The following is a 55,593-nucleotide window of genomic DNA, read 5'->3' on the forward strand; positions in this document are numbered from 1 at the left end:
CTATCGGATCATCGCCACCGTCACGCCCGGTCCGGGGCTCAGTTCCGATGTACACGAATTCCGGCTCACCCCCGACGGCCGCGCCCTGATCACCGCGTACCGGGAGGTCGCCGCCGACCTCACCGCGATCGGTGGCCCGAGGGACGGCACGATGTTCGACTGCATCGCCTCGGTGGTCGACGTCGCGACGAACGAGGTGCTGTTCCAGTGGAGCGCCGCGGCGCACATCCCGCTGACCGACACCCTGGTGCCGGGTCTGCTCCCCGGCAACACGAGTTATGACCCCTACCATATGAATTCGATCGCGCTGGACCCGGCGGGCGACCTGGTCGTCTCCCTGCGCAACACCTCGGCGGTCTACGACATCGATATCCGGACCGGTGCGATCAACTGGCAACTCGGCGGCCAGAACTCCAGCTTCGAACTGGGGCCGGGCGTTCAGTTCGGCTTTCAGCACGACGCGGAATTCAGCGACCCGGCAACGCTGCGGCTGTTCGACAACAATTCCAGCGGGCCGAGCACGCTCGGTCCGTCCGGCGTGCAATGGATCCGTCTCGACCTCGACGCCCGGCGAGCGACGTTGGTACGCAACCAGACTCATCCCAGTGGGCTGGTCACCGTGGCGATGGGCAACGCGCAGGGCCTGCCGAACGGGAACACACTGGTCAGCTGGGGCGTCGTGCCACGCATTTCCGAGTTCTCCCCGGTCGGCGAACTGGTCTACGACGCGACCCTCCCGTTCGGCACCTACCGCGCCTACTCGGACCCGTGGACCCCATGATCTCGTGACGGCACCCGACCATCGGCACGTGCCGTCCGGAAGGCCTTGGGGCGCAGTCCGATTCCGGCCGCGATCAGGGCGATCGTGCCGCCCAGGCACAGCCAGGCGAAGAGGTCGCCGGTGAGCCGGTAGAGCGTCGTGGTGCCGTGGATCGGCACGTCCACGATCCACGGGTCGTGATCGACGGTGGTGTCCTTGGTGGCGTATGGCGTGTCCGCCACCGGGACCTTGCCGTCACCCGGGGTGTAGGTCTCCAGGCCCGGGATCGGGTGGGACTTCTGGTAGGTCCACAGGATCGCGCCGTCCGGTGCGAGGAAATGAGTCTCGTCACGGCCGTAGGGTGCGGTCGGCAGGTAGACGTGCACGGCGACGTTCAGATAGATCTGCTCCTGCCGGGCCAGGGTCTGCGCGGCGGCGAGGAAGCCGGCTCGCCCGGCACCGAGATTCTGGCCGCGTTCTCCGACCACAGCGCGATTTTCGCGCCCGCTCGGGCGGCCCGCCGGGTGCCGTCGAACAGGCCGTCGATGACCGCCGTCGATTCCCGCTCATCTGCGCAGCCATCGCCGTCATGCTCGGGTTGATCCCGGCGATGCGCACGGTCTGCGCGGTCGATACCGGGAAGAACGCCAAACGTGCGCTGCCGCCGACGATTACGACGCCGAGCACGGCCACGTAGACGCCGGGCGTGCGGGTGGCGCGCCACGACCGGGGACGCTCCCACAGATCGTTGACGACGGTGGCGAGTCCGCCGACGAGGAACCCGACCGAGTATGGGCCGGACGCCGAGATCATTTGCAGCAGAGCGGCATTCGTGTACTGGGTGTCGGCGAGCAGGCCGTAGACGGTGCCGAACGGGCCGAACACCCCGAGCAGGAACTCGCACGCCGCCAACGTCATCGGAAGCAACAGTAGGCGCGCGACCGTGCCCAGCCGCGGCGCGAGCAGCCGGTCCACCAGGTAGGGGAGCGTGAGCACGGTGCCGAAGGCCAGGCCGCCCAGCGCGGTCATCGCCGTCAGTGGAACGGCCACGTGCCACAGAAAGAACATCGCGGCCGCCACGCCGGCCAGCCAGACCGAGCCGCGGATTCCGGGCACCGCCGGTGCGGCGGCCTAACCCTGACGCTGCGGCCAGGTTGGTGCGACGGCGGGAAGGGTTGACACGCAAGGGATTTGCGGGCCGCGCGGCGTGTATGCGGGCAGTCATCGGCGGCGTGTGCGACTGTGGCGGGTGTCACCTGGCTGGGTGCGCGTGACCGGGTTAGCTTGAACTTTAGAGGTGCTAACTAAATCCGTGTGTGACTGATGCTTCGGGAGAGACGGCGACATGACTGACGACGTGAATGTGAAGCAGGACAACGACAATGGCGCGATCGGCCGCCGGGCACTGATCGGCACCGGTGTGGTCGCCGTGGGCGCGGCGGCACTGGGCGGCGGCCTGGTCGGGGCGGCGGCGGCGAGTCCCGCGGCGCCGGACGGGCTCGGGAACGAGGGCGCTGTGGACAGCAACCTCAACAACGCGCCGCATCTGTTCAAGCTGACGGCATCGGAACGTGCCATGCACGACGGCGGTTATCTGCAAGGCGCCAACGAAGACAATTTCCCGGTGTTGAAGGGGCAGAAGGGATCGGTGTACTTCGTCCATCTCGACGGCGGCGGTATCCGGGAGCCGCACTGGCATCCCTCGGCCTGGGAGCTGAACTTCATCATCGCGGGCCGGGCGAAGTGGTCCATTCTGGGGACGCATCCGGACGGCACCTACCACAACGACGTGTTCGAAGCCGGGCAGGGCGATCTGGTCTTCGCCCCGCAGGGATACTTCCACTACTTCGAAAATGCCAGCGCCGATACGCCTTTGGACGTGCTCGTCATGTTCAACACCAGCGCGGGTGAGCCCAACGACGACATCGGCATCGTCGGCACGCTCAACTCCCTGCCCAGGGAGGTCCTCGCCGCATCCTTCGGGATCCCGGTCTCCGCCTTCGCCGGCGTCCCCACCGAGATCAAGCCCGTGGTGATCACCCGCCATCGATGACCCGATGCCCGCCTCCGCCGTCGAGTGACGGTGGAGGCGGGCGGATTCGGGCCTGCGCCGACCGGCCACACCAGGGTATCGCCGGGCCCGGCGATACCCTGGGGACGACGTAGGCGGGCCATGGTGGCGGTACGCGTTGCCGGGTGAGTGAAGGGAAGTCACGCAATGCTGTTGCCCTCGACCGAGCGGGCGTTGTTGCATCGGGTCGCCGTCGAGCAGGCGGAATACCGCGTGCCGTCGCTCATCGCCGCGGTGGTGCGCGAGGGCGCGCTCGTGTGGTCCGGCGCCAGAGGCCGCGTCGACGGGCACCTTCCGACGACCGATACGCAGTACCGCATCGGCTCGATCACCAAGTCGATGGTGGCCACCGTGGTGCTACGACTGCGCGACGAGGGCAAGCTCGACCTGGCTGATCCGGTGGCCAAGCATGTGCCCGGCGCACCGCTGGGAGACCGGACGGTCGCTCAGCTCCTCTCGCACACCGCGGGCCTGCGCGCGGAGTCGCCCGGCGAATGGTGGGAGCGCACCGCGGGCGGCGACTGGGCCGAACTGGCCGACAGCCTGGACGGCGACGCGGACAGCCGGGCGCTGGTGCACCGCGCGGGCCGGCGGTTCCACTATTCGAACGTCGGCTTCGCCGCGCTCGGCGAGTTGGTCGCCCGGCTGCGCGGGCACAGCTGGTTCGCCGCGCTGCACGCCGAAGTGCTTGTCCCGCTGGGCATGACGCGCACCACGGTGTCGCCCGCGCCGCCGCACGCCACCGGGTGCGCGGTGCATCCCTGGGCGGACGTCGTGCTCGCCGAACCCGCACACGACCACGGCGCGATGGGCGCGGCCGGTCAGCTGTGGTCCACGGTGCAGGACCTCGCCCGCTGGGCGGCGTTCGTCGGCGGCGACACCGGCGACGTGCTCGCGGCCGACACCCTGGCGGAGATGCGGGACCCCGCCACGGTCGACGACGGCGACGAGTGGAGTATGGGATACGGGCTCGGCTTCCAGCTGCGGCGCCACCGGGGCCGCCGGTTGGCCGGGCACAGCGGCGCCATGCCCGGCTTCATCGCCAATGTGTGGGCCGACCCCAAAGATCGCACCGGCGTGCTGTTCCTGTCCAACACCACCTACGGCGGCATCCGGGGCAAGCTGGACCTCGCGCTGCTGGACATCCTGGCCGAGCACGAACCGGCGTTGCCCGAGGAATGGCTGCCCGCGCCCGCCGTGGACCCGAACCTGTTGGCGCTCACCGGAACCTGGTACTGGGGCACCGCCTCGATCGCGCTGCGCCTGCGCGCCGACGGCCTGCTCCAGCTCGAGGCGCTCGCGCACGGCGGCAGGCAGTCCCGGTTCCGCTCCGAACCCGACGGCTCCTGGACCGGCCTGGACGGCTACTACGCCGGCGAACGCCTGCGCTTCGGGCGCGGCCAGGACGGTACGGCAACGCGCCTGGAACTGGTGAGCTATGTATTCACCCGCGCGCCCTACGCGCCCGCCGACCCCATCCCCGGCGGCGTCGACCCGGCGGGCTGGCGAGGCCGGGACTGAATCACCAGCCGCGCTCCGCGGCCCGCACCTCGCCGGACTCGATCGCCGCTACCAGCGCGGCGTGATCGGTATGCGTCTGCGCCGCGTACGCGCGGGCGAAATCGAGAATCCCGGCGGTGAAGGCCGCGCCCTTCCCGATGTACGCCTCGATCGCCTCGGGTTCGCCGCTGCGAGCGTGTGACTTGGCCAGCGCCGAACCGCACGTCTCGGCGAACTGCGGTAGGTAGCCCGCGATCTGACTACCGCTGGGGATGATCTTCATGTCGCGGAATTGTCTTGTGTAGTAATCGATTCCGTCTACGCGGACCGAGCCGAGAAAGATGTCGCTTGCGGACTGCATCAACCGCTGGCCGACGCAGACCCGCTCGCCGTGGTTGCCGAACTCGCTCGGGCCGAGGAACTCCGCATAAACCGAGGCGGTGGCCTGCTTCATCTGGAAGAAGACCAGCTCGCCGCTGTCGCCCTCCATGAGATGCAGGTAGACCCGCATTCCGACGCTGCCCACCCCGACCACCTGCTGGACCGTGTCCAGCCGGGAGAAGCGAGCGACGAGCCGGATCAGGTGGGGCGGGATCGACGCCAGATAGGTGTCGAAGATCTGCTCGTACATCCGGATCTCGTCCACATCGGTGAGCTCGACGTGGCGGCGTTTGATCGGATCATCGGCAATGCGCCGCTGCCCGTTCACTACGGTGACCAGCTGGCGCGCCGTCCCCTCCTGCGAGCGCGTCTTGCTCTGCTTGCCGATCGTCCGTTTGGCGTGTTTGGCGAACTGGGAGTCCAAGCGCCGCAACGGAACATCCGCGGTGATCCGGTCGTACCACACGTCCAATTCGCCCGATCGGGCATAGCGGCGCATCGCCGTGCGATAACCATCGACGGCCGCTGCCGCCGCCGCGTCCGCCGTCGACGCCGCGATCCCCTCGGTGGCCGCGAGCACGTACACGCTCGTGCAGAGCCGCTCGAGGTCCCACTCGAACGGACCGGGCAGGGTCTCGTCGAAATCCCGAGCGTCGAACAGCAATTGCCGCTCCGGCGACGCCCACAACCCGAAATTGAGAATGTGCGCGTCCCCGCACATCTGCACCATCAAGCCGGAATGCGCGCGCGCCGCCAGATCCGCGGCCATCACCGCCGCCGCGCCGCGCAGATACGCCCACGGTGACGAGCTCATCCTGGCGTAGCGCAACGGCAGCAACTCGGCGTCGCGCACCGCCTCCTGGGCGCGCAACCGGCCGAGCGCCGACATCGAACGACCGCTCGGATCCCAGTCACCCGCCGACCGCCGCGGCGCGCGGGCCCTGGCCGCGCGGCCCGCCTCGCGATCCCGGCTGACCGCGGGCATTGCCCGGACGCGCGCCGACGCGGGCGCGATCGCGGTGTCGGAAAGTTCTGTGCTCATCGTGTTCCCTTCCTGATCGGTCCGGGAGATAACGAGATCAGACAACTGACAGCAAATCATCAATCGAGCGAGTTGACCAGCAGACCCGGTTGCGTGCGCGCCCACAGCTCGCGCCGACGCAGCTGAGCCTCTGGATCGGCCACCGGCACCGCCAGCAACAGGCGCCGGGTGTAGGCCGAGCAGGGTTCGGTGAGCACCTGTGGGGTGGGACCCTGTTCGACGATGGCGCCGTCGCGCAGGACCACCACGTGGTCGGCGAGTTGCTGGACGATCGCGAAATCGTGGGTGATGAACACCGCCGCGAAGCCGAGTTTCGATTGCAGCCGCCGGATCAGCGCCAGCACCGACGCTTGAACGGCCGCGTCCAGGGCGCTGGTCGGCTCGTCCAGCACGAGCACATCGGGTTGCACGGCCAGCGCGCGGGCGATGGCCACCCGCTGGCGCTGTCCGCCGGAGAGCTGGCGCGGGTAGCGCGCGATCAGGCCTCGGTCGAGCGATACCTCGTCGAGCAGCTCCTCGACGCGTTCGCGCCGTCGCTCATCGTCGAGCTCGGTGTGCACGCGCAACGGCAGTTCGATCGATTGCCGCACCGTGTGCTGCGGATTCAACGACGACATCGGATCTTGGAACACCACGCCGAGCTGTTTGCCGAGTGCGCGGCGGCTTCGCTTGCGTAGCACCGCGATCGACTCACCGTTCAGGGCGACCCGGCCCGCCGCGGGGGTGACCAGCCCGCACAACGCGCGCCCCAGCGTCGACTTCCCGGCACCGGACTCGCCGACGAGGGCCACGATCTGATGTTCGCGGACAACCAGATTCGCCTCCCGCAAGGCGGTGAACCTGGCACCGGCCTTACGGTAGTCGACGGTCAGATTTTCCACCTCGATGACCGGCTTCGCCTGTTCGGCAGCCGAATTCGGCACCGGCGCCGCCAGCTGCAGCACCGCCGCGAGCAGCGTTTTCGTATAGTCCTGCCGCGGGGCGGTGAGTACCTGCGCGGCCGGCCCCGATTCGACCGGGCTGCCGTCGCGCAGCACGACGACATCGTCGGCCAGATCGGCGACCACGCCCATGTCGTGCGTGATCAGCACCAGGGCGATGTCGTTGTCCTGCTGCAACTCTCGAAACAGCTGGAGCACCTCGGCCTGCACATTCGCGTCGAGCGCGGTGGTCGGTTCGTCGGCGATGATCAGTTGGGGCGCCCGGGATATCGCCATCGCGATCATGGCGCGCTGCAACTGCCCGCCGGAGATCTCGTGCGGATAGCTGGCCGCCACCCGCGCCGGATCGCCGATCTTGACGCGTTCGAACAGCTCCAGCACCAGCGAATCCGCCTGCCGCTTGGAATACGCGCGATCGGTGCGGATCACCTCGCGCAGCTGCGCACCGATCCGATACACCGGGTCGAACGCGGCCGCCGGATCCTGGAACACCACCCCGATCTCGCTCCTGCGTATCTGCCGCAGCGCTTCGGGCCGCATCCCGAACAAGCTCTTGCCGGACAGGGCCACGGTGCCGGTCGTGGTCGAACCCGGCGGCAGCAGGCCGAGCACCGACAGCGCGGTGAGCGACTTGCCGGAACCGGATTCACCAACCAGCGCAAGGGTTTTGCCGCGTTCGACGGTGAAACCGAGGTCGCGCACGATGGTCCGGCCGTCGATCGCTATACCGAGATCGCGGACGGCCAGAACCGGCGGCGGTGTCATTGCGCGAGCGAGACTTTGAAGTACACCGGGTAGGCGGGGAACGGCGGCAGGTAGAAGTTGCGGACGTCGCTGCCGAAGATGAACGTGTTCACCGAGTTGACCAGCGGCACGTTCGCGGCGTCGCCGGTGACGATCCGGTCGACCTCGAGCCACAGTTCACCCGCCCGCTTCGGGTCGACCTCCGCGGTCGCCCTTTCGATCAGGTCGTCGACCCGCGGATTGCTGTAGCGGGAGACGTTGAAGCCGCCGTTGCCGATCTCCGAGGTGCCGAAGCTGGGCTGCAGCATCGACGCCGCGCTCGGGAAGTCGGCCTGCCAACTGGCCAGGGCCAGGTCGTAGCCGGACCCGTCCTTGTGCTGGGTGATGTCGTCGTAGCTGGCGTTGTCGAGGGCCTGGATGGTGACCCGGATACCCGCCCGCCGCAGCCCGGCTTCGATGGCCTGACCGCCCGCGGAATTGGTCGCGTCGTTCTTGGTCACCAGCACCAGGTCGATGCCGTCGGGGTGTCCCGATTCGGCGAGCAGTTGCTTCGCCTTCGCCACGTCACCGGTCGGCTGGGTCGGGAAGGCGTCGAACTTCTGGTAGCCGGGGATGGCCGGCGGGATGTTGGTGGTCGCGTAGTCGCCGCGGGACTCCCCGCCGAGCGAGGTGCGGAACGCCTGCTTGTCCGTCGCGTAGACGATGGCCTGCCGGACCTTCGGATCGTTGAGCGGCGCCTTGCTCACGTTGAGCTGCAACTGATAGAGCGATCCGCCGCCGGCCTCGGCGATCCGGTTCTTCGCCGACGGGTTCGACCGGATCAGCGGCAGCTGCGAGGCGGGCACGAACGAGGCGGAGAACGCGGACCTGGCCGTGCCGGTGTCGGCGATCAGCTCCTGGCTGATCGTCGTCTGCTGCATCCCGAGCTGGAAGATCACCCGATCGGGACCGGCCGTGCGCGCGGTGTCGGTCTTCGGATCCCAGTTCGGGTTGCGCACCAGGACAACCTCGGACGCCTTGTCGAATTTCTCCACCTGGTACGGACCCGAGGCGACCGGTGACTGGAAGTACGTGGCCGGGTTGTCCTTCGCCTTGGGCACCGGCGTGAACGCGGGTTGGGAAGCGATCCAGGGGAAATCGCCGAACGGCTTGTTGAGGTGGAAGATCAGCGTCTTCGCGTCGGGGGTCTCGATGGAGTCGAGCGACTTGCCGTTGTACGGGCCGTCATACGCCTCGCCGCCCTGGAGCAGCGTGCGGTGGTAGGTGAAGCCGCCGGACAGCAACGGCGCGAACGACCGTTCCAGGCCGTATTTGATATCCGCCGAGGTGATCGGCGAACCGTCCTGGAATTTCAGGTCGTCCTTGAGCGTGTACTTCCAGGTGCGCCCGCCGTCGGCGGTGGTTCCGGTATCGGTGGCGAGATCCGGGATCGGCGTCATCGCTTTGCCGGGTTCGGCCTGCCAGGTGGTGAGCCGGCGCGCGATGAGACTGAGCGAGGTGATGGCCAGGTTCGTCGACTTGGCCGGGTCGAAATTGAAGTCGGTGTTCGACGACAGGATCCGCAGCGTCCCGCCCTTCTGCGGCGGCACGGATTGCGTGCTGTTCCCGGCGCCGTCGGTCGGATTGGCATTGCAGGACGTCACCGAGAGCGCGACCGCCAGCGCGGCGGCGGCGAGTGCCGTCTTGGACTGTTTCTTCATCACTTCACCCTGGGATCGAGCAGTCCGAGAACCGCGTCTACGAGGAAATTGGCGATCAGAACGATCGCGGCGGAGAAGATGGTGACCCCGACGATGACCGGGAGGTCGATGGTGTGGACCGCATCGATGAGCAGCCGGCCCAGGCCGGGCATCCCGAAGACCTGTTCGGTGATGACCGCCCCGCCCAGCAGCGCGCCGAGGTCGACCGCGAACAAGGTCAGGATCGGCGCGAGAATGTTGCGCACCGCGTGACCGAAGACGACCCGCCGCTCGGCCAGGCCGTTGGCCCGCGCGGTGCGAATGAAGTCCTCACGGAAGATCTCGATCAGCTGATTGCGCGAAATGCGTGCGTACATCGCGGCATTCACCAGGGCGAGCACGACCCAGGGCGCGACCAGGTGCCAGGCCCACTGGACCACACCCGAACTCAGCGGCACGTAGCCGCTCACCGGAATGACGTTGAGCGTGAACCCGAACAGCAGCACCACGAGCAGACCGAGCAGATACGTCGGGGTCGACAATCCGAGCGCGGCCAACGAGGTGACGACCCGATCGGTCGGCTTACCCGGTCGCCGGGCCGCGACCAATCCGGCGCCGACACCGAGGATCAGCCACAGCACCCCGGCGCCGATCGCGATGGACAGCGTGATCGGGAAGCGCTCGAAGATCAGCGACGCGACCGACTCGTTCTGCTGGAAGGAATAGCCGAAACACGGTGCGGCGCACTGGATCGTCGCCAGCCCCGACCCGTAGCTGCGACCGGCGACGACGCCGCCGACGAAGTCGAAGAACTGCTGATACCACGGATGATCGAGGCCCATGTACAGCTGCGCCTTGAGCAGATTGTCCGGGGTACAGGGCTTTCCGCAGGCGAGCTGCGCCGGATCGGCGGGCAGCAGGTAGAACACCGCGTAGGTCAGGAACGCGACGATGAGCAGGACACCGAGCGAGACCAGCAGCTTCACTGCCGACGACGAGAGCCGACGGCGCACGATCGTCCACCTCATGCCGCGTTGAACGCATTCCGTAGACCGTCGCCGACCAGGTTGAACCCCAATGTCAGCAGGACCAGGGCGATTCCGGGAAAGATCAGGAACCACGGGTCTGTCTGCACCCAGGCCACCGCGTCACCGATCGACCGGCCCCACGACGGTGTCGGCGCGGGCACACCCACGCCGAGGAACGACAGCGAGGCCTCGGTCGCGATGAGCCCCGGCATGCTCGTGGTGGCGAAAACCACTACCAGAGCGCGCAGATTCGGCAGCACCTCGCGCACCAAGGCGTGCAGCGGCGAAACCCCGATCACCAGCGCGGCCCGGACGAAATTCCGGTTGCGCAGCGACAAGGCCTGCGCCCGAATCACTCTCGCCATGCCGGGCCACCCGAAGATGCCCACGATGAACACCACCAGCACCGGGCGCGGGAAGGTGGCGGGCAGCACCGCGCTGAGCGCGATCATGAACAGCAGCGACGGAAAGCCGAAGAGCACATTGATCGCACCGGACAGGATCCGATCCACCCAGCCGCCGGCGAACCCGGCGGTAACGCCGATCACGAGGCCGAGCAGTGTCGAGATCGCCAGCGCGCCGAGCGCGATGAACAGCGAGGTCCGAGTACCGGCGACGATGACCGCCAACAGATCTCGACCGGTCAACGGCTCGACGCCTAACGGGTGCGCGGCGCTCGCGCCGCCGAACCGGCCGGACGGCACGCTCTGCGCGTCGAGGGTCTCGGCATGGAATGTGTACGGATCGATGTCGAGGAGATCGTTGATCAGCGGCGCGAACGCCGCGACCACGACGAAGAAGACGACCACGACAAGGCCGAATGTGCTCCAGCGATCGCTCGAGAACCGGTACCAACGCGACCGCAACTAACCCCCCAATTCATCGGATGTCCGGGTCACTGTAGACAAGGGGCAGGGGGCGATCCACTGATTGCGTCAGCGAGATCGTAATCGGCCGGAACCGGCGCGTGCACAGCGGAATAGCCCATGAGCAGCGGCAAACTCGCTGGCGTAAGGTGATTGAATGCCCGAAGTAGCGCATCCCAGTTCCGCGGTGCGTGTCGAACCGGCCGCAGCGCCGGGCACCACCGCAACCGCCGGGGATTCCGATCACGACCTGCTGTCGCTGTCGAACCAGCTGTGTTTCGCCCTGTACTCCACCTCGCGCTCGATGACCGCCGCCTACCGGCCGTTCCTCGAGGCCATGGAGATCACCTACCCGCAGTACCTGGCCCTGCTGGCGCTGTGGGAACGGCCCGGGATGACGATGAAGGAGCTCGGCGAGCAACTGTGCCTGGACTACGGCACCGTCTCGCCGCTGATCCAGCGACTACAGTCGCACGGTTTCGTGGAGAGCGTGCGCAGCGCGCACGACCGCCGCTCGGTCGAACTGCGCGCGACCGAAGCGGGTCTGGCCCTGCAGCGTCAGGCGAAGGAGATGATCGAGTCGGTGATGGACTCGGTCGGCTACCCGCTCGACGACCTCATCGCCCTGCGCGATCAGGTCAACGCGCTCGGCGAGCGCCTCGACGCGGTCGCCGTCGCGCGCAAGGAGCACTGAGCGCGGTTACGCGTCGAGCACCTTGACCTGTCGCTGCACCACCGGCGGCTCGGTGGACCAGGGGAAGTTGATCCAGCGGTCGGTGTGCTTCCACACGTATTCGCAGTCGACCTCCGAGCGCGGCTTCTGGTAGATCACCGCGCAGCGGACCTCGGCGACGTGGTCCTCGCAGAAGTCGCGGACCAGCTTGAGCGTGGCGCCGGTGTCGGCCACGTCGTCGGCGACCAGCACGGTCGCCCCGGCCAGGTCGACCGCCTGCGGCACCGGCGGCAACATGACCGGCAGGTCCAGGCGCTGGTCGATGCCGGTGTAGAACTCGACGTTCATCACGTGCAGGTTCTTCACGTCCAGCGCGTAGCCGAGCGCGCCCGCCACGAACAATCCGCCGCGGGCGATGGACAGGATCAGATCGGGCTCGAACCCGTCGTCCGCGATCGTGGTCGCCAACTCCCGACTCGCCGAACCGAACAGATCCCAGGTCAGCACTTCCCGATCCGCCATGGATGCTCCCTCTTCCTCGTCACGACTGCGCACCGAGCATACGAGTTGCCACGTTGTGGCCGGCGGCACGGTGACGGCGTCGGGTCGTCCGGTGAACAGTAAGAACTTCATCGAACGGGCCGGACGATCCGGTTCTACTGTGCGGGCATGGTTTTCGCACGAGCCTCGCGCCGCCGGCTGCGCACGACCGTCTTCGCCGCCGTCGCGACCGTCGCCGCGGCGTGCTCCTTCGGAACCGCCATGGCGGACCCGGGTCCGTGGTGGCATCCGGAGCGGGGCCTCACCTGGCAGTGGCAGCTGCACGGCGAGCCGGTCGACACCTCGATCAACGCCCAGGTCTATGACATCGACCTGTTCGAGAATCCGGCCGCGACCGTGAAAACCCTGCACGATCGGGGACGCAAGGTGATCTGCTATCTGTCGGGCGGTTCGTGGGAGCCGTATCGGCCGGACGCGGGCGATTTTCCGGACAGCGTGAAGAGCGGTCCGGTCCCGGAGTGGGACGACGAGCGCTGGCTCGACATCAAACAGATCGACGTGCTGAAGCCGCTGATGGCGAAGCGGATGGATCTGTGCAAGCAGAAGGGATTCGACGGCGTCGAGCCGGACTGGGCGGATCTGCACCGGCAGAACACCGGCGATCTGAAGATCTCCGCGGCCGATCAGCTGGCGTACAACCGCATGCTGGCCGGTCTCGCGCACGATCGCGGCCTGGCCATCGGATTGAAGAACGACCTGGACCAGGTGTCCACGCTGGCCGGGCTGTTCGATTTCTCGGTCAACGAACAGTGCTTCGAGGAGCGGGCCAGCTGCGACAAGCTGACGCCGTTCCTCGCCGCGGGCAAGCCGGTATTCCACGCGGAGTACACGCTGAAGCTCACCGAGTTCTGCGCGGACTCGGCTCGGCTCGGCCTGTCGTCGATCCGGAAGCACCGCGAACTCGACGCCTGGCGGGAAACCTGCTGATTGCCCGACTTCGACAAACCGCGTTTCTCCGGTAATTGCGGATAAACGTCGCCGCCTTTTGCGGAGTTTCGGTCCGGCTTTTCGGCGGTCGATGATTCGCCCGCGACACCCGCTGGAAATCGGACAACGCGTCGCGCTATTCCGCTACGGTTCGCGCTATCGCCTGGAACGACACCGTACAGAATGGGGATTGTCATGCGCTTTCGCCCGGCCCGGATCGTCACCCTCGCAATCTTGTTCATCGCGGCGGCGGCCGGTCTGACCGCTCTCGCCTCGGCCGCCACCGCCGAGGAGCAGTGGACCTACATCTGCGACTCCATCGAGGAGCCGGAGGAGGTCGGCGCGAAGGGATCGGGGAATTGCCAGGCGAGCAACGGCGCACCGGACGCCGGTCCGATCAAGCAGAAATTCAAGCTGCATCAGCGCGGCGTGCAGCCGAAGCCGGACGTCGTCGCGGTCTGCGAAGGCGAATCCAAGAGCGCCTTCGGCGAGGCGTCGCTGCCGGCCCGGGTCGACGGATTCGGTTGCTACGTCTACGAAACGCGCTGATCGGCCGGCTCGCGTCTACTTCGCGCCCGACCTGAATTTCTGCATCGCGGACAATCCGGCGGCGGACAGGTCGGGCCACGGCGGGCGGCGGAATACCGCGAGGGTCGCGATCACCGCCGCCGCCAGCCCGATGAACTCGGCGAACAGCCCCAAGCGCGTGTGGTCGACCGCCGCCTCCCAGGACACCTTGCCGTCGTTGATGACGAAGATGCCGAGGGGCGACGGCGCGAACGGGCCGCCGCCGAGCCGGGTGACGGTGATGACGGTGGACCCGTCGGCGGTTTCGTAGGGCTCGCCGAACACCTGGGTGCCGCGGCCGCCTGGCTCGAGCCGTCGCACGGACCTGCCGATGATCGTCATCTTCCCCACTCTCGCCGTGACCCGGTAATCGCTGGCCACCACCGTACCGCCAGTGTCTCGACGGGGACATCCCAGCGGCGAAACCCGAGGTGCGCCACGGGATGTCCCGTTCGAGGTTCAGGGGCTGAGGCGGTGCACGTCGCGGGGGAACAGCGTTGCCTGGCGGATGTTGTCGGCCCCGATCAGGCGGCTGACCCAGCGCTCCAGGCCGATGGCGAAGCCGCCGTGCGGGGGCATGCCGTGCCGCATGGCCTCGAGGTAGGGGGCGTATTCGGCGGGGTCGTCACCGCGGGCCGCCAGCGCCTCGAGGTAGTCCGCGTGGTTGTGCAACCGCTGGCCGCCGGTGACCAGTTCCAGGCCGCGGAAGAGCAGGTCGAAGGAGTTCGTCCAGCGCGGGTCGTTCGGCTGGGGATGGGTGTAGAACGGCCGCTTGATCGCCGGATATCCCTCTACCGCAAGGAAATCCGAGTCGAACCGCGATTTCGCCCAGGCGCCGAGACAGCGTTCGTGCTCGGGTGCGAGGTCGGGTTCGTCCGGTGCCGCGCCGACCAGTTCGAGGGCTTCGCGGAAGTGAATGACCGGGATCCGCTCGGGCACGCGCGGCAGCTCGGCGCCCACGGTTCGCACCGCGTCCCCGGCCTTTTCGCCGATCGCGCCCACCATCGCGGCGAGCACGTCGCGCAGCCGGGCGAGTACGTCGCGGTGGTCGCGGATGAAACCGAATTCGACGTCGAGAGAGACGTATTCGGCGAGGTGCCGGGCGGTGTCGTGCGGTTCGGCGCGAAACACCGGACCTACCTCGTAGACCCGTTCGAAGACGCCGGTGAGCATCTGCTTGTACAGCTGCGGCGACTGCGCGAGATAGGCCGTCGAGCCGAAGTAGTCCAGCGCGAACACATTTGCGCCGGACTCGGTCGATCTCCCGACGATCTTCGGCGTGGTCACCTCGGTGAATCCGGCACCGTCGAGGTGCAGGCGGAAGCCGGACATCGACGCGGCCGCGATCTGCCACACCGCCTGCCGGGTGGGGTGGCGCCAGGTGATCGCCGCATGGTCGAGCGCGGTCGGCAGGGTGACGCCGAGGCTCGGCCGCCACAGCTCGACCGGCGGCGGCTCGGCGGGGGCGCCGAGCGGGCACACTGCCGGGTCGACGATCTCGATTCCGCCGGGCGCCTTGGCGTTTTGCGCCGCCGTCCCGGTCACGCGCACCACCGTCTCCTCCGGTAGCCCCGAAATCTGTTCGCGGACTTGCGGATCGGTGGCGACCACCTGCGCGAAGCCGGAACGGTCGCGCAGCACGACGAATGTGACGTGCGCCAGCTGCCTGCGCCGGTGTATCCATCCCTCGATGGTCACCGGTTCGCTTCGTGGCCGGGTGGCCGGCAGGGCCGAACACAGAATGCGTGGCATCGGTTTCACCTCCTGGTTGCTGTCCCCGGGAGGTGTGGGCGATCGGGTCCGTCGCGGTGCCACCACACCTTCGCAGCGTGCTGCTCGCTGCCTCTGGCTGGTCGAATGTCGTCGTCGGTGACCGGCCGACGCGGCTCGGAGTTCGTCACGCTCGTCAGCGCCGCGGGTCCGAGCTTAGCCGGTCCGGTCGCCTGCGCCAGCGATTAACCGCCGGCTAGCCGATATCGGCGGCGCCGCGCGACGACGTCATCCCGGTGACGTGACCGTTCGCGTTGAACGCGATGACGACCTGAACGCCGGGGCTGGTCATGCGCAGCTTCGACCCGTCCTGGTTGAATCTCGGGTCCAGTCCCCGCTGCATGGCGTAGCTGTGCAGCACGCGCCGGTGGTCGGGCACGCCGAGCTCGAGCGCCCAATCGAGCACCCGCCGGACCCTGGGCAGTTCCGGGGCGGGCAGCGCCAGATCGGGATGCTCGATCAGCACCGCGAGCCGGGTGCCGCCGCCGACATCGCAGCTGTACCAGGTCCAGCTGCCGGACACCGCCTTGGCCAGCTCGCCCATCAGCCAGGTGACCCGGCTCGGCTCGGTCGGTGACCCGGGCAGCCGCGCGAACGGCACCTCGGCCGTGTGCAACGCTGAAATCCCATGCCGGAGACCGTAATCGCGTACCGAGCGGGCGAGTTCGGTCAGCTCCGGCGGATACCAATCGTTGTTCGCCCAGCTCCACAGCCAGCTCTGCGGTCCGGGCGCCGCCGTGCCGAGAACGTGAAACCGCGTACACACCAGCGGATGGTCACCGAAGAACTCGAACCGCGGCGGTTCATAATTGACCTGCCATCGATGCTCACCGAGGACCTGGACACAGTGATCCTGATGTTCGAACGACATCAATGCGGCATCATCGAGTAGCTGTTCGAGCGTTGGTGATTCATGGTCGAGATTAGCGGTCACGACCGTCGATCCTGTCCTATCGAAGGACGCTGTGCATCCCCACAGAATTAAGGTCCATTAAGTTCTCGCCGCACGGGTAGCGCGAAACTCGCCGGTAATTCGGAGCGGCGACCGCGAGAATGCATATGCCGGGCGTTCCGCGCTGGGCAATTCCGACCCGGCATGGCACCATCGGACCCATGACCAGCAGTTCCGCCGACGCGTCGCACCTGCGCGACCTCGCGCGGCTGCGCCGGGTCCGCGATCGGATCGACCGGGAGTACGCGCAACCGCTCGACGTCGAGGCGTTGGCCCGCGACGCGCACATGTCCGCCGGTCACCTCAGCAGGCAGTTCAAGCTCGCCTACGGCGAGGCACCCTACAGCTATCTGATGACCCGGCGGATCGAGCGCGCGATGGCCCTGCTGCGCCGCGGCGATCTGAGCGTCACCGAGGTCTGTTTCGCGGTCGGCTGCTCGTCCCTCGGCACGTTCAGCACCCGCTTCACCGAGCTGGTCGGGGTGCCGCCGAGCGCCTATAAGCGCGACGCCGCGGCGGCGACCGCGGGGATGCCGTCCTGCGTGGCCAAACAGGTCACCAGACCGATCAGGAATCGAGAAGCGCAGCAGGCCGCGCCGGAATTAGCCTGATCAGCATGACGATCACCATTCACGCGAGCTTCCTCCCGCAGAACGACCCGGACGCCGCCATCGCGTTCTACCGCGACCTGATCGGCTTCGAGGTCCGCAACGACGTCGGCTACAACGGGCTGCGCTGGATCACCGTCGGCCCCGCCGATCAGCCCGGCATCTCCATCGTCCTGTTCCCGCCGTCGGCCACCCCCGGCCTCACCGACGACGAGCGCCGCACGGTGGACGAGATGATGGCCAAGGGCACCTACGGCAGCATCGTGCTGGCAACCAAGGACCTCGACGGCTCCTTCGAGCGGTTGCAGGCCGCCGCCGCCGAGGTGGTCCAGGAACCGACCGACCAGCCGTACGGGGTGCGTGACTGCGCGTTCCGCGATCCGGCAGGCAACATGGTCCGGATTCAGCAGCTGAGCTGAGCCGGCGTACCGGTTTGCCATGTACGTTCAGCCCTACCGCGCCGAGCACGGCGCCGTTCGTCCGAACCCTGCCTGACAGCACCGATCACCGGTTGGATGGAGACACCATGACCACTACTGCCGACAGTCACGATCTGATCCGCGTGCACGGTGCGCGGGTGAACAACCTGCGCGATGTCAGCATCGAGATCCCGAAGCGCAGGCTGACCGTGTTCACCGGCGTCTCCGGCTCGGGCAAGAGTTCGCTGGTGTTCAGCACCATCGCCGCGGAGTCGCAGCGGCTGATCAACGAGACCTACAGCTCGTTCGTGCAGGGCTTCATGCCGACGCAGGCCCGGCCCGAGGTGGATGTGCTCGAGGGGCTGACCACGGTGATCACCGTCGATCAGCAGCGCATGGGCTCCGATCCGCGCTCCACGGTCGGTACCGCGACCGACGCGCACGCGATGCTGCGCATCCTGTTCAGCCGGCTCGGCAAGCCGCATATCGGCTCGCCGCAGGCGTACTCGTTCAATGTCGCGTCGATCAGCGGTGCGGGCGCGGTGAGCATCGAGCGGGCAGGCCGGACCGTGCGGGAGCGCCGCAGCTTCAAGATCACCGGCGGCATGTGCCCGCGCTGCGAGGGGCGCGGCTCGGTGTCCGACATCGACCTCACTCAGCTCTACGACGACTCCAAATCCCTGACCGAGGGCGCGTTCACCATTCCCGGCTGGAAATCCGACAGCTTCTGGACCGTGCGGGTGTATGCCGAGTCCGGCTTCGTCGACCCGGACAAGCCGATCCGCAAGTACACCAAGAAGGAACTCAACGACTTCCTCTACAAGGAGCCGGTGAAGGTCAAGGTCGACGGCGTCAATCTCACCTACGAGGGGTTGATCCCGAAGATCCAGAAGTCGTTCCTGGCCAAGGACCGGGAGTCGATGCAGCCGCACATCCGCGCGTTCGTCGACCGCGCGGTCACCTTCGCCACCTGTCCGGACTGCGACGGCACCCGGCTCAGCGCGGAGGCGAGATCGTCGAAGATCAAGCGCAAGAACATCGCCGACCTGTGCTCGATGGAGATCCGCGATCTGGCGGAATGGGTGCGCGCGCTGGACGAACCGTCGGTCAAGCCGCTGCTCGATTCGCTGGTGCACACCCTGGATTCGTTCGTGGAAATCGGGCTCGGATACCTCGCGCTGGAACGCCCCTCGGGCACGCTGTCCGGCGGTGAAGCGCAGCGGGTCAAGATGATTCGGCATCTCGGGTCGGCGCTCACCGATGTCACCTATGTGTTCGACGAGCCGACCATCGGGCTGCATCCGCACGACATCCAGCGGATGAACGAGCTGCTGTTGCAGTTGCGGGACAAGGGAAACACGGTGCTCGTGGTCGAGCACAAGCCGGAGACGATCGCGATCGCCGACCATGTCGTGGATCTGGGCCCCGGTGCCGGATCCGGCGGCGGCACGGTCTGTTTCGAAGGCACGGTCGAGGGGCTGCGGGCCAGTGGAACGATCACCGGCCGCCATTTCGACGACCGGGCGACGCTCAAGGAAACGGTGCGTGAGCCCAAGGGCGCGTTGGAGATTCGGGGCGCGACGGCGAACAACCTGCAGAACGTCGACGTCGATATCCCGCTCGGGGTGCTCTGCGTGATCACCGGTGTCGCCGGGTCCGGCAAGAGTTCGCTGGTGCATCGGTCGGTGCCCGTCGCGGCGGGCGTGATCGCGGTCGATCAGACGCCGATCCGCGGCTCCCGGCGGAGCAATCCGGCGACCTACACCGGACTGCTCGAACCGATCCGCAAGGCGTTCGCGAAGGCGAACGACGTGAAGCCCGCGCTGTTCAGCTCCAATTCCGAAGGCGCGTGCCCGAATTGCAACGGAGCGGGGGTCATCTACACCGATCTGGGCATGATGGCGGGCACCGCGAGCACCTGCGAGGTGTGTGACGGCAAGCGGTTCGACGCCTCGGTGCTGGACTATCACCTCGGGGGTCGCGACATCAGCGAGGTGCTCGCCATGTCGGTGACCGAAGCCGCGGAATTCTTCGAGGCGGGGGAGGCGCGCATCCCGGCCGCGCACGCCATCCTCGAGCGGCTCGTCGATGTCGGCCTGGGATATCTCACCATCGGCCAGCCGCTGACCACGCTGTCCGGCGGCGAGCGGCAGCGGCTGAAGCTGGCCACGCACATGGGCGACAAGGGCGGGGTCTACGTGCTCGACGAGCCGACCACCGGCCTGCACCTCGCCGACGTGGAAAACCTGCTGGCCCTGCTGGATCGGCTGGTGGAGTCCGGCAAGTCGGTGATCGTCATCGAGCACCATCAGGCCGTGATGGCGCACGCCGACTGGATCATCGATCTCGGGCCCGGCGCGGGGCACGACGGCGGCAAGATCGTCTTCGAGGGCACCCCGGCCGAACTCGTCGCCGACCGGTCCACCCGCACCGGCGAGCACCTCGCGCAGTACGTCGGCGCGCCGAAAAAGCCCGCGCGGGCGCGTAAGTAGGCCGACCGATCGCCGGTCAGGCCAGGCGGACGTCGGCCGTGGCGAGGCCGAAGACCTTGCGGCCCGCCGACTTCGCCACGATCACGACGACGGCGGTCCTGGTCTCCGGGTCCAGCGACTTGATCCGGCCGCTGAATTCCACACTGCCGGAAGAGCGCGCGTCGATGACGGTGTAGTTGGACAGCCGGACGCCGTACCTGAGCACCGCGCCGGGATCGCCGAGCCAGCCGGTGACGAAGCCGGCGCCGAGGCCCATGGTGAGCATGCCGTGGGCGATCACGTCGGGGAGTCCGGTGAGCGCGGCGACGTCGTCGTGCCAGTGGATCGGGTTGACGTCGCCGGCCACGCCGGCGTAGTTGACCAGGTCGCCCCGCGTGAGTTGGGTTACCCGCGTGGGGAGTTCGTCGCCGACGGCCAGATCCTCGAAGCGGATCGCGGTGTGCGGGACACGCGTCCGGGCGACCTCGGACCGGATCGGATCGGTCACCGCGGCCGGTTCCGATTCGACCGGCTGCTCGGCGGCCGTTGCCCTGGAGGGCATTTCGACGCCGTGCATGATCACGCGCTCGATCGCCTCGCCGATGCCTGCGGCGACGTCCGCGCCGGTGACGCCCGCGATGGTCGTGTGCATGACCTGCACGACCCTGCCGGTCCGGTCGGTGAAGGTGTTCTTGACGGTGAGCAGATCATTGCCCGCCACCCTGCGCACCGCGGCGAGTTCGACGTCGCTGATCAGCCGGTCGCCGGTGACCACCGGCTGATACATCTCGAAAACCTGGTCGGTCTGGACGAATACGTCGTAACCGGTGATGACGTTCTCCAGCAGCCTGCGGTTGGCCAGCATCGCGGGGATCGAGACGAACGTGGTGGGCGCGACCAGGCCGGGGTAGCCGAGTTCGGCGGCCGCGTCCTCGCTCCAGTGCACCGGATGGAAATCCTGTACCGCGCGGGCGTATTCGCGGATCTTCTCCCGGCCCACCTCGTAGTAGTCGTCGGCTCGGTAGTGATGGCCGACCAGGGCGGCCACATCGAATGTTGCTTCCATCAAGCCGCTCCTCGCGTTGGATTCCCCGGCATCGTAATCGGCGTCATGCGGCGGCGCGGCGGCGGACGGTGCGCTCGAGGATGCCGAGGGTGGCCTTGAGGGCCGATTCCGGGACCACCGGGAAAGTGAGGCGCTTGCGCCACTTCTCGTCGATCTCGGACCAGTCGTAGTAGGACGTGACCAGGGTGCCGCCCTCGGCCGGCCGCAGCCGGTAGCCGTAGATATGGCGGACCGGCGGGCGGATCTGCCCCTCGACGGTCCAGGCGATCTCCTGATTCGCGGTGAACTCGGTGATGACGACCTCGACGTCGTACTTGCCGAGCGGGAAGTCGCCCAGGGCTTCTCGGTCCATGTGGACCAGGAACCGGTCGCCGGCCCGGGTGACCGGTTCGCCTTCCGCTTCGAGGAGCATGCCCGACGCGTCGATCTCCACGTGGCCGTTCGGGTCGGTCAGGACCGCGAAGATCGCGTCGGGGGCGGCCGGGATGAGCCGGGAGACCTCGACCCGATCGGTGTCCGGCGCGGAAACCTCGCCCTCCGGAAGCGTTTCCGCCGTCGCGATCAGGACCGCGCGGCCGAGGGTGTGGCCGGACATGGTGAAGCCGAGGACGGCCGGGGTCGCGTCGGCGGGGACGCCGATGGCGTCGACGTCGAGCGCGTGCACCACGACGAAGTAGCGGTGCTTGCCGTGCCCGGCCGGCGGGGCCGCGCCCAGAAAGCGTGCGGTGCGAGCGTCATTGAGGATCTGATATGCGCCTTCGGGCAAGCCCGACCCGGTGTCGTCACCCGCACCCTCGGGCAATTCGGTGACGGTGGCGGGAATGTCGGCGACCGCCCAGTGCCAGAACCCGGACCCGGTGGGGGCGTCCGGATCGTAGACGGTGACGGCGAAGCTCTTCGTCCCCTCCGGTGCGCCGCTCCAGGACAGATGCGGGGAGGCGTCCTTCCCGCCGGGGGCGCCGGCCGAGTACTGCTCGGGTGGCCAGGCGCCGCCGTCGGTGACGGTGTTGCTGGTGACGGTGAAGGTGGCTGCCTCGGGTAGGCGAGCGAAGGGGTTGTTGGCGCTCATCGCGTGGTTCCTCTCAGGCCGTGCGTGGAGATCGACGGTGTGGCCGTCCAATCGACCATAGCACTGATAATCGATTATCCGCCAGATCGTCTATACTCGGACCATGACCCGGACGGCTGATGCCTCGACCTCGTCGGGGAAACGGATGCTCAGTGAGCAGGTCTACCTGCGCCTGCGGGACGCGATCATGCACGGGGAGTACGCACCCGGCGCCGCGCTCAAACCGCAGGACCTCGCCAGGGAGCAGGGCGTGAGTCTCGCCGTCGTGCGGGAGGCGCTGGTGCGGGTGGTCGGTGAGGGGCTCGCCGATCGGCTGCCCAACCGCGGCTTCGCCGTCCCGGCGTTCTCCGATCGGCGCTGGCAGGAGATCGCGGAGGCGCGGCGGACCATCGAACCGGCGATGGTGCGGATGTCCATCGAGCGCGGCGACATCGAGTGGGAGGCGCGCGTGCGTGCCGCCCATCATAGGCTGGCGCGCACGCCGCCGTTCGAGCCGGACGGCGGCGAGTTCTACAGCGACGAATGGGCCGAGGCGCATCGCGTCTTCCACCGCACGCTGTTGGACGGATGCGGCAATCCGTTCCTGCTGGAGACCTTCGATCGAATGTGGACCGCGAGCGAACTGGCCCGTCGCTGGTCCGGACAGCGCAATCCCGGTCGGGACGGAGCCGTGGAGCACCGCAGGCTGGAGGAGACGGCACTGGCCCGCGACGCCGACGCGGCGGCCGAGACCCTGACCCACCACCTCACCCTGACCGCCGCCGGACTGACCGTCCCCGCACCCGCACAGGAGACCTGAGGTGCGGCGGTTCTGGATCGAGTTCGACCTGGACGGCTCGTATTGCGCATGGCCACCCCTGGCGCAGGGAGTTGGGGTCACCGGGTACGACGCCCGGGATTGCTTGACCCTGGTCGCCGCCATCGTCCGCGATGGACCGTTGCCACCGGTACGCCGGATAACCGTCGATATCTCACTGGCCGAACCGCTTCCGGTGAATCCGCCTCATCTCGGCGTCCCGGTCTGGCGCGGCGTCTGGTATCCCGCCGATAATCTCAGCGCCGGGCCGACCCTGCGCTCGGTCGGCCGAACCGGCGAGCACTTCGACTTTCCGGCACCGATCTCGGCACCCCCGCGCCGACCGCGAGCCAGCGAAACCCTTGGCGCGCAGACGACCTGGTGGGACGAGATCCCGCACATCCGCGGCCTGCTCTGGCCCCTGGTCCAGCTGCATTCCGCCCGGTACTGTGCCTCGATGCCGATGGCCGCCCCGGTGATCCGCGACACCGTCGCCCGAGATTCGGCGTACGCGACGATGCTGCGCGATGCCCTCGACTTCATGATCGCGTGGCACCCGACGCCCGACGAATGGTCCGACCCCACCGGCATCCGGTTCGACGACCAGCAAGAGTTGGACGACTATCTGCAAGCCTTCCGTGACTACCTCTTCGGCGGCCGGGCCGATCCGATCTACCCGGCCGGCCGAAATCATCCGCCACCCGAAATCCGAGCTGACCGCCCCGGCACGTGAGCGGTGTACGCGGAGGTCGAGCCCGATTCGATCGGGAATCGGGCTCGACGACTGGCTGTGGGGTGGAGCTACGCGCGGTCGAACTCGCCGTCGGCTATCCGTGTGGTGAACGCGTCCCAGGCCTCGGGGGCGAACACCAGGGCCGGTCCGGTGGGGTTCTTCGAGTCCCGGACACCGACCGCGCCACCTTCGATGAAGGCAACCTCCACGCAATCCTTGGAGGCACCACTGCGACGGCTCTTGAACCACTGCGCGCCGGACAGGTCTACGTTCACGGGCATACTCCTTTGTGATCCTGAGAATGAGAGCGCGGCTGTTGCCGCGTCCACGATAGCCACACACCATCGAGCCGAGCCACGATACGACCCGATCCCGCCCCGGCGCCACTCATGGAATTCCGCCGAGTTCAACGCCGTGGCGTCCCGCTCCGGTCGTGTTGGTGCCCGCTTTGCGCGTTTTACGAATAACGCCTTCCGGCCTGCCCTACCTGGTGCCGTTCAAGAGGTTTCGCAATTCCGCCGCCGATCACCGGCGGTGGATTCGCGACCGGTCAGGACCAGCGGGCGAGTTCGTCGGGACGCGGATTCGAGATCAGTTGAGAGCGTGGGGTGTTGAAGGTCATTACGGGGCGGTTGGTCGTTTCGTAAGGGGTCCAAGGGGTGCGGCCGTTGGCGAAATCTATCCAGTTGTGGTGCATTTCGGCGGCCAGCGTTTGCGGCGGGGTGCAGGGGCCGAGCATCATCGCGGCGCCTTCGGCGGTCAATGTGTCGAAGACGAAGGCGATTTCGATGGCGTGGCAGGCTCGTAGATCGAGGTGAGTTGTGGGCCAGGCGAATTCGTAGACGTGGGCGGTGGTCGCGGCCTCGGCCAGGCGGGTGGCGGGGACGCGGAAGGCCCAGTCGGTGAGGATGGCGGCCAGGAGGTCGGCGGGAGTCGCGTCGGGGCGGTTGGCCGAATAGGTGTCGGCGACGGCGGGATCGAGGCCGCGGGCGCCGAGCAGGTGGGTCAGGGAGTCTCGGGTGAGGGTCAGGCCAGCGGGGGCGGTGTAGAGGCGGAATTCGTCGGCGGTGGTGCCGATGATGAGCGGGATGTCGTGGGCCGCGCCCGCGGCGATCGCGTCGACGGGCAGGCGGCTGAGGACGTGGTCGTCGATGGTGGGGAGGAAGGCCATCAGCCCCAAACTGGCGGTGAGGGTCGACTGTCCCCAGCGGGCCGGGTCCTGGCGAAGGGTGAAGTCGAGGACGAGGTTTCGTTCCGCTTCGAGCAGAGCCGGGATCGCGGCGTCGGCGGGCGCGGTGTCCAAGCGGCCGGCCAGGTCCGCGGCGACCAGGCGGGCGTCGTCGAGGGTGGCGGCGACGGATCCGTTGCCGCTCTGGCTGATCGCGCGCTGGAACAGGCCGGCGGCCAGGGGAGAGGCGAGCAGCGTGGCCACGCTCATCGCCCCCGCGGATTCGCCGAAGAGGGTGACTCGCGCCGGGTCTCCGCCGAAGGCGGCGATATTGTCGCGGACCCATTCCAGGGCGGCGATCTGGTCGAGAATGCCGCGGTTGGCCGGGGTGCCCTCGAAGGCGGCGAAGCCGATGGCGCCCAACCGATAGTTGAGGCTCACGAGTACGACGCCGTCCCGGGCGAACGCATGCCCGTTGTACACCGAGACCGCGCTGGAACCGACGCGGAACGCCCCGCCGTGGATCCAGACCATGACCGGCAGTCCCGAGGCGGTCGGATCGGGCGTCCACACATTGAGGTTGAGGAACTCGGCCCCCGCGACGATCGGGTTGTGCAGGATCGACCGCAGCGGGTCCGGATAGCCCATCTGCGGTGCGGTCGGCCCGAATCGAGTGGCGTCGCGCTCGTCGTCCCAGGTGGGCGCCGGGCCGGGCGCTTGGAACAGCGCCGCCCCCAATGGCGCTGCCGCATAAGGTATTCCGAGGAAGGCGTGCACGGATCCGGTAACGCTGCCGCGCACCCTGCCCTGGGTCAGGTCCACTGATGACGTGCGCATGCGGGTTCCTCACAAATCGCCGACGACACCTTGAAACGTCTCATACCCGGACGGCTCACTAGGGTGGAATGATGCGGATCTTTCTGGCCGGTGCGACCGGTGTGATCGGAACACGGTTGGTCCCGCTGCTGATCGAGGCGGGACACGAGGTCGCGGGCATGACCCGATCGGCGACCAAGGCGGATCGGGTGCGCGACGCCGGGGCGCTCCCGGTGATCTGCGATGTCTACGACCTGGACGCGCTGACCGCGGCCGTCGCCGATTTCCGTCCCGACATGGTCATGCATCAGCTGACCGACCTCCCCGACGACGTCGCGCGGCTGCCCGAGGCGGCGAAGGCGAACTCGCGCATCCGCACCGAGGGCACGCGCAACCTCATCGCCGCCGCCCGCTCCGCCGGCGCGAAGCGTTTCCTCGCGCAGAGCATCGCGTGGGAACCCGCGGGCGGGGCCCAGGTCATCCAGGACCATGACGCCGCCGTCCTGGACATCGACGGCGTCGTGGTGAAGTACGGCCAGTTCTACGGTCCCGGAACCTATTACGAGACCGAGCTGCCCGCTCATCCGCGCGTGCACGTGGACGACGCCGCGGCCCGGACGATTCCACTGCTGGACGCGTCCCCGGGCGTAGTCATCATCGCCGACACCGCTTAACCGTGCGACAACGCGGCCGGGTATAGGTCGCAGGTCGGTGTCAGCGGCGAGTTATCGAGGGCCGTAGGTATTGAGGAAGAGCACCGGGCCCGCGCCGAAGGTGCCGGCCGTGTCGAGGTGCAGGGCCGCCGCCAATGCCTTGGCGGTGTACACGGTTTCGAGGTGGAGTGCGTCCTGTGCCGCGAGCGACTGCGCCTCGCGTGCGGCGGGAGTGGCGTGTCCGTAGCCGGGGCCGAGCCAGTCCGTGGTGATGGTGAGGTCGTCCGCCCGCAGGCCGGTCGGCTCGAATCGCGCACCGCGCGAACGCAACAGCCGTTCCGCCCGCGAAGCCAGCCGGACGATGTGGGGTGCGTCGAGGGGGAGGGCGTCGTTGACGACGACCCCGACGACCCGGGTGCGCAGCCCGGCCAGCCGCAGTCCGAGCGCCAAACCCGCCGCAGTGCCGCCGGACCCGACCGCGGTGACGAGATGGCTGGGCTCGGGCAGCACGCCCGCGGCGACCTGATCGGCCAATTCGAGTGCGCCCTCGACATAACCGAGCGCGCCGAGCGGCGACGAGCCGCCTACCGGCAGAAAGTACGGTCGTTCGCGCCCGACCTTGTGCCGCAGGTAGAGCCAGGGTGCGGTCACCATGGTTCGCCGCTTGGTATGGGTGAGATGCACTGCCGCGCCGGACTTCTCCAGTCGCCGCAGCTGCGCGCGAACATGGTCGTCCAGCGGCTGGTCGACCAGCGTGAGGATGGTCGAGATGCCCTGCTCACGCCCGTAGAGCGCGGTGGCGAGCCCCCAGTTGGTGCCGGTGCCGCCGATGGTGAGGATGGTGCGGGCGCCGCGCCGATGTGCCTCGGGCAGTAGCCATTCCAGCTTGCGGACCTTGTTGCCGCCCCAGCCGCCGTCGCCGTAGCCGCTGTCGTCCTTGCACCACAGCGCGGCCGCGGTGCCGACGTCCATGCGGCGGATCGGGGTGGGCGCGGTGCCGAGGCGCAGATACGGCAGGGTGTCGGCGAGGTCTGGAAAACGCTTGTGCAGCAATGAGTCCGACATGTCAGCTTCCGGTGGGAGGTCTCGTGATCGCCTCGGGGATGCCGAGCAGTGCGGCCTGCACCTCGTGCAGCCGGTCGACATCCCCTCGGATGCCTGCGACATTATCGTTGTACAGGAAGGCCTCGCCCAGCCGGACCAGGGTGTAGGCGAGCAGGTCCGGTTCGACCGGCGGCCGGTAGCCGTCCTCGCGTTCGGCGCGGGCGATGAGCTCGCGCACGGTGGTGACCACCAGCGGCTGGACCGGCCCGTCGCTCGCGGTGAGAATGCGCAGCCCGGCCAGCGGCTCGTTCTCGAAGTAGCGCCGGAACGGGACGTTGTCGGTCATCCAGCGATTGACCCGGTAGAGCACGTCCAGGATGCGCCGGGCGCCCGTGGAGCGCCGCTTGGCGTCGGCGCGGGTGAGCAGCGCGGCGAACTCGCCGGCCAGCACCGTGCCGAGCACGCCCTCGCGCGAGCCGAACCAGCGGTAGACCGAGGCGCGGCTGAGCCCGAGCTGCGCCGCGATGGCCTGGATGTCCACCCGCTCGCCGGCCAGGAACGCCTGGCGGGCGAGGTCGATGACCTCCTCCCTGGTCGCCGACGCCGGTCGGCCTGGCGGGCGGGTGGTTCGCTGGTTGGGGGTGGTCATCGAAAAATGGTACATCCTTGCCGATGTGTACCGAATCAGAACCAGGCGTCGCGCATGTCCAGGGTAGTGGTGTCGAGGCGGGCGAGCAGGTCCAACGCCGGTGCCGTCTTGGGCAATTCGAAGCGGTAGAAGTACCGGGCCGCGTGCCGTTTGCCGTCGTAGAAATCGCCGGTGTGGCCCTCGGCGGCCAATAGCTGCTCCAGCCAGATCCAGGCCAGCACGATGTGGCCGAAGGCCTCCAGATAGACCGAGCTGTTGGCCAGCGCGGCCTCGAAGTCGCCGGTCGCGAACAGCCCCGAGGTCACCTCGACCAGGCGCTGCCAGGACGAATCCAGTTGCGCCGCAAGCTCGGCCGCCTCGCCGCCGGCGGTGCGCGCCGCCGCCACCGTGCCCTGCACCCGGTCGTTCAACGCGAGCAGGCTGGCGCCGTTCTGCTGGGTTACCTTGCGCCCGAGCAGGTCCAGGCCCTGGATGCCGTGGGTGCCCTCGTGGATGGGGTTGAGCCGGTTGTCCCGGTAGTGCTGTTCGACGTTGTACTCGCGGGTGTAGCCGTAACCGCCGAGCACCTGAATGGCGAGGTTGTTCGCCTCCAGGCACCATTGCGACGGCCAGCTCTTGGCGATCGGCGTGAGGATGTCGAGCAGCAGCGTGAGCGCCCGCTTCTCGTCCGCCGAATCGGCGGTCTGCTGCTCGTCGACCAGCCGCGCGCAGTAGAGCACCAGCGCCAGCGCGCCCTCGGTATAGGCCTTCTGCGCCAGCAGCATTCGCTTGACGTCGGCGTGCTCGATGATCGGCCGCTGCGGTGCGGTCGGATCGGCGGGCAGCTTGGCCCGCCCCTGCGCGCGGGTGCGGGCGTAGTCGAGGGATTCGAGGTAGCCGGTGTAGCCGAGCGCCGAGGCGACCATGCCGACGCCGATGCGCGCCTCGTTCATCATGTGGAACATGTAGCTGAGCCCGCGGTGCGGCTCGCCGACCAGGTAGCCGACCGCGCCCGCGGCGCCGCCGGGCGTCCAGCGGCCCTCGCCGAAGTTGAGCACGGTGTTGACCGTGCCGCGGAAGCCCATCTTGTGATTGAGCCCGGCCAGCGCGACGTCGTTGCGTTCGCCGACCGTGCCGTCGTCCTCGACCAGGAACCGCGGCACGACGAACAGGGAGATGCCCTTGGTGCCCGCCGGGCCGCCGGGGATCTTCGCGAGCACCAGGTGCACGATGTTCTCGCCGAGCTCGTGATCGCCGCCGGAGATCCACATCTTCGTGCCGAACAGCCGGTAGGTGCCGTCGTCCCCGGGCTCGGCCCGGGTGACGATGTCGGCCAGCGAGGAGCCGGCCTGCGGCTCGGACAGGCACATGGTGCCGAAGAACCGGCCATCGAGCATCGGCCGGACGAACCGATCGGTGAACTCCGGACCGGTATGGGCGAGCAGGAGATTCGCGTTCGCCACGGTAAGGAACGAGTAGCCGGAGGTGCCGGGGTTGGCCGCCTGGAACCACGCGTAGCTCGCCTGCGCGACGGTGACCGGCAGCTGCGCGCCGCCGAGTTCGTAATCCATTGCCGCGGCGGGCAATCCGGCCTTGGCGAAGGCGGCCAGCGCGGTCGCCACCTCGGGGATGATGGTGACCCGTTCGCCGTCGAAGGTCGGCTCGTTCGCGTCGTTGAGCTTGTTGTGCGGCGCGAAGTACTTGGTGGCCAGCTGCTCGCTGAGCTCGAGCATCGCGTCGAAGGTCTCGCGCGAATGATCGGCGTAGCGCTCACGTTTGATGAGCTGCTCGACGTTCAGCCACTCGTACAGCAGGAAGTCGAGATCGCGCCGGGAAAGCAGCGTGGAACGCATCAGCCGTCCTTTCGAGACATGTGCCATCCACTGTATCTTACGCGGAGCGGCTGCGCCTCGGCGTCGGCTCAGCTGGTCACGCGGTCGATCTGTGCGGCCGCAACGCCCCAGCCGGACAGCAGCTTTCGGACCTGTTCCGGGTCGGACGCGAGCGGGGCCGGGGTATCGACCGGGGTGCGGTCGAAGCGCGGCGCGGGCGCGGGCTGGAGCACGCCGTCGACCTCGATGAAGGCGTTGCGGGCCCGGTTGTGCGGGTGCTCGTGCGCCTCCCACGGGCTCAGCACCGGGGCGACGCAGGCGTCGGAGCCGGTGAACACCTCGGCCCATTCGTCGCGGGTGCGCTCCTTGAACTTGGCGCCGAGCACCTCCTTCAGTCGCGGCCAGCCGTTCTTGTCCAGCTGAAACGGCAGATCGGGGTCGTCGATGCCGAGAATGGCGAGCATCTGGTCGTAGAACGGGATCTCCACGCAGCCGACCGCGAGAAACTTGCCGTCCGCGCATTCGTAGGTGTCGTAGAACGGCGCGCCGCCGTCGAGCATGTTCTCCCCGCGCGGGAAGTTCCACAGCCCGAGGTGGTGCAGGCCGTGCATGGACGCGGTGAACAGCGCGGAACCGTCCACCATGGCCGCGTCGACCACCTGCCCCCGGCCGGAGCGTTCGCGCTCGTAGAGTGCGCCGAGCACGCCGACCGCGAGCAGCAGGCCGCCGCCGGCGAAGTCGCCGAGCATGTTCGCGGGCGGCACCGGCGGTTCGCCGGCCCGGCCGACCAGGCCGAGCGCGCCGGAGATCGCGATGTAGTCGATGTCGTGGCCCGCGGTGTGCGCCAGCGGACCCTGCTGGCCCCAGCCGGTCATCCGGCCGTAGATCAGCCGCGGGTTGCGGGCCGCGAGGTCGACGGGGCCGAAGCCGAGGCGCTCGGCGACGCCGGGCCGGAACCCCTCGATGAGCACGTCCGCGTGCTCGGTGAGCGCGAGCAGCGCCTCCCGATCGGCCGGCTGCTTGAGATCCAGTGTGATGCTGTGCTTTCCGCGATCGAGCGGGCCCGGGGGCGAGACGATGCCCGCGCCGGGCGCGCCGCCGCGGTCGACGCGCAGCACCTCGGCGCCGAGATCGGCCAGGATCATCGCGCCGAACGGACCGGGCGCGAGACTGGCGATCTCGATGACTTTCACTCCGTGCAGTGGTCCCATGTCTCCGCTCTCTGTCGTCCTCGACGAGGGCACGCGGCCACGGCCGAACCCCGCCCGTCCGGATCGGTGCCCCGAGGCTAAGCCCGCCAGGGCAGTGCCGCCAATGACCATCCCGCTCGATAAGACATGACCGTAGCGCTCAGGTCCGGTCGGCAGCCGGCAGGCGATGGGCGTGTGCGACCGCCGCCGCCTCGGTGCGCGAGGCGACGGGTGTACGGCGCGCCCGCGTTCGATTCGCTGCCCGCCCCTTCGGCCGTTTCAGTCCAGGCCGGAGAGCCGGGCGAGGATGGCGGCCGCCATCGCCGCCGGGTCGCCGTCGTCCGGATGCAGGACGAGTTCGGCCTCGGTGGGGGCCTCGTAGGGGTCGTCGATGCCGGTGAAGCCGCGGATCTCGCCGGCCCGGGCCTTGGCGTACATGCCCTTCGGGTCGCGGGATTCGCAGATCTCCAGTGGCGTGTCGACGAAGACCTCGACGAACGGGATGCCTGCCGTCAGGTGTGCCGCGCGGACCCGATCCCGATCGGCCTGGTACGGACTGATCAGCGAAACCACCGCCACCACACCGGCTTCGGCGAACAGCCGAGCGACTTCGCCGACGCGGCGGACGTTCTCGACCCGGTCCTCGGCGCTGAAGCCGAGGTCGGCGTTGAGTCCGTGCCGTAGGTTGTCGCCGTCGAGCAGGAAGGCCGGGCGGCCCGCCGCCACCAGCCGGCGTTCGAGTTCGACCGCGACGGTGGACTTTCCGGAGCCGGACAGCCCGGTCAGCCAGACGGTGAGCCCGCGGGTCGCGCGCTCGTCCCGCCCGACCGCGGTGGAATGCCAGACCACCCGCGAGGACGGCAGGCTCGGCCCGGTGATCATGCCCGCGCCGACGGTGTTGTTGGTGGTGTCGTCGACCAGGATGAAGCTGCCGGTGAACCGGTTGCGGCGATACGGATCGAACAGCAGCGGCTGCCGGGTGCGCAGCTGAACGCGGCCGATCTCGTTGAGCGACAACGATTCCGCGTGCTCGTCCCGGTGCAGGGTGTTGACGTCGAGCCGGTAGTCCAGGGTGCGCACCTCCGCGGTGGCGGTGCGGGTGGTGTGCCGGATGGTGTAGGTCGAGCCGGGGGTGAGCTGGGATTCGTCGGCGAACCAGCAGACCATCGCGTCGAGATCGCGTCCCGCGGTGGGCCGGTTGTTCGGCCTGCAGATCAGGTCGCCGCGGGACACGTCCAGGTGATCGGCCAGCTGCATGGTGACCGCCTGCGGCGGAAAGGCTTCCGCGACGGGCTTGCCGCCCGGACCCCAGATCGCCTCGACCGTGGTGGTGAATCCCGAGGGGAGCACGGCCACTTCGTCGCCGGGCTTGAACACCCCGCCGACCACCGTGCCCGCGTAGCCCCGGAAATCCTGGGCGTGGCTGCGGGTTACGTACTGCACCGGGAATCGCGCGTCGATCAGGTTGCGGTCCGAGGCGATGTGCACCTCTTCGAGATGGTGCAGCAGGGGAGTGCCCTCGTACCACGGCATGCTTGCCCCTCGGTGCACGATGTTCTCGCCGGCCAGCGCGGACATCGGCACGAAGGTCAGGTCGAAGATGTCGAGTTTCGAGGCGAACTGAGCGAATTCGGTGCGGATCTCCTCGAATCGGGCCTGCGACCAGTCGACCAGGTCCATCTTGTTCACACACAGCACCAGGTGCGGAATGCCGAGCAGGCTGGCCAGGAACGCGTGCCTGCGGGTCTGCTCCACCACGCCCTTGCGGGCGTCGACCAGGATCAGCGCCAGGTCGGCGGTGGACGCGCCGGTCACCATGTTCCGGGTGTACTGGATGTGGCCGGGGGTGTCGGCGATGATGAATTTGCGCCGGGGCGTGGCGAAATAGCGGTGCGCCACGTCGATGGTGATGCCCTGTTCGCGTTCGGCGCGCAGGCCGTCGGTGAGCAGGGCCAGGTTCGGGTAGTCGTCGCCGCGGTCGCGGCTGGTCCGCTCCACCGCGGCGAGCTGGTCGGTGAAGATCGTCTTGGAATCGAAGAGCAGGCGCCCGATGAGGGTGGACTTGCCGTCGTCGACGCTGCCCGCCGTGGCGAGGCGCAGCAGGGTTGCGGTCATCAGAAGTAGCCCTCTCGTTTGCGATCTTCCATGCCCGCCTCCGAGATTCGATCGTCGGCGCGGGTCGCGCCCCGCTCGGTGACCCGGGCCGCGGCCACCTCGGTGACCACCTCGGCGGGGGTGGCCGCGGTCGACTCCACGCAGCCGGTGCAGGTGGCATCGCCGACCGTGCGGAACCGCACCGTCGTCTCGTGCGGTTCCTCGCCGGCGAGCAATTCCAGAAAGCGCGTGTGCGCCAGCAGCATTCCGTCGCGCTGCACCACCGGCCTGCGGTGCGCGTAGTAGAGCGGCGGCAGGTCGATGCCCTCGGCGGCGATATAGGTCCAGATGTCGAGCTCGGTCCAGTTGGACAGCGGGAACACCCGAATGTGTTCGCCCGCACGGTGTCTGCCGTTGTAGAGGTTCCACAGCTCGGGTCGTTGACTGCGCGGATCCCACTGGCCGTACTCGTCGCGGAAGCTGAAGACGCGTTCCTTGGCCCGCGCCTTCTCCTCGTCCCGGCGCGCACCGCCGAACACCGCGTCGAAATTGCCCTCGTGGATCGACCGCAGCAGCGTGGCGGTCTGCAACCGGTTGCGCGAGGAGCGCGGACCGGTCTCCTCGACGACGCGGCCCGCGTCGATGTCGTCCTGCACGCTGCCGACCACCAGTCGTAGCCCGAACCGCGCGACGGTCTCGTCGCGGAAGGCGATCACCTCATCGAAGTTGTGCCCGGTGTCGATGTGCAGCACCGGAAATGGCAGCGGCGCCGGCCAGAAGGCCTTGGCCGCCAGGTGCAGCATCACCACCGAGTCCTTGCCGCCGGAGAACAGCAACACCGGGCGCTCGAAGGTTGCCGCGACTTCTCGGAAAATATGTGCCGACTCGGCCTCGAGCGCGTCCAGATGAGGCAGCTCGTAGGTGCTCGCCGTCGACTTCGCGTACTGGCTCACACCGCAAAACTAGAACACGTTTCGATTGTTGGCAACAGGTCGTGCCATGCCGGAATCGGCGAACGGCCGCGGGGGTCAATTCCAGGATGACTGCCGCGGCGGACGATTGCCACCCGAGGCGGTGGTCACGGCGTCCGCGGCCGCGACCAGAGCCGTTCCGCGCCGGTCGATTTCGGCGCCGGTGATGGACTTGCCGACGTACATGGTCAGCACCATGTTCTGCCTGCCGTCGCCGCCGTAGGTCGGCGCGGCCAGCAGGCTCACCGGATGTTCCTTGCGCGGGCGCAGATCCGTGCCGAGGTACACCCGCTCGCCCAGGCTCGTGACCAGCTCGCCGACCAGTTCGCGCAGGTCGTCGGGCAGATCGCGGGCGGCGAAACCGGCGAGCATCGAATACAGCCTGCGGCCCGCGGCGGTGAGGCTCTCCACCAGGTAACCGCGCTCGCGGCATTCGGCGACGATCTGCCGCAACCGCGCCTCGTCCTGCTGCAGCGGCACGGTCGCCGGCTTGGCCAGCCAGGCGTCGAACGCCGCGTCGGTGTCCCACAGCACGTACATCAGTCCGACCGGAGGCGCGAAGTGGTAGGCCGCACCCACCTTGACCAGGCCCGGCCCGGTGCTCTCCAGCACCATGATCTGCTCGCCGACCACGGCGGACGCGGTGCAGGTCGTGCGGTAGCGCGCGGTGAGTTTCTCCAGTTCGGCGCGGGCGAGGGCGGATATCGCGAAGCTGTCCTGGGCGACTCGGCCCGCGGCGATGAGGGCCGGGCCGAGGCCATAGGTGCGCGTATCGGCGTCGCGGACCAGGTAGCCGCCCGCGGTGAGCTCGGTGAGAATGCCGAGACAGGTCGGTTTCGCCAGGTCGAGGGCGCGGGCCAGCTCGGACAGGCCGTAACGCTTGCCGCGCTGCTCGACCAGGAAATCCAATACCTGAACCACCCGCACGGTCGGTGCGGATCTACGGGCGACCATTGACCACTCCTAGAACACGTTCTAATCTTGCCTCAGACGAAATGTACCAGACTGGTACGTATTTGGAACACCGCGAGTCAATGGAGACCTTTTGCTGACACAGCCGTTCGCGGACGCCATCGCCGCCGCCGAGCAGATCATCACCGAGGCGGCGCACATCCGCACCGAACAGGACCTCGTCGAGGGCTACGACTACCTGGCGGGCAGCATTCGCGCGGCCTTGCAGATGGCGTGGGCCTACGAGCGGGACTTCCCGTTCTTCGTCCAGTCCACCGGGCCGTACACCAAGATGGGCCTGGACAACCCGGACACCCTCTACTTCCACTCCTACCTGCGACCGGACGCGGAATACGTGGTCACCGGAAAACGTGGCAGCACAAGGGATCTGAGCTTCCAGGTGCTCAACGGCAACTACTCGCCGGTGGACGTGCCGGACAGTCAGACCGCGTTCGACGACCGTTCCCTGGAGATCGGGCCGGACGGGTCCTACGAGCTGCGGCTCGGACCGGGCGAAGCGCGTCCCGGTTACGTCCAGCTCGCTCCGGACTCGGCCATGCTGGTGGTCCGTGAGGTCTACAGCGACTGGGCCACCGAGCGGCCCGGCACGATCCGGATCGCGCGGGTCGACCGCGTCGGCGACGCGCCGCCGCCGCTGACCAAGGACCTGCTGACCAAGCGGTACGGCGTCGCGGGCAAGATGCTCATCTCCCGGTTGCAGACCTTCCTGGCCTTCCCGAACTGGTTCTATCTGAACCTGCCGGTGAACACGATGACCGAACCCCGGTCCACGCCGGGCGGTCTCACCACCCAGTTCTCCTCGGCCGGCCATTACGAGCTGGCCGACGATCAGGCGATGATCATCACGGTGCCGAAATCCGATGCGCCGTACCAGGGTTTCCAGCTCGGCAGCATGTGGTACCTGTCGCTGGACTACATCAACCATCAGACCAGCCTCACCGCCGACCAGGCGCGGGTGGATCCAGACGGGATGATCCGCCTGGTGGTGAGCGAGCGAAATCCGGGTCTGGCCAACTGGATCGAACGCACCGGCCACGATCGCGGGTACCTGCAGTTCCGCTGGCAGCGGCTGGCCCGCGACATGAAACCCGAAGACGGCCCGACCGTCGAGGTGGTGCCGGTCGACGAACTGGCGCAGCGACTTCCGTTCCACGATCAGGCGGGCGTCACGCCGGAACAATGGCGCGCACGAATCGCGGCACGGCAGGCTGCCGTCGCGGAAAGGATGCTCGGCTGATGTTGTTGCAGGACAAAGTTGTAGTGGTCTCCGGGGTCGGTCCCGGACTCGGTCGCGCCATCGCGGTGCAGAGCGCCAAGGCGGGCGCCGACGTGGTGCTCGCGTCGCGTACCGAATCGCGGCTCACCGAGGTGGCCAAGGAAATCACCGAGCTGGGCCGGCGCGCGGTGGTGGTGCCGACCGACATCAACGACGAGGCCGCCGCCGTCCATCTGGTCGAGGCCGCGCAGAGCGCGTTCGGGCGGGTCGACACCCTGGTCAACAACGCGTTCGCGATTCCGCCGATCACCGATCTCGCCGAGGTCGACCTCGATCAGGTGCGTGCCGGATTCGAGACCAACGTGCTTGCGGCGCTGCGGTTGACCCGGCTGTTCATCCCCGCGCTCGACGAGTCCAACGGCTCGGTCGTGATGATCAATTCGGCGGTGCTGCGGCACTCCCGGCGCACCTTCGGCCCCTACAAGATGGCCAAGGCCAGCCTGCTCGCCCTGGCCCAGAGCCTGGCCACCGAGCTCGGCCCGCGCGGCATCCGGGTGAATACCATCGCCCCCGGCTACATCTGGGCCGACAACCTGAAGTGGTACTTCAACTATCTCGCCGAACAGCGCGGCATCACCGCCGACGAGGTCTACGCCGAGACGGCGAAGACCATCGATCTGCGCAAGCTGCCCGAACCCGACGAGATCGCCGACGCGGTCGTGTTCTTCGCCTCGCCGATGGCGCGCGCGATCACCGGCGCGTGCCTGGACGTCAACGGCGGCGAATACCACCACTGATCGGGTGCGGCTGTCTCGCACCACTACTGAGGAGATGAACGTTGATCGGTAGGGACGATGTCGGGTCCATCGATGATCTGCACGCCTCGGCGACCAAGGTCGTCGGGCTGACCGATTTCGGTGCCGACGACTACCGCACCGGGCTCGAAGTGCTGCTCGAGTCCTATGCCAAGGACGCGGAGCTGACGCCGTTCGGCAACAAGGTGAACCGCGCGTTCCTGCGCGGGGCCCTGATCGCCCGGTTGCTCAGCGAGGCCGCGTGGCAACGCTTTCCGGAGCACGCCGAGGTGGCGATCGAACGGCCGATCTTCGTGACTGGCCTGCCGCGCTCCGGTACGACCGCGGTGCACCGGCTGCTCAATGCCGATCCGGCGCACCAGGGTCTGGAGATGTGGCTCACCGAGATGCCGCAGCCGCGGCCGCCCCGGGAGACCTGGGCGAGCAATCCGGTGTATCAGCGGATCGAGGCGGCGTTCGAGCAGCATCATGTGGATCACCCCGAATTCATGGGGGTGCATCATATTTCCGCCGACCAGGTGGAGGAGTGCTGGCAGCTGCTGCGGCAGTCGGCCATGTCGGTGTCCTACGAGTGCCTCGGGTATCTGCCGACCTACTCCGAGTGGCTGCGCGAGCAGGACTGGACCGACGCCTATCGCCGGCATCGGCGCAACCTGCAACTGATCGGGTTGCCCGACGCCGGGCGGCGCTGGGTGTTGAAGAACCCCAGCCATTTGTTCGCACTCGATGCCATTTTCGAGGTGTATCCGGACGCGCTCGTCATCCAGATGCACCGGGACCCGCGCACCATCATCGCCTCGGTGTGCAGTCTCAACGAGCAGGCGTCGGCCGGGTGGTCGGACAAGTTCCGCGGGCCGGTGGTCGGCGCCGCGCAGTTGGATCTGTGGGCACGGGGCGCGGATCGGTTCCTGGCGGACCGCAAGCGGCACAATGCGGCTCAGTTCTGCGATGTCGACTATGACGACTTCGTCGCGGATCCGATCGCGACGGTCGAATCGATCTACCGGCACTTCGAGCTGCCGTTGACCGCGGAGGCGACGTCGGCGATGACGGCGCTGCATGCGGAAAGCACCTCCGGGGCGGCACGTCCCGCGCATCGCTACACGCTCGCGGACTTCGGGCTTACCGCGGATCAGGTCGACGAGCGGTTCGCGGAGTATCGGGCGGCGCACTTCCCCGGGCGCTGAGTGCGGGTGCCGGGCTTGGCAATTCATGCAGGCGTGCAGTCGGTGCGGTAATCGAGCCCGCGGGGCGGCTTCGGTCGCCGCGCGGGCGCGATCGCGAAATGGGTTGGATGCCGGAGCATCTCGTGCATGGATGCGGAGTGTGCAATTCCGCGGTGGTTCGGCGGGTTACGGCTGACCCGGCTTGAGCACGACGAACAGGGCGTTGGCTTCGGCGCAGAGGCGGTCGCCGTCGTGCAGGGTGGCGCGGACGTAGATCTTGCGGCCCTCGCGGCGTTCGGCCCAGGCGCGCACCTTCAGCTCGGTGTGCAACGGAGTGATGGAACGGTAGTCGACGGTGAGCGACGCGGTGCGGGTCACCTCGCCCGCGTAGACCGCCGCGGCCATGCCGAGGATGTCGTCGAAGCCGACCGCGACAACGCCACCGTGCGCGGCGTTGTTGCCGCCGAGGTGGAAGGTGCGGAAGGTGATGCGGGCGTCGACGCCGTCGCGGCCGACATGATCGAAGACGAACGGCGGCAGCGTGATGTTGCCCCGGCCGGGCAGATCGTGCCTGGTCCAGTTCGGGGTGGACCACTCGTCCACCTTCGCGGCGTCCAGCTTGTCGTTGAGCTGCTTGAGCAGGCCGATCGCCTCCACCGCCAATTCGTCGGAGGGGGAGGACAGGCGCACGCGGTCCATCAGCCCGCGCACCTGCTCGATGTATTCACCGTAGTGCGGTCCGCCGCGGGTGATGTCGACATTCTGCTCTTGTGCGTTGATCAGCTCGCTCATCGGCCGGAACGCGCCCTCGTGGTGCTCCTTGCTCGGCAGCGAGTCACCGGCCTGTTGTTCGTTCATGCAGAACACGTTATAGGTTGCCCGCCGGGTGCTCACGTCGTGGGCGGCCGGACCGAACGCGACGCGCCCGAGGTGGCCTAGGCTGGTTCGTGATCAACGATCGCGGTTACTCGGGGAGGAACCAGACGGGTGGCGGCGATGACCGGCCGCCACCCCGCGCACTGACCGGCTAGGCGGCGAAAGGCATTGGGCAGATGGGTATCACGGCGGTTGTCTTCGACATGGACGGCGTACTGATCGACTCCGAGCCGGTGTGGGAACAGGTGCGCCGCGACTATGTGGCGGAGCGGGGCGGGCGATGGCTGCCCGACGCGCAGCAACGGCTGATGGGTATGAGCACCCGCGAATGGTCGGAGTATCTGAGTACCGACCTCGGCGTCGACGCCGCGCCGGAGACGGTGGCGCGGGAGGTGATCGAGCGGATGGCCGCGCACTACGACCGCGAGGTCCCGCTGCTGCCCGGCGCGGTCGACGCGGTGCAGCGGTTGAGCGAGCAGTGGCCGCTCGGCGTGGCCAGCTCGTCCCCGCGGGCCCTGATCGACGCGGTACTCGGCCGCACCGGCCTGATCGAATTCTTCAACGTCACCTTCTCGACCGAAGAGGTCGACCGCGGCAAACCGGCCCCCGACGTCTACGTGGCCGTGGCCGCCTTCCTGCGCCAGCGCCCCACCGACTGCGCCGCGGTGGAAGATTCCAGCAACGGACTGCGCTCCGCCCATGCCGCGGGCATGCGCGTTATCGCCGCCCCTCGGCCCGAATACCCGCCGGCCGCCGACGCGCTGGCGCTGGCCACCCACGTCATCACCGACCTCACCGAACTCACGCCGACCCTCGTCAGCGAACCCGCCTGACCGCCGCAGGGGGTGGTGCCCGAGGACGCCATGGTCAGGGTCCGGTCGTGCGGTAAGAGCTCAGCAGGGTGCGGGCGGCCTCGGGGAGGTCGGTGTCGAGCCAGGCGGGGAGGGTGGGGGCGTGGCGGCGGAGGGTGGCGTAGGGGAGGTCCACTACCACTCGGCTGATCGCATCCAGTTCGCGTGTGCCCGCGCGGCCGAAGAGGTCGGTGGCGAGGCGGCGGAGGTGCGCGATCAAGGGTTCGTTCATGGTGGCGAGGCGGGTGCGGAAGTCGTCGTCGGGGCCGCCGTCGAGCAGGTCGCGGAAGCGGACGTTCAGCAGAAGTCGTGCGTCGTCGGGGAATTCGCGGCCGAAGGCGAGCGCGGCGCGGACCATCGCGACGCCGGCCTCGACCGGATCGGGGTCGCCGGCGGCGACGAGCACTCCGCTCTGGAACCGTTCGAGGGCGCGGAGCCAGGCGGCGGTCAGCACGCCGTTGCGGTTGCCGAAACGGTGGTACAGCGTGCCGACCGGCGCGCCGCTGGCCTCGGCGATGGCCGCCACGCTGGCCGCGCGCGGCCCGTCGGCGAGCACCAGGGCGCGCGCTGCGTCGAGGATCACGTCGGTGTCGTGCTTGCGGGGAGGAGCCATGTACTAGTACGTTCCTTCTATATGGAGCGTTTGTCCTATATTGATGAGCATGCCAGATCGATCGACGCGAATCGCGATCGGGCCTGGACGGCACTGCTCAAAGTTATCTGCAAAGACCCGGCGGATCCGGCCACGGTGCCGGCCGGCTTCGTGCTCGACGAAGCGCAGGCCCCCGCACGGCTGGCGCTGAAGGGGCGGCACTGGTTCTCGGTCTACGCCCTGGTCTTCGAACTCGACGACGAAGGCGCGAACCGAACCCGCGTCCGCGCCAAGTCCTGGGGGAATTTCCCTGGGCCGCACGGCAAGATCTACCGGGCCCTGGTCATCGGCAGCGGCGGCCACAAGATCGTGGTGCGCCGGCTGCTCCGTCAGATCGCCGCCGCCGCATGATCACCGGACTGGTCTGGGGCGCCACCCCCGCCGAGTGCGCCGCCCCGATGCCGTGTGACGACCTGAGACCCGATGGGCTGCAAGTGGATCGCGCCATCACCATCGATGCCCCACCCCGCCTGGTCTATGCCTGGCTGTGCCAATTACGGGTGGCGCCCTACAGTTACGACCTCCTCGATCGCTGGGGCCGCCCCAGTCCGCGACATCGAGACCAGCTGCTCGTCGAACTCGAACTGGGTCAACGTTTCATGGGGCAGTTCGACCTGGCCTCCTTCGAGCGAAACCGGCACATCACCCTGTCCATCAAGCGAGTCGCGGTCACCTACGCGGTGCACCCCGCCGGGTCCGGTACCCGCCTCGTCGTCCGGGCGCGAATGAAGGCCCCACGCGTAGTGGGACATCCGCTGGCGATCGGCGACCTGATCATGATGCGCAAACAACTGCTGACCCTGAAAGAGCTGGCCGAGACCGAGCATCACGCCGCGCCGATCGAATCAGACGTTTCCATCCGGTAGCGGAGAATCGGGTCGCGCTTGCGCACGCACGACATTTCGGCAAATTGTGTGCTAACGGCGGCGCTGCGGGTCTTCGGACCGGTCATGCTGGGCGGTATGGACTTCATGAAACCAGCTGAACAACTGTTAGCGCAGGTTGCGGCCAGGTTCGGCTCCGCTGAGGCCTTTCTGGAGAAGCTGGCGGACGTGCGCGCGCAGGCGATGGACGACACCGTCGAGATGCCGCGTGTCGCCGGTGGGTTGCCCACTATTTACTGAAGCTGGTGAAGTTCGGCTACATCGAACTTCCACAACTCGAACCCCTCGGGCACGTCGTCGCCCACCGAGATCCGGTCGTGCGCCCACCTGCCCGCCAGCGCGTGCCGGTCGGCGCCACCCTCGGCGGTGAGGATCGGCAGGGGGTGGATGCGGCGACGCAGCGCGTTCTCCCGCACGGTCGCCTTGTCCACGTAACCGAGTTGATCGTGGTTGACGATGTAGCGCCCGGTGCAGCCGTGTTCCGGCGGAATCAGCGGCGCGACGGAAGCGGCGGCGGCATACAGGTTTTCCCGCCCGATCCGCTGCTCGGCCCACACCACGCGGGCGGGCGTGGTCAGCAGCCGCTCGATGCCCTGAACGAGGTGATGGCCGATCCACGCGTGTTCCTCGAGCTGGGTGTCCGGCTCCACATAGCCGATCAGCCGGTGGTCGTCGTCCAGGAGCACTGCTCGATAGAACTGCCGCACGTGGTCGGATTCCTTTCGGAGGTAAGCGATTTCGTAGCATGCTCACACGCGATTGCGGTGCGGCGATTACCGTCGCGTTACAACCGGACTCGAGCGCTGCCCGCGAACGTGAACGGCGGGCGGATCATCGTCGACGAGGTCTTCCTCGGCGGCGCCTCGGCGCAGCGGCGATGGCAGCAGGCCGTGGCCGGATTGAGCGTGCTGTGGGTCGGCGTCCGCTGCGCCGGTGCGGTCGCCGCCGGCCGCGAGGTCGCCCGCGGTGACCGCATCCCGGGCGTGGCCGCCGCGCAGGCGGAGGCGGTTCACCACGGCATGGTCTACGACCTGGAGGTGGGCACCACCCGCACCGAGTCCTTGGCCTGCGCTCGGGTAATCGCGGCGCACGTCAGGTGATTACCGACCGTCCTGCGCGCGGCCGAGCAGCAGTGCGCGCTCGGCCTCGTTCGCGGTGCGGTCGGCGGCGCGGAGAAACTCGCGCCGCGCTTCTTCGGCGCGGCCGAGCTGGGCGAGCAGGTCGCCGCGCACCGCGTAGTACAGGTGGTAGGTGTCCAGCGTGCCCGCGAGGGCGTCGACCAGGTCGAGCCCGGCGACCGGGCCGTGCACCTTGCTCACCGCCACCGCACGATTGAGTTCCACGATGGGGGACGGGAAGCGTTCGGCGAGAACGGCATACAGGCCGGCGATGCGCCGCCAATCGGTGTCGCGCTCGGTTGCCGCCATGGCGTGCACGGCGGCGATCGCGGCCTGCAACGCATAGCTGCCGGGCAGCAGGTCGCGGTCCCTGGCGACCGCGCCGGCCCGGGCCAACGCCGCGAATCCGTGCCGGATCAGCAGGCGGTCCCACCGCGACCTGTTCTGATCGGCAAGCAGCACAATATCTTTCGCTGGTCCGGTGCGCGCGGGCAGCCGCGAAGCCTGCAGGTGCAGCAGCGCGGCCAGCCCGTGCACCTCGGGCTCGGCGGGCAGCAACTCGGCCAGGATGCGGATGAGGCGTAACGCGTCCTGGCACAGTTCGATCCGCATCCAGTCCGCGCCCGCGGTCGCCGTATACCCCTCGTTGAAAATCGCATAGACGACCGCGAGCACGGAGCCGAGCCGCGCGGTCAGCTCGGCGCCCTCCGGCACCTCGTAGGCCACCTGTTTCGCCGCGATGGTCCGTTTCGCTCGCACGATGCGCTGCGCCACAGTCGATTCCGGGACGACGCAGGCGCGGGCGATCTCCTCGGTGGTCAAACCGCCGAGCAGCCGCAGCGTCAGCGCCACCCTGGCCTGCTCGGACAGCACCGGATGACAGGCGGTGAACATCATCCGGAGCAGATCGTCCTCGACCGCGCCGCCGGGTTCGGGATCCGCGGGCGGCTCGGTCACCAGGGCGTGGCCGAGCACCGCCAGTTTGCGGGTGAAGTTCTGCGCGCGGCGGATCCGGTCGATCGCCCGGTGCTTGGCGGTGAGCATCAGCCAGCCGCCCGGATTCGGCGGCACGCCGTCGCGCGGCCACTGTTCCAGCGCCGCGACCAGCGCGTCCTGAGCCAGTTCCTCGGCGGTGTCGATATCGCCGACGATGCGGGTGAGCCCAGCGACCAGCCGCGGCCATTCCATCCGCCAGACCGTCTCCACGGCGCGGTGGGTCTGTTCCGGCGACCGGTCGGGGCTCATCCGCGGCGCCCGATCAGGCCGGCTCGTCGATCTGCCGGATCTCGACGTCGATATCCCACTCCGGCCCGTGCACACCGAGGAACCGCGAGGTCCACTCGATCGCCTCGTCTTTCGACTTGGTCTGCAGGATGCAGTAGCCGCCGACGACCTCCTTGGACTCGGTGAACGGGCCGTCCAGCACGGTCTGCTTGCCGCCGGTCTGGCTGATCCTGGTCGCCTCGGTGACCGGGCGCAGGCCGTTAGTGTCGAGCAGCACGCCCGCCTTGGTCATCTCCTCGATCACCTTGCCGACCTGCTCGAACAGCGCCTCGTCCGGCTCCGGCGCGGTGGTCGGGTCGACGTGGATCAACATCATGTAGCGCATCTGCGGTCCTTTGCTCGTCGTCGTCAAGATCGGTCGATCCTCACCTCACTGCATCGAACGGCGGACACCCGGATCGACATCTCGCCGAGGATTCTCCTCGAATTTCTTTCCGGGCGGCCCCGACGACGCGATTCGCGTTGCCCCGCCGCGCTGTTCACAGCAGACTCCCAGCCAACAAAGACGTTAGTTTTGCTAAGGTAATAACGGCGGGCGAGTATCGCGCCGCCGAGTTTCTACCTGATCCCGTCAAGTTTTTGCTGGTCGTGGAGGTGGACCTACTTATGTCGATTGATTCCCGTGACGAGCGGCTCGCACGCCGCATCGCAGATCTACGCGCCACTGACGCACAGTTCGTCAGCGCGCTGCCCGACGAGACGGTGACCGCGGCACTCGAGCAACCGGGCCTGCGACTGTCGCAGCTGGTGCGTACCGCGCTGACCGGATACGCGGACCGCCCCGCACTCGGCCAACGCGCCGTGCGGTTTATCGAAGACAAGGCGACTGGGCGCGTCGCCACCGAACTGCTGCCCAATTTCGACACCATCACCTACGGCGAGTTGTCGGATCGCATCGACGCCTTCGCGGGTGCGCTGGGCGATGTGGTGCGGCCCGGCGACCGCGTCTGCATCCTGGGCTTCAGCAGCGTCGACTACACCACGGTCGACCTGGCCCTGATCCCGCTCGGCGCGGTGTCGGTTCCGCTGCAGACCAGCGCGCCGGTCACCCAGCTGCGCCCGATCGTGGCGGAGACCGAACCGCGGGTAATCGCCTCGAGCATCGACTATCTCGCCGACGCCGTCGAATTGGCACTGGCCACCGCGCCGGAACGGCTGGTCGTGTTCGACTATCGCCCACAGGTGGACGAGCAGCGCGAGGCGTTCGAAGCGGCCAGAGCGCGGCTTGCCGAAGCAGGCAGCCCGGCGGTGCCGGAAAGCCTCGCCGACCTGCTCGACCGTGGAAACGGTTTGCACACAGCGGATTTCGTGCCCGATGAGACCGATCCGTTGACCCTGTTGATCTACACCTCCGGCAGCACCGGCGCACCCAAGGGCGCCATGTACACCGAACGACTGGTGGCCAACTTCTGGCGCAAGTCGACCAAAGCGGCCTGGGGACAGGAGAGTTCGACCCCGGCCATCACGCTCAACTTCATGCCGATGAGCCACGTCATGGGCCGCGCCGTCCTGTACTGGACGCTCGGCACCGGTGGCACCGCGTATTTCGCCGCCAGGAGCGATCTTTCGACGCTGCTGGAGGATCTCGCCCTGGTGCGGCCGACCCAGTTGAACTTCGTGCCGCGGATCTGGGACATGCTGTTCCAGGAGTTCCACAGCGAGCTGGATCGGCGCTGCGCCGACGGCGCCGACCGGGCGGAGCTGGCCGCCGAGGTAATGGCCGAGCAGCGGCGGTCGCTGCTCGGCGGCCGGTTCGTCACGGCGCTGACCGGTTCCGCGCCGATCTCACCGGAGCTGCGCGCGTTCGTCGAAACCTATCTCGATCTGCATCTACTGGAGGGTTACGGCTCGACCGAGTCCGGCGCGGTGCTCATCGACGGGCAGGTGCGCCGCCCGCCGGTCACCGACTACAAGCTGGTCGACGTGCCCGAACTCGGCTACTTCCGCACCGACCGGCCGCATCCGCGCGGCGAGCTGCTGGTCAAGTCGACCGACATGTTCCCCGGCTATTACAAGCGGGCCGAGGTGACCGCGAGCGTGTTCGACGCGGACGGGTACTACCGGACCGGCGATATCGTCGCCGAGCTCGGCCCGGACGAGCTGGTCTACCTCGATCGGCGCAACAACGTGCAGAAGCTGTCGCAGGGCGAGTTCGTCACGGTGTCGACGCTGGAGGCGGTGTTCGACAGTAGCCCGGTGGTGCGGCAGATCTACATCTACGGAAACAGTGCTCGTGCTTACCTTTTGGCGGTCGTCGTGCCGACGCCGGAAGCGTCGGCACGCACCGGCGGCGACGTCGAGGCGCTGACTTCGCTGATCAGCGACTCGTTGCAGGAGGTCGCGCGCGCCGCCGAATTGCAGTCCTACGAGATCCCGCGCGGGCTGCTCATCGAGACCACGCCGTTCACGCTGGAGAACGGCCTGCTCACCGGCATCCGCAAGCTGGCACGGCCGAAACTCAAGGAGCACTACGGCGATCGGCTGGAACAGCTCTACCGCGAGCTGGCCGAGGGCCAGGCCGACGAGCTGCGCACGCTGCGCCGCGACGGCGCCGATCGGCCAGTGCTGGAGACGGTCAGCCGGGCGGCCGGCGCGCTGCTCGGTGCGTCGACCGCGGATCGGCGGCCCGACGCGCACTTCACCGACCTCGGTGGAGATTCGTTGTCCGCGTTGACCTTCGCCAATCTGCTGCACGAGATCTACGACCTGGACGTGCCGGTTGGCGTCATCGTCAGCCCGGCGACCGACCTCCAGGCCATCGCCGACTACATCGAGGCGGAACGGACCGGCGGCTCGAAGCGGGCCACGTTCGCCACGGTGCACGGCCGCGACGCCACCGTGGCGCACGCCGCCGATCTCCCCCTGGACAAGTTCATCGACGCCGAAACACTCGCCGCCGCAGCGGCATTGCCGCGACCGAGCGCCGAGGTGCGGACGGTTCTGCTGACCGGCGCGAGCGGCTTCCTCGGCCGCTATCTGGCGCTGGAGTGGCTCGAGCGCCTGTCCCTGGTCGGCGGCAAGCTGATCTGCCTGGTGCGGGCCAAGGACGACGCCGCGGCCCGGGCCCGGTTGGACCGGACCTTCGACGGCGGTGACCCGGAGTTGTTGCGGCACTACCGAAATCTGGCCGCCGATCATCTCGAGGTCATCGCCGGGGACAAGGGCGAGGCCGACCTCGGTCTCGATCGGCAGACCTGGCGGCGGCTGGCCGACACGGTCGACGTGATCGTCGATCCCGCGGCCCTGGTCAACCATGTCCTGCCGTACAGCCAGCTGTTCGGGCCGAACGTGGCTGGCACCGCGGAGCTGATCCGGCTCGCGCTCACCACGAGGCTGAAGCCGTTCACCTACGTGTCGACCATCGGAGTCGGCGCGCAGATCGAGCCGTCGGCGTTCACCGAGGACGCGGACATCCGGGTGGCCAGCCCGGCCCGCACGGTCGACGACAGCTACGCCAACGGCTACGGCAACAGCAAGTGGGCGGGCGAGGTGCTGCTGCGGCAGGCCAACGACCTGTGCGGACTGCCGGTCGCGGTCTTCCGCTGCGACATGATCCTGGTCGGCGCCAGGTATGCGGGCCAGCTCAACCTGCCGGACATGTTCACCCGGATGATGCTCAGCCTGGTCGCCACCGGCATCGCACCCGGCTCCTTCTACGAGACCGACGCGGACGGCAACCGGCAGCGGGCGCACTACGACGGCCTGCCCGTCGACTTCATCGCCGAGGCCATCACCACCCTCGGCGAGCAGGTGACCGAGGGGTTCGAGACCTATCACGTGATGAACCCGTACGACGACGGGATCGGCCTGGACGAGTTCGTCGACTGGCTGATCGACGCGGGCTACTCGATCCAGCGGATCGCCGAATACGACGACTGGCTGCGCAGATTCGAGACCGCGCTGCGGGCGCTGCCGGAACAGCAGCGGCACCATTCGCTGCTACCGCTGCTGCACAACTATCAGCGACCCGAGCGGCCGATCCGTGGCTCGTTCGCGCCCACCGAACGATTCCACGCCGCGGTGCAGGAGGCGAAGGTCGGCCAGGACAAGGACATTCCGCATGTCACCCCGCCGATCATCGTCAAGTACAGCACCAACCTGAAGCTGCGCGGACTGCTCTGAACCCGGAACCCGGTGCGGCCCAGCGCCGTACCGGGCTCAGGTGGGCCAGGCGGGGGTCGTGTGCGCGGCGCGGGCGCTCCAGCGACCGTCGTAGCGCACCTCGACGGGGTGTGCGAAGGCGGCCGTGACGTTGTCGGTGGTGAGCGTTTCCCTGGCCGGCCCGGCGGCGACGGTGTGGCCGTCGGCGATGAGCAGCGCGTGCGTCGTGGTACTCGGGAGCTCCTCGAGGTGATGGGTGACCAGCACCGACGCGACCTCCGGGTGGGTGTCGCCGAGGGTGTCGATGGTCTCCAGGAGTTGTTCGCGCGCAGCGAGATCCAGTCCGGTGGAGGGCTCGTCGAACAGCAGCAGCCGCGGTTCGCCGATGAGCGCGCGGGCGATCAGGGTGCGTCCGCGCTCGCCCTGGGAGAGGGTGTTCCAGGTGTTGCCGGCCTTGCCGGTGAGGCCGACGGTATCGATCATCGCGTCGGCGCGGACGAGCTGATCCGGCGTCGGCGTCCAGCGCATCGGCGTATCGATGGTCGCGGTGATCCCGGTCAGCACGACCTCGCGGATGGTCAGCGGGTATTGCAGCGGATGCCGCGGATTCACCTGGCCGATCGAGTGGCGCAGGCGTTGCAGTTCCACGCGGCCGAGCTGCTCGCCGAGCACCCGGACCGTGCCCGTGGTGGGAAACGTGACCGCGCCGCAGAAGCCGAGCAGGGTGCTCTTGCCCGCGCCGTTGGGACCGAGCAACGCCCAGTGCTCGCCGGCGCGCACGGTGAGCGAGATGCCGTTGATGATCTTCTTGCCCTCGCGGCGGAACGTCACGTCCGTCAGCTCGAGCACCGGCGTTCCGGTCACGTGAATGCCTCCTTCAATGCGGTGAGATGGGAGCGGCTGAGTTCGGCCGCGGCCGTGGCGTTTCGGGCGACGATCGCGTCGAGCAGCAGTTCGTGCGCGGCGTGGTCGGCGCGCTCGGACGGGACGGGGCGAATCGTCAGCATGTCGATCATGGCCAGGCGCAGCCGGGGGAGGAACGTGTCGAACAGCTGGACCAGCACCTCGTTGTGCGCCGCGACCAGCACCGCGCGATGGAAGGCCATGTCCGCGTCGACGTGCTCGGCCACCGGCTCGCCGTGCGCCTCGCGGGCGAGCAGGGTGGAGCGGAGGATGCGCAGGTCGGCACGGGTGCGCCGGTGCGCGGCCAGGGCCGCCGCCTCGGCCTCGATGGCGATTCGCGCCTCGATCACCGAGGCGATGGTGGCGCGGCGCAGCACCGCGTCCCAGTCGTCCCGCGCGTCCAGCGCCGTGACGAACACGCCCGCGCCCTGACGGCTGTCCAGCACGCCCTTGCCCGCGAGCTCGCGGATCGCCTCGCGCAGCGTCGAGCGGCCGACCCCGAGCTGCGCGGCCAGCGTCGTCTCCCCGGGCAGCCGGTGCCCGAGCGGCCACTCACCCGCCTTGATGCGGGTCATCAGCAGCTCGGCCGCCTGCGCGGCCAGCGGATGCCTGCGTACCTGCGAGACCATCGCAACCTCTCTACTTGTCTGAGGAGTTGTGTATAGTCTAGCCATCATGCGCACCATGCTTCTGCTTAGCCGCCACGGCGGGGCCTGACCGATCGGCCCCCCGCCGTGGGGCTCGGTCGTGGCCGGTCACCTCTGTTTCGTGACGACCAGAAGGCACCGCATGTCATTCCCGACGATCAACACTCCCGCCGGCGCGATCCCCGGCGACGCACAGGCCTGGAACCCGCAGCGGCACTCCCAGATGCCCTCGCACCGCTACCGATCCGTCTACGATCGGGTGGAAGTGCCGCTCACCGACCGTGATTGGCCGAACGCCCGCATCACCGCAGCGCCACTGTGGGTTCCGGTCGACCTGCGCGACGGCAACCAGGCCCTCGCCGAACCCATGGACCCCGAACGCAAGCGCCGCTTCTTCGAGCTGATGGTGGCCATGGGCTACAAGGAGATCGAGGTCGGCTACCCGTCCGCCTCGCAGACCGACTTCGACTTCGTCCGGCTGATCGCCGAGACCGGCCTCGCGCCCGACGACGTCACCATCGTCGTATTCACCCCCGCCAGAACAGATCTCATCGAACGCACCGTCGAATCGGTGCGCGGACTGCGCAGGGTCGTCATCCACATGTACGCCGCTACCGCACCCACCTGGCGAAACACCGTGCTGGGCAAGGACCGTGCCGCGCTGCGCGAGCTGATCCTGGCCGGCGGCCGCGCCATCCTGGAACGCACCGCCGGGCTGCCGGACGTGCGGTTCCAATTCTCGCCCGAGGTGTTCAACCTGACCGAACCCGACTACGTACTGGACCTGTGCGACCGGATGACCACGCTGTGGGACGCCACCCCGGAACGACCGGTCACCCTGAATCTGCCTGCCACGGTGGAGGTCGCGACGCCGAACGTCTACGCGGACCAGATCGAATACATGCACCGCAACCTGGCCCGCCGGGACAGCGTCATCCTGTCCGTGCACCCGCACAACGACCGCGGCACCGGCATCGCCGCCGCCGAACTCGCGATGCTGGCCGGCGCGCAACGCGTCGAGGGCTGCCTCTTCGGCAACGGCGAACGCACCGGCAACGTGGATCTGGCCACGCTGGCGCTGAATCTGCATGCGCAGGGCGTGGATCCGATGATCGACTTCGCCGACGTCGACGAGATCCGCCGAACGGTCGAGTATTGCACCCGCATGCCGGTGGCCGAACGTCATCCGTACGTGGGCGATCTGGTGCACACCGCGTTCTCCGGCACGCATCAGGACGCGATCAACAAGGGCATGGCCGCGCACCGCGCACGGGCCGCGCGCACGGGAACCCCGGAACGGCAACTGGATTGGCGGGTGCCGTATCTGCCGATCGACCCGGCCGACCTCGGTCGCACCTATGACGCGGTCATCCGGGTCAACTCGCAGTCGGGCAAGGGCGGCATCGCCTATCTGCTGAAGACCGAGTTCGGCATCGACCTGCCCCGGCATCAGCAGATCGAGTTCGCCGGGCACGTGCAGGCGCACACCGACGCGACCGGCCGGGAGATCACCGCCGCCGAGCTGCGCGAGCTGTTCGAGGCGGTCTATCCGACCACGCCCGCGCGCTGATCCGCCGGGCGTCTTCGGGCAAAACGCCCGGCGGCGCGCCCGTCCGTGCGAAGGTAATCGGCGTGGCGCGGTACGTGACAGGAAACCTCCCCGCCGAAGTGACCAGCTTCGTCGGGCGGGGCAGCGAAGTCGCCGCCGCCAGGAAACTGCTGGCCGGCACCCGCCTGCTCACCCTGACCGGGCCGGGCGGCGTGGGTAAGACCCGGCTGGCCAGGCGGGTGGGCGAGGCGGTGCGGCGGGCCTTTCCCGACGGCGTGTGGCTGGTCGAGGTGGCCCACGTCAACGACGGGGCACTGGTGGCGTTGACCGTCGCGCAGGCGCTCGGCCTGCGCGACGACACCAGCCTCCCGCTGGCCGGCCTCACCGATTACCTCGGCGGCAAACACCTGCTGCTGGTTCTGGACAACTGCGAGCACCTGATCGGCGCCTGCGCCGAGCTCGTCGACCGGCTGATCGCCAGCACCCCGGATATTCGGGTGCTGGCGACCAGCCGTGAGCCGCTCGGCGTGGTGGGGGAGCTGGTGCTGCCGGTCGCGCCGCTGCCGGTGCCCGACATGGACGAGGATTCCGGCGCAGCCGACGCGACGGACAATCCGGCGCTGCGGCTGCTGATCGACCGCGCGACCGCGGCGAATCCCGAATTCCGGGTCACCCCGGCGAATCTCGGCGCGCTCGCGGCGATTTGCAGTCGGCTGGAGGGCATTCCGCTGGCCCTGGAATTGGCGGCGCTGCGCCTGCGGGCGTTCACCCCGGACCAGGTGCTGGAGCGCCTCGACGACACCATGCGCCTGCTCACCACCGGCCTGCGCACCGCGCCGGAACGGCAGCAGACGCTGGAGGCGGCCATCCGCTGGAGTTACGACCTCTGCACCCCCGGCGAGCAGCTCCTCTGGGAGCAACTCGCGGTGTTCGCGGGCGGTTTCGACCTGATCGCCGCCGAGGCGGTGTGCCTGCTGGAGCCGCCCGGAGCGCTGGTGGACGCGCTCACCGGGCTGGTCGACAAGTCGGTGCTGAGTCATCGGCAAGACGGCGACGGCACCGGCCGCTACACCATGCTCGAGCCACTGCGGCAGTTCGCGCTGGCGCGGCTGGCGGCCCACGGTGACGAGTACGCGCTGCGGACCCGGCACCGCGACCACTACTACCGGGTCGCGCGGCGCGGGCGCGTCGAGTACTGGGGCGACGCGGATGTCGTCTGGTTCCGCGATGTCACGCGGGAACACGCGAATATGCGTGCGGCGCTGCACTTCGCGCTCGCCGACCCGGACGGCGTGCACCGGGGGTTACAGATCGCCAGCGAGCTGCGGCCGTTCTGGGAGCACTACCGGTTCTTCCTGGAGGGCTACCGGTGGCTGACGGACGCGCTCGGCAAGGACCTCGCGCGCACCGTCGACCGGGCGCGGGCGCTGGCCGCCGCGTCGGTCATCGCAGGCATGCTGTCGGACACCGCGTCGGCGTATGCCTATTTGTCCGAATGCGTGGCGATAGCAACGGAATTGGCCGCCGAGCAGGTGCTGGTCGAGGCGCAGTTGCTGGCCTCGGTGCTGGCGTTCGCCGACGCCGATCCGGTGCGGGCGCTCGAGATCGCCGAGGACGCCGCGGTGCGGGCGCGGGCGTGCGGGCATCACGGCACGGAAATGGAATGTCTCGCGTTCGGGTATGTGTGCGCGATGGTGCTGGAGGATGAGCGGGCCGGCCCGTTGGCCGAGCAGTTCCTGGCCAAGACCGCCGAGCATGGTTCGCATCTGCTCGGCGGGCTCGCGTGGTGGGCGGTCGGGACGAATCAGTGGCGAAACGGCAACGGGGACAGAGCGGTCGAGGATCTGCGTCGCGCGGTCGAACTGCTGCGGTTGTTCGATCGCTGCGTCTGGACGGCGTCCGCGTTCGACGGGCTCGCCTGGGCGGCGGCCGCGAGCGGTGACCAGCGCAGGGCGGCCCGCCTGATGGGTGCGGCGACGACGGTGCGGCGCGGCAGCACCCAGCGTCTCGCGCACGCCATGACCGATGCGGTCGGCGAGAAGGTCCGGCTACGGGTGCACGACGCGATGGGGGACAGGGAGTTCGGCGCGGCATTCGACAGCGGCGCCGCGCTCACCCTGGACGAGGCGGTGGGCTACGCGCTCGGGGTCGAACCGGCCGCCCCGCTACCGGCGCCGAAAGCCGTTGCGGACGAACAGCTCACCCGCAGAGAGAAGGACGTGGCCCGACTGGTCGCGGCCGGCTACAGCAACAAGCGGATCGCCGCCGAACTGGTCATCTCGATCCGGACCGCGGAGAGCCACGTGGACCATATCCTCACCAAGCTGGGCTTCGAATCGCGCGCGCAGGTCGCGGCCTGGGTGAGTCGGCACGCGCTCTGAGCCGGTCAGTCGCCGGTCGTGCCGTCGATGCGTTCGCGCAGGAGGTCGGCGTGCCCGTTGTGCCGGGCGTACTCCTCGATCATGTGCAGATAGACCCAGCGCAGGTTGTACACCAGGTGCGGCCGCCGGGGATGCGGGAAGGTGTGGTCGAGCGGCAGGTCGGCGACCGCGGCGTCGGCGAGTTCGATCTCCTGCCGGTAGAGCGCGAGATCGGTTGCGGGGTCGGCCTGTTCGGTGTCGTCGAAGTCGCCGTCCGGATTGTCGGTGCGGCAATAGATGTAGTCCAGGTCCATGCCCGCGGCGGCCAGGCGGAACCAGCCGCGCTCGACCTCGGACAGGTGCCGGACCAGGCCGTGCAGCGTCATCGCCGACGGTGCGACGGACCGCTCGGCGAGCTGCTTCGCGTCGAGGCCTGCGCACTTCTGCAACAGGGTGTCGCGGTGAAAGTCGAGCCAGGCCTGCAACATCGGCCGCTCGTCGGCGATCAGCGGCGGCTTGCTTCGGGTGCGCTCGGGCGCGGTCCAGGTCACGCCGGGGACTGTAACCCGGCGGGGTCGCCGCGGGCTCGTGATTTATCCCTTGGCGTCAGGGGGTGAACCGGGCCGCCTTCTCGCCGTGCAACCGGCCGACGGGTAGGGTCCGGCCGCACAGCACCAGCAGCAGGTCCTGCGCGGCGCCGGACACGACCTCGCCGGACCCATAATTCCATTCCAGGTCATCGGCGCGCAGCTGGATTCCTTTGAGATCAACTCCGAAGAATTTGACGCTTTTGGGGTTGATCGCGTCCAGTACCAGGCGCAATCGGTCCTCGGGCACCTTGCGGTCCAGGCCGAGCGCGACGGTGATGTCCAGACCGTGGATGACATCGTGACTGAGCGCACCCTCGAATCCGCCGCCCGGCGGCTTCCACGGGTGGGCGACGTTGTCCCACAACCACTTCAGCAGGTCCTCCGCGGACAGCTCCGCGGCGTCGTGCCTGGCGGTCCGATCCGACATCCGATGGAAACTGCCCGCCGCCCGCACCATCTCGAACGCGAACCGCGCCCCCGACAGCCGGTACGGCATGGTCATGTGCGCGACGACCTCGCGCACCCGCCACCCCTTGCACAGGGTCGGCGCGTCCCAGCTCTCCGCGTCGAGCCCGGCCAGCAACTCGGCAAGGTCGGTCCGCTCATCCGTGATCGCCTTGCGCACCTCGGTATCCGTCATAGTCTCTCCTCGCCCGAGATCATTCCCCGCCACGCGGCGAGACGCCATACGACGAGGGAAATTCGTGATCCCGCAACAGGATCGAGGGTCGGTAGTTGGGCCCGGTCGCCGGGGACCGGAGGGGATCTGCATGCGGTGCACCGCACACTGCGGGAGAGCGCGCCTGTGCACCGTGTCGCACTTCCCGACGGCACGGAGGTGCGGTTGGTGACTACAAGGTTTTCGCCCTCCCGCCGGTGTTCGAGGCGTTATGTCCGACCTGATCGCGTCGCGTGACGCGGGTGACGTGCTGACCGAGAACGAGCTTTCCGCACTGGCCTTTCTCATTTTCTGGGTGGGCTATGAAAATGCATCGCATCCGCCGATCGGGATCCATTGTTCGTGCTCGACCCCGATACCCTCGATTCGTCGAGACCGGGCCACCGGCACCTCGCCCTCGGCCACGGCATTCACTATCGCCTTGGCGCACCATTGGCCCGGCTGGAAACGCGCATCGCCATCGGCAGCCTGCTGCCCGCTTTCTGCGCATCGCAGTTGGCCGTACCGCACGACGAAATCCGCCGGCGGTGGTCATTCCGGGAACGCGGCCTGCATGCCTTGCCGTTGCTCCTTGGCGATCAGGCCGGGCTCGGCAGGTGTTTGCGGTGGCGTCCGTGCTGGCCGGACCAGGTGAACCGCTGGGCGTTGTCGCCGTGCAGCGTCCCGTCCGGCAGTGTGCGGCCGCACAGCACGAGCAGTAGATGCTGGGCGTCGCCGGAGAGGACTTCGCCGGTGCCGTAACTCCAGTCGAGGTCTTCGGCGCATAGCCGGATGCCTTTGAGGTCGACTCCGAAGAACCTGACGCTCTTGGGATTTACCGCGTCGAGCACGAAACGCAGCCGATCCTCGGGCACCCTGCGCTCGAGTCCGAGCGGGACCGTGATGTCCAGTCCGTGGATGATGTCGTGAC

54 protein-coding genes and 2 pseudogenes (2 of these 56 running past the window's edge) are annotated in these 55,593 nt (G+C 68.4%); 24 read left to right on the forward strand and 32 right to left on the reverse strand.

Annotated features, from left to right (window positions below; translation table 11 throughout):
* A protein-coding gene (locus tag ACFQ9K_RS38960; protein WP_378718237.1) for an arylsulfotransferase family protein crosses the window boundary here: on the forward strand, positions 1–781 show its 3' portion. The gene continues 392 nt to the left of window position 1, outside the view; 781 of the gene's 1,173 nt are visible here — the last part of the coding sequence; its start codon lies beyond the left edge, outside the window; its stop codon occupies positions 779–781.
* Here the strand turns inward: ACFQ9K_RS38960 and ACFQ9K_RS38965 are convergent.
* On the reverse strand, positions 757–1,248 hold the full coding sequence (locus ACFQ9K_RS38965) for a hypothetical protein (protein ID WP_378718235.1): 492 nt from the start codon (positions 1,246–1,248) through the stop codon (positions 757–759). The two genes, ACFQ9K_RS38960 and ACFQ9K_RS38965, sit on opposite strands and share 25 nt — an antisense overlap.
* Before the next feature lie 500 nt (positions 1,249–1,748).
* Between ACFQ9K_RS38965 and ACFQ9K_RS38970 the strand changes: the two genes are divergently transcribed.
* From ACFQ9K_RS38970 to ACFQ9K_RS38980, 3 genes are all read left to right on the forward strand, one after another.
* A complete protein-coding gene (locus tag ACFQ9K_RS38970) occupies positions 1,749–1,895 on the forward strand; it encodes a hypothetical protein (protein WP_378718234.1) in 147 nt (48 codons plus the stop codon).
* A 210-nt stretch (positions 1,896–2,105) separates the two neighbouring features.
* On the forward strand, positions 2,106–2,813 hold the full coding sequence (locus tag ACFQ9K_RS38975) for a cupin domain-containing protein (RefSeq protein ID WP_378718233.1): 708 nt from the start codon (positions 2,106–2,108) through the stop codon (positions 2,811–2,813).
* Positions 2,814–2,978: 165 nt separating this feature from the next.
* The gene (locus ACFQ9K_RS38980; RefSeq protein WP_378718231.1) at positions 2,979–4,352 is read left to right on the forward strand and encodes a serine hydrolase domain-containing protein; all 1,374 of its coding nucleotides are present in this window, start codon (positions 2,979–2,981) and stop codon (positions 4,350–4,352) included.
* Between the two features lies 1 nt (position 4,353).
* Here ACFQ9K_RS38980 and ACFQ9K_RS38985 read toward each other — a convergent pair whose 3' ends face one another.
* From ACFQ9K_RS38985 to ACFQ9K_RS39005, 5 genes are read right to left on the reverse strand one after another with little or no spacing between them, the layout of a single operon-like run.
* A complete protein-coding gene (locus ACFQ9K_RS38985) occupies positions 4,354–5,754 on the reverse strand; it encodes a DUF2252 domain-containing protein (RefSeq protein ID WP_378718230.1) in 1,401 nt (466 codons plus the stop codon).
* A 59-nt stretch (positions 5,755–5,813) separates the two neighbouring features.
* Complete coding sequence (locus ACFQ9K_RS38990; RefSeq protein WP_378718229.1) at positions 5,814–7,460, reverse strand: dipeptide ABC transporter ATP-binding protein; 1,647 nt, start codon at positions 7,458–7,460, stop codon at positions 5,814–5,816.
* A complete protein-coding gene (locus tag ACFQ9K_RS38995; RefSeq protein ID WP_378718228.1) occupies positions 7,457–9,139 on the reverse strand; it encodes an ABC transporter substrate-binding protein in 1,683 nt (560 codons plus the stop codon). The genes ACFQ9K_RS38990 and ACFQ9K_RS38995 overlap by 4 nt, the downstream gene beginning before the upstream one ends.
* Positions 9,139–10,131, reverse strand: a complete 993-nt coding sequence (locus ACFQ9K_RS39000; protein WP_378718227.1) for an ABC transporter permease — start codon at positions 10,129–10,131, stop codon at positions 9,139–9,141. Before ACFQ9K_RS39000 ends, ACFQ9K_RS38995 begins: the two co-directional genes overlap by 1 nt.
* Positions 10,132–10,142: 11 nt before the next feature.
* Entirely contained in the window at positions 10,143–11,012 is an 870-nt protein-coding gene (locus tag ACFQ9K_RS39005) for an ABC transporter permease (RefSeq protein ID WP_378718226.1), read from the reverse strand.
* 157 nt (positions 11,013–11,169) lie between these two features.
* Here ACFQ9K_RS39005 and ACFQ9K_RS39010 point away from each other — a divergent pair, with 157 nt between their 5' ends.
* Positions 11,170–11,706 carry a MarR family winged helix-turn-helix transcriptional regulator gene (locus tag ACFQ9K_RS39010; RefSeq protein ID WP_378718225.1) on the forward strand — a complete coding sequence of 179 codons (537 nt, stop codon included), beginning with the start codon at positions 11,170–11,172 and terminating at the stop codon, positions 11,704–11,706.
* Positions 11,707–11,712: 6 nt separating this feature from the next.
* Here ACFQ9K_RS39010 and ACFQ9K_RS39015 read toward each other — a convergent pair whose 3' ends face one another.
* Entirely contained in the window at positions 11,713–12,207 is a 495-nt protein-coding gene (locus ACFQ9K_RS39015) for a phosphoribosyltransferase (RefSeq protein ID WP_167462628.1), read from the reverse strand.
* 147 nt (positions 12,208–12,354) lie between these two features.
* On the opposite strand from ACFQ9K_RS39015, the gene ACFQ9K_RS39020 reads away from it, so the two are divergent.
* Together ACFQ9K_RS39020 and ACFQ9K_RS39025 are read left to right on the forward strand one after the other, a co-directional pair.
* Positions 12,355–13,173, forward strand: coding sequence for an endo alpha-1,4 polygalactosaminidase (locus tag ACFQ9K_RS39020; RefSeq protein WP_378718223.1), 819 nt, complete (start codon positions 12,355–12,357; stop codon positions 13,171–13,173).
* 195 nt (positions 13,174–13,368) lie between these two features.
* Positions 13,369–13,722 (forward strand): hypothetical protein, encoded by a 354-nt coding sequence (locus ACFQ9K_RS39025; RefSeq protein WP_378718222.1) that lies wholly within the window; start codon positions 13,369–13,371, stop codon positions 13,720–13,722.
* Positions 13,723–13,737: 15 nt separating this feature from the next.
* Here ACFQ9K_RS39025 and ACFQ9K_RS39030 read toward each other — a convergent pair whose 3' ends face one another.
* From ACFQ9K_RS39030 to ACFQ9K_RS39040, 3 genes are all read right to left on the reverse strand, one after another.
* Positions 13,738–14,082: a hypothetical protein gene (locus ACFQ9K_RS39030; RefSeq protein WP_378718220.1), complete on the reverse strand. Its 345-nt coding sequence runs from the start codon at positions 14,080–14,082 to the stop codon at positions 13,738–13,740.
* Between the two features lie 117 nt (positions 14,083–14,199).
* A complete protein-coding gene (gene aspS, locus ACFQ9K_RS39035; RefSeq protein ID WP_378718219.1) occupies positions 14,200–15,492 on the reverse strand; it encodes an aspartate--tRNA(Asn) ligase in 1,293 nt (430 codons plus the stop codon).
* A gap of 214 nt (positions 15,493–15,706) precedes the next feature.
* The gene (locus ACFQ9K_RS39040) at positions 15,707–16,444 is read right to left on the reverse strand and encodes a DUF6882 domain-containing protein (RefSeq protein ID WP_378718217.1); all 738 of its coding nucleotides are present in this window, start codon (positions 16,442–16,444) and stop codon (positions 15,707–15,709) included.
* A 179-nt stretch (positions 16,445–16,623) separates the two neighbouring features.
* Here ACFQ9K_RS39040 and ACFQ9K_RS39045 point away from each other — a divergent pair, with 179 nt between their 5' ends.
* From ACFQ9K_RS39045 to ACFQ9K_RS39055, 3 genes are all read left to right on the forward strand, one after another.
* Positions 16,624–17,073 carry a helix-turn-helix transcriptional regulator gene (locus ACFQ9K_RS39045; protein WP_378718216.1) on the forward strand — a complete coding sequence of 150 codons (450 nt, stop codon included), beginning with the start codon at positions 16,624–16,626 and terminating at the stop codon, positions 17,071–17,073.
* 5 nt (positions 17,074–17,078) lie between these two features.
* On the forward strand, positions 17,079–17,489 hold the full coding sequence (locus tag ACFQ9K_RS39050) for a VOC family protein (RefSeq protein ID WP_378718215.1): 411 nt from the start codon (positions 17,079–17,081) through the stop codon (positions 17,487–17,489).
* Between the two features lie 107 nt (positions 17,490–17,596).
* The gene (locus ACFQ9K_RS39055; RefSeq protein ID WP_378718213.1) at positions 17,597–19,981 is read left to right on the forward strand and encodes an ATP-binding cassette domain-containing protein; all 2,385 of its coding nucleotides are present in this window, start codon (positions 17,597–17,599) and stop codon (positions 19,979–19,981) included.
* A gap of 16 nt (positions 19,982–19,997) precedes the next feature.
* On the opposite strand, the gene ACFQ9K_RS39060 is transcribed toward ACFQ9K_RS39055, so the two are convergent.
* The 3 genes and pseudogenes from ACFQ9K_RS39060 to ACFQ9K_RS39070 form a co-directional block, all read right to left on the reverse strand.
* Positions 19,998–21,026, reverse strand: coding sequence for a fused (3R)-hydroxyacyl-ACP dehydratase subunits HadA/HadB (locus tag ACFQ9K_RS39060; protein WP_378718211.1), 1,029 nt, complete (start codon positions 21,024–21,026; stop codon positions 19,998–20,000).
* Between the two features lie 43 nt (positions 21,027–21,069).
* Positions 21,070–21,591 (reverse strand): SRPBCC family protein, encoded by a 522-nt coding sequence (locus ACFQ9K_RS39065; RefSeq protein ID WP_378984331.1) that lies wholly within the window; start codon positions 21,589–21,591, stop codon positions 21,070–21,072.
* Positions 21,574–22,095: pseudogene (locus ACFQ9K_RS39070) on the reverse strand (YbhB/YbcL family Raf kinase inhibitor-like protein); the annotation flags it as partial. The gene ACFQ9K_RS39065 and the pseudogene ACFQ9K_RS39070, both read right to left, overlap by 18 nt.
* 103 nt (positions 22,096–22,198) lie before the next feature.
* On the opposite strand from ACFQ9K_RS39070, the gene ACFQ9K_RS39075 reads away from it, so the two are divergent.
* Both ACFQ9K_RS39075 and ACFQ9K_RS39080 read left to right on the forward strand, forming a co-directional pair.
* Positions 22,199–22,894 carry a GntR family transcriptional regulator gene (locus ACFQ9K_RS39075; protein WP_378718210.1) on the forward strand — a complete coding sequence of 232 codons (696 nt, stop codon included), beginning with the start codon at positions 22,199–22,201 and terminating at the stop codon, positions 22,892–22,894.
* Position 22,895: 1 nt separating this feature from the next.
* Positions 22,896–23,624, forward strand: a complete 729-nt coding sequence (locus ACFQ9K_RS39080) for a hypothetical protein (protein ID WP_378718209.1) — start codon at positions 22,896–22,898, stop codon at positions 23,622–23,624.
* A gap of 68 nt (positions 23,625–23,692) precedes the next feature.
* Here the strand turns inward: ACFQ9K_RS39080 and ACFQ9K_RS39085 are convergent, their stop codons facing one another.
* On the reverse strand, positions 23,693–23,899 hold the full coding sequence (locus ACFQ9K_RS39085; RefSeq protein ID WP_378721935.1) for a DUF397 domain-containing protein: 207 nt from the start codon (positions 23,897–23,899) through the stop codon (positions 23,693–23,695).
* Between the two features lie 275 nt (positions 23,900–24,174).
* The gene (locus ACFQ9K_RS39090; RefSeq protein ID WP_378721934.1) at positions 24,175–25,629 is read right to left on the reverse strand and encodes a carboxylesterase/lipase family protein; all 1,455 of its coding nucleotides are present in this window, start codon (positions 25,627–25,629) and stop codon (positions 24,175–24,177) included.
* A gap of 71 nt (positions 25,630–25,700) precedes the next feature.
* Between ACFQ9K_RS39090 and ACFQ9K_RS39095 the strand changes: the two genes are divergently transcribed.
* On the forward strand, positions 25,701–26,282 hold the full coding sequence (locus ACFQ9K_RS39095; protein WP_378721933.1) for an NAD-dependent epimerase/dehydratase family protein: 582 nt from the start codon (positions 25,701–25,703) through the stop codon (positions 26,280–26,282).
* A 51-nt stretch (positions 26,283–26,333) separates the two neighbouring features.
* Here ACFQ9K_RS39095 and ACFQ9K_RS39100 read toward each other — a convergent pair whose 3' ends face one another.
* The 7 genes from ACFQ9K_RS39100 to ACFQ9K_RS39130 form a co-directional block, all read right to left on the reverse strand.
* Positions 26,334–27,326 (reverse strand): 1-aminocyclopropane-1-carboxylate deaminase/D-cysteine desulfhydrase, encoded by a 993-nt coding sequence (locus ACFQ9K_RS39100; RefSeq protein ID WP_378721932.1) that lies wholly within the window; start codon positions 27,324–27,326, stop codon positions 26,334–26,336.
* A gap of 1 nt (position 27,327) precedes the next feature.
* Complete coding sequence (locus tag ACFQ9K_RS39105; protein ID WP_378721931.1) at positions 27,328–27,954, reverse strand: QsdR family transcriptional regulator; 627 nt, start codon at positions 27,952–27,954, stop codon at positions 27,328–27,330.
* Between the two features lie 35 nt (positions 27,955–27,989).
* On the reverse strand, positions 27,990–29,786 hold the full coding sequence (locus ACFQ9K_RS39110) for an acyl-CoA dehydrogenase (RefSeq protein WP_378721930.1): 1,797 nt from the start codon (positions 29,784–29,786) through the stop codon (positions 27,990–27,992).
* Positions 29,787–29,854: 68 nt separating this feature from the next.
* Positions 29,855–30,976, reverse strand: a complete 1,122-nt coding sequence (locus ACFQ9K_RS39115; protein ID WP_378721929.1) for a CaiB/BaiF CoA transferase family protein — start codon at positions 30,974–30,976, stop codon at positions 29,855–29,857.
* Positions 30,977–31,234: 258 nt separating this feature from the next.
* Positions 31,235–33,070: an adenylyl-sulfate kinase gene (cysC, locus tag ACFQ9K_RS39120; RefSeq protein ID WP_378721928.1), complete on the reverse strand. Its 1,836-nt coding sequence runs from the start codon at positions 33,068–33,070 to the stop codon at positions 31,235–31,237.
* On the reverse strand, positions 33,070–34,002 hold the full coding sequence (gene cysD / locus ACFQ9K_RS39125) for a sulfate adenylyltransferase subunit CysD (RefSeq protein ID WP_378721927.1): 933 nt from the start codon (positions 34,000–34,002) through the stop codon (positions 33,070–33,072). Before cysD ends, cysC begins: the two co-directional genes overlap by 1 nt.
* Before the next feature lie 75 nt (positions 34,003–34,077).
* Positions 34,078–34,974 carry a helix-turn-helix domain-containing protein gene (locus ACFQ9K_RS39130; RefSeq protein ID WP_378721926.1) on the reverse strand — a complete coding sequence of 299 codons (897 nt, stop codon included), beginning with the start codon at positions 34,972–34,974 and terminating at the stop codon, positions 34,078–34,080.
* A gap of 91 nt (positions 34,975–35,065) precedes the next feature.
* On the opposite strand from ACFQ9K_RS39130, the gene ACFQ9K_RS39135 reads away from it, so the two are divergent.
* Genes ACFQ9K_RS39135 through ACFQ9K_RS39145 form a run of 3 tightly spaced genes read left to right on the forward strand, consistent with a single transcriptional unit; the run spans position 35,066 to position 38,210 of the window.
* On the forward strand, positions 35,066–36,229 hold the full coding sequence (locus tag ACFQ9K_RS39135) for a hypothetical protein (protein WP_378721925.1): 1,164 nt from the start codon (positions 35,066–35,068) through the stop codon (positions 36,227–36,229).
* On the forward strand, positions 36,229–37,005 hold the full coding sequence (locus ACFQ9K_RS39140) for an SDR family oxidoreductase (protein ID WP_378721924.1): 777 nt from the start codon (positions 36,229–36,231) through the stop codon (positions 37,003–37,005). Before ACFQ9K_RS39135 ends, ACFQ9K_RS39140 begins: the two co-directional genes overlap by 1 nt.
* Before the next feature lie 41 nt (positions 37,006–37,046).
* A complete protein-coding gene (locus ACFQ9K_RS39145) occupies positions 37,047–38,210 on the forward strand; it encodes a sulfotransferase family protein (protein WP_378721923.1) in 1,164 nt (387 codons plus the stop codon).
* Positions 38,211–38,375: 165 nt separating this feature from the next.
* Here ACFQ9K_RS39145 and ACFQ9K_RS39150 read toward each other — a convergent pair whose 3' ends face one another.
* A complete protein-coding gene (locus ACFQ9K_RS39150) occupies positions 38,376–39,047 on the reverse strand; it encodes a PaaI family thioesterase (RefSeq protein ID WP_378721922.1) in 672 nt (223 codons plus the stop codon).
* Between the two features lie 194 nt (positions 39,048–39,241).
* Here ACFQ9K_RS39150 and ACFQ9K_RS39155 point away from each other — a divergent pair, with 194 nt between their 5' ends.
* Positions 39,242–39,898, forward strand: a complete 657-nt coding sequence (locus ACFQ9K_RS39155) for an HAD family hydrolase (protein WP_378721921.1) — start codon at positions 39,242–39,244, stop codon at positions 39,896–39,898.
* A 34-nt stretch (positions 39,899–39,932) separates the two neighbouring features.
* On the opposite strand, the gene ACFQ9K_RS39160 is transcribed toward ACFQ9K_RS39155, so the two are convergent.
* Complete coding sequence (locus ACFQ9K_RS39160) at positions 39,933–40,529, reverse strand: TetR/AcrR family transcriptional regulator (protein ID WP_378721920.1); 597 nt, start codon at positions 40,527–40,529, stop codon at positions 39,933–39,935.
* Between the two features lie 21 nt (positions 40,530–40,550).
* Between ACFQ9K_RS39160 and ACFQ9K_RS39165 the strand changes: the two genes are divergently transcribed.
* From ACFQ9K_RS39165 to ACFQ9K_RS39175, 3 genes are all read left to right on the forward strand, one after another.
* Complete coding sequence (locus tag ACFQ9K_RS39165) at positions 40,551–40,919, forward strand: hypothetical protein (protein WP_378721919.1); 369 nt, start codon at positions 40,551–40,553, stop codon at positions 40,917–40,919.
* Positions 40,916–41,434, forward strand: a complete 519-nt coding sequence (locus tag ACFQ9K_RS39170) for a hypothetical protein (RefSeq protein ID WP_378721918.1) — start codon at positions 40,916–40,918, stop codon at positions 41,432–41,434. The genes ACFQ9K_RS39165 and ACFQ9K_RS39170 overlap by 4 nt, the downstream gene beginning before the upstream one ends.
* Positions 41,435–41,530: 96 nt before the next feature.
* The gene (locus ACFQ9K_RS39175; RefSeq protein WP_378721917.1) at positions 41,531–41,692 is read left to right on the forward strand and encodes a hypothetical protein; all 162 of its coding nucleotides are present in this window, start codon (positions 41,531–41,533) and stop codon (positions 41,690–41,692) included.
* Here the strand turns inward: ACFQ9K_RS39175 and ACFQ9K_RS39180 are convergent.
* A complete protein-coding gene (locus tag ACFQ9K_RS39180; protein WP_378721916.1) occupies positions 41,686–42,159 on the reverse strand; it encodes a hypothetical protein in 474 nt (157 codons plus the stop codon). The two genes, ACFQ9K_RS39175 and ACFQ9K_RS39180, sit on opposite strands and share 7 nt — an antisense overlap.
* A gap of 57 nt (positions 42,160–42,216) precedes the next feature.
* On the opposite strand from ACFQ9K_RS39180, the gene ACFQ9K_RS39185 reads away from it, so the two are divergent.
* On the forward strand, positions 42,217–42,552 hold the full coding sequence (locus ACFQ9K_RS39185; RefSeq protein WP_378721915.1) for a hypothetical protein: 336 nt from the start codon (positions 42,217–42,219) through the stop codon (positions 42,550–42,552).
* Here ACFQ9K_RS39185 and ACFQ9K_RS39190 read toward each other — a convergent pair whose 3' ends face one another.
* Together ACFQ9K_RS39190 and ACFQ9K_RS39195 are read right to left on the reverse strand one after the other, a co-directional pair.
* Positions 42,553–43,815: an RNA polymerase sigma factor gene (locus ACFQ9K_RS39190; protein WP_378721914.1), complete on the reverse strand. Its 1,263-nt coding sequence runs from the start codon at positions 43,813–43,815 to the stop codon at positions 42,553–42,555. It lies immediately after the preceding gene.
* Positions 43,816–43,828: 13 nt separating this feature from the next.
* Positions 43,829–44,179 carry a YciI family protein gene (locus ACFQ9K_RS39195; RefSeq protein ID WP_378721913.1) on the reverse strand — a complete coding sequence of 117 codons (351 nt, stop codon included), beginning with the start codon at positions 44,177–44,179 and terminating at the stop codon, positions 43,829–43,831.
* 281 nt (positions 44,180–44,460) lie between these two features.
* Here ACFQ9K_RS39195 and car point away from each other — a divergent pair, with 281 nt between their 5' ends.
* Complete coding sequence (car, locus tag ACFQ9K_RS39200) at positions 44,461–47,976, forward strand: carboxylic acid reductase (RefSeq protein WP_378721912.1); 3,516 nt, start codon at positions 44,461–44,463, stop codon at positions 47,974–47,976.
* Positions 47,977–48,012: 36 nt separating this feature from the next.
* Here the strand turns inward: car and ACFQ9K_RS39205 are convergent, their stop codons facing one another.
* Together ACFQ9K_RS39205 and ACFQ9K_RS39210 are read right to left on the reverse strand one after the other, a co-directional pair.
* Complete coding sequence (locus ACFQ9K_RS39205; RefSeq protein ID WP_378721911.1) at positions 48,013–48,819, reverse strand: ABC transporter ATP-binding protein; 807 nt, start codon at positions 48,817–48,819, stop codon at positions 48,013–48,015.
* On the reverse strand, positions 48,816–49,487 hold the full coding sequence (locus ACFQ9K_RS39210) for a FadR/GntR family transcriptional regulator (RefSeq protein ID WP_378721910.1): 672 nt from the start codon (positions 49,485–49,487) through the stop codon (positions 48,816–48,818). The genes ACFQ9K_RS39205 and ACFQ9K_RS39210 overlap by 4 nt, the downstream gene beginning before the upstream one ends.
* A gap of 241 nt (positions 49,488–49,728) precedes the next feature.
* Between ACFQ9K_RS39210 and ACFQ9K_RS39215 the strand changes: the two are divergent.
* Both ACFQ9K_RS39215 and ACFQ9K_RS39220 read left to right on the forward strand, forming a co-directional pair.
* A pseudogene (locus tag ACFQ9K_RS39215) lies at positions 49,729–51,054 on the forward strand (2-isopropylmalate synthase); the annotation flags it as partial.
* Positions 51,055–51,137: 83 nt separating this feature from the next.
* The gene (locus ACFQ9K_RS39220; protein ID WP_378984327.1) at positions 51,138–53,435 is read left to right on the forward strand and encodes an ATP-binding protein; all 2,298 of its coding nucleotides are present in this window, start codon (positions 51,138–51,140) and stop codon (positions 53,433–53,435) included.
* 5 nt (positions 53,436–53,440) lie between these two features.
* On the opposite strand, the gene ACFQ9K_RS39225 is transcribed toward ACFQ9K_RS39220, so the two are convergent.
* The 3 genes from ACFQ9K_RS39225 to ACFQ9K_RS39235 all read right to left on the reverse strand — a co-directional run.
* Positions 53,441–53,965: a DinB family protein gene (locus tag ACFQ9K_RS39225; RefSeq protein ID WP_378721834.1), complete on the reverse strand. Its 525-nt coding sequence runs from the start codon at positions 53,963–53,965 to the stop codon at positions 53,441–53,443.
* Between the two features lie 55 nt (positions 53,966–54,020).
* On the reverse strand, positions 54,021–54,644 hold the full coding sequence (locus ACFQ9K_RS39230; protein WP_378721833.1) for a maleylpyruvate isomerase family mycothiol-dependent enzyme: 624 nt from the start codon (positions 54,642–54,644) through the stop codon (positions 54,021–54,023).
* A 617-nt stretch (positions 54,645–55,261) separates the two neighbouring features.
* Positions 55,262–55,593, reverse strand: the 3' end of a protein-coding gene (locus tag ACFQ9K_RS39235; RefSeq protein ID WP_378721832.1) for a maleylpyruvate isomerase family mycothiol-dependent enzyme. It continues 337 nt past the right edge of the window; 332 of the gene's 669 nt are visible here — the last part of the coding sequence; the start codon falls outside the window, past its right edge; its stop codon occupies positions 55,262–55,264.

This window comes from Nocardia sp. NPDC056564 (assembly GCF_042793755.1).
Lineage (GTDB): Bacteria > Actinomycetota > Actinomycetes > Mycobacteriales > Mycobacteriaceae > Nocardia.

Excerpts from the sequence above, each read along its gene's own strand:
- ACFQ9K_RS39130 (WP_378721926.1), bottom strand. The coding sequence starts at position 34,974 with ATGGTCGCCCGTAGATCCGCACCGACCGTGCGGGTGGTTCAGGTATTG.
- ACFQ9K_RS38985 (WP_378718230.1), bottom strand. The coding sequence starts at position 5,754 with ATGAGCACAGAACTTTCCGACACCGCGATCGCGCCCGCGTCGGCGCGC.
- ACFQ9K_RS39050 (WP_378718215.1), top strand. The coding sequence starts at position 17,079 with ATGACGATCACCATTCACGCGAGCTTCCTCCCGCAGAACGACCCGGAC.
- ACFQ9K_RS39030 (WP_378718220.1), bottom strand. The coding sequence starts at position 14,082 with ATGACGATCATCGGCAGGTCCGTGCGACGGCTCGAGCCAGGCGGCCGC.
- ACFQ9K_RS39160 (WP_378721920.1), bottom strand. The coding sequence starts at position 40,529 with ATGGCTCCTCCCCGCAAGCACGACACCGACGTGATCCTCGACGCAGCG.
- ACFQ9K_RS39115 (WP_378721929.1), bottom strand. The coding sequence starts at position 30,976 with ATGGGACCACTGCACGGAGTGAAAGTCATCGAGATCGCCAGTCTCGCG.
- ACFQ9K_RS39165 (WP_378721919.1), top strand. The coding sequence starts at position 40,551 with ATGGAGCGTTTGTCCTATATTGATGAGCATGCCAGATCGATCGACGCG.
- ACFQ9K_RS39010 (WP_378718225.1), top strand. The coding sequence starts at position 11,170 with ATGCCCGAAGTAGCGCATCCCAGTTCCGCGGTGCGTGTCGAACCGGCC.
- cysC (WP_378721928.1), bottom strand. The coding sequence starts at position 33,070 with ATGACCGCAACCCTGCTGCGCCTCGCCACGGCGGGCAGCGTCGACGAC.
- ACFQ9K_RS39230 (WP_378721833.1), bottom strand. The coding sequence starts at position 54,644 with ATGACGGATACCGAGGTGCGCAAGGCGATCACGGATGAGCGGACCGAC.
- ACFQ9K_RS39075 (WP_378718210.1), top strand. The coding sequence starts at position 22,199 with ATGACCCGGACGGCTGATGCCTCGACCTCGTCGGGGAAACGGATGCTC.
- ACFQ9K_RS39020 (WP_378718223.1), top strand. The coding sequence starts at position 12,355 with ATGGTTTTCGCACGAGCCTCGCGCCGCCGGCTGCGCACGACCGTCTTC.
- ACFQ9K_RS39210 (WP_378721910.1), bottom strand. The coding sequence starts at position 49,487 with ATGGTCTCGCAGGTACGCAGGCATCCGCTGGCCGCGCAGGCGGCCGAG.
- ACFQ9K_RS38980 (WP_378718231.1), top strand. The coding sequence starts at position 2,979 with ATGCTGTTGCCCTCGACCGAGCGGGCGTTGTTGCATCGGGTCGCCGTC.
- ACFQ9K_RS39175 (WP_378721917.1), top strand. The coding sequence starts at position 41,531 with ATGGACTTCATGAAACCAGCTGAACAACTGTTAGCGCAGGTTGCGGCC.
- ACFQ9K_RS38995 (WP_378718228.1), bottom strand. The coding sequence starts at position 9,139 with ATGAAGAAACAGTCCAAGACGGCACTCGCCGCCGCCGCGCTGGCGGTC.
- ACFQ9K_RS39190 (WP_378721914.1), bottom strand. The coding sequence starts at position 43,815 with ATGAGCCCCGACCGGTCGCCGGAACAGACCCACCGCGCCGTGGAGACG.
- ACFQ9K_RS39055 (WP_378718213.1), top strand. The coding sequence starts at position 17,597 with ATGACCACTACTGCCGACAGTCACGATCTGATCCGCGTGCACGGTGCG.
- ACFQ9K_RS38990 (WP_378718229.1), bottom strand. The coding sequence starts at position 7,460 with ATGACACCGCCGCCGGTTCTGGCCGTCCGCGATCTCGGTATAGCGATC.
- ACFQ9K_RS39110 (WP_378721930.1), bottom strand. The coding sequence starts at position 29,786 with ATGCGTTCCACGCTGCTTTCCCGGCGCGATCTCGACTTCCTGCTGTAC.
- ACFQ9K_RS39105 (WP_378721931.1), bottom strand. The coding sequence starts at position 27,954 with ATGACCACCCCCAACCAGCGAACCACCCGCCCGCCAGGCCGACCGGCG.
- ACFQ9K_RS38975 (WP_378718233.1), top strand. The coding sequence starts at position 2,106 with ATGACTGACGACGTGAATGTGAAGCAGGACAACGACAATGGCGCGATC.
- ACFQ9K_RS39170 (WP_378721918.1), top strand. The coding sequence starts at position 40,916 with ATGATCACCGGACTGGTCTGGGGCGCCACCCCCGCCGAGTGCGCCGCC.
- ACFQ9K_RS39155 (WP_378721921.1), top strand. The coding sequence starts at position 39,242 with ATGGGTATCACGGCGGTTGTCTTCGACATGGACGGCGTACTGATCGAC.
- ACFQ9K_RS39090 (WP_378721934.1), bottom strand. The coding sequence starts at position 25,629 with ATGCGCACGTCATCAGTGGACCTGACCCAGGGCAGGGTGCGCGGCAGC.
- ACFQ9K_RS39045 (WP_378718216.1), top strand. The coding sequence starts at position 16,624 with ATGACCAGCAGTTCCGCCGACGCGTCGCACCTGCGCGACCTCGCGCGG.
- ACFQ9K_RS39195 (WP_378721913.1), bottom strand. The coding sequence starts at position 44,179 with ATGCGCTACATGATGTTGATCCACGTCGACCCGACCACCGCGCCGGAG.
- ACFQ9K_RS39095 (WP_378721933.1), top strand. The coding sequence starts at position 25,701 with ATGCGGATCTTTCTGGCCGGTGCGACCGGTGTGATCGGAACACGGTTG.
- aspS (WP_378718219.1), bottom strand. The coding sequence starts at position 15,492 with ATGCCACGCATTCTGTGTTCGGCCCTGCCGGCCACCCGGCCACGAAGC.
- ACFQ9K_RS39140 (WP_378721924.1), top strand. The coding sequence starts at position 36,229 with ATGTTGTTGCAGGACAAAGTTGTAGTGGTCTCCGGGGTCGGTCCCGGA.
- ACFQ9K_RS39025 (WP_378718222.1), top strand. The coding sequence starts at position 13,369 with ATGCGCTTTCGCCCGGCCCGGATCGTCACCCTCGCAATCTTGTTCATC.
- ACFQ9K_RS39150 (WP_378721922.1), bottom strand. The coding sequence starts at position 39,047 with ATGAACGAACAACAGGCCGGTGACTCGCTGCCGAGCAAGGAGCACCAC.
- ACFQ9K_RS39100 (WP_378721932.1), bottom strand. The coding sequence starts at position 27,326 with ATGTCGGACTCATTGCTGCACAAGCGTTTTCCAGACCTCGCCGACACC.
- car (WP_378721912.1), top strand. The coding sequence starts at position 44,461 with ATGTCGATTGATTCCCGTGACGAGCGGCTCGCACGCCGCATCGCAGAT.
- ACFQ9K_RS39015 (WP_167462628.1), bottom strand. The coding sequence starts at position 12,207 with ATGGCGGATCGGGAAGTGCTGACCTGGGATCTGTTCGGTTCGGCGAGT.
- ACFQ9K_RS39060 (WP_378718211.1), bottom strand. The coding sequence starts at position 21,026 with ATGGAAGCAACATTCGATGTGGCCGCCCTGGTCGGCCATCACTACCGA.